General features: G+C 63.4%; 57 protein-coding genes and 1 tRNA gene (1 of these 58 only partly in view). 32 read left to right on the top strand and 26 right to left on the bottom strand.

Annotated elements, in window-relative coordinates; all coding sequences use genetic code 11:
* The 4 genes in view from LN996_RS06905 to LN996_RS06890 are tightly spaced (at most 41 nt apart) and all read right to left on the bottom strand, a layout consistent with a single transcriptional unit that may run on beyond the window.
* Positions 1-798, bottom strand: the 5' portion of a protein-coding gene (locus tag LN996_RS06905) for a glucarate dehydratase family protein (RefSeq protein ID WP_231339686.1). 492 nt of this gene lie to the left of the window's left edge; 798 of the gene's 1,290 nt are visible here — the first part of the coding sequence; the start codon lies at positions 796-798; the stop codon falls past the left edge of the window.
* Positions 799-839: 41 nt separating this feature from the next.
* A complete protein-coding gene (locus LN996_RS06900) occupies positions 840-1,751 on the bottom strand; it encodes a carbohydrate ABC transporter permease (RefSeq protein ID WP_231339685.1) in 912 nt (303 codons plus the stop codon).
* The gene (locus LN996_RS06895; RefSeq protein ID WP_231339684.1) at positions 1,748-2,695 is read right to left on the bottom strand and encodes a carbohydrate ABC transporter permease; all 948 of its coding nucleotides are present in this window, start codon (positions 2,693-2,695) and stop codon (positions 1,748-1,750) included. The genes LN996_RS06900 and LN996_RS06895 overlap by 4 nt, the downstream gene beginning before the upstream one ends.
* On the bottom strand, positions 2,692-4,026 hold the full coding sequence (locus tag LN996_RS06890) for an extracellular solute-binding protein (RefSeq protein WP_231339683.1): 1,335 nt from the start codon (positions 4,024-4,026) through the stop codon (positions 2,692-2,694). Before LN996_RS06890 ends, LN996_RS06895 begins: the two co-directional genes overlap by 4 nt.
* Positions 4,027-4,259: 233 nt before the next feature.
* Here LN996_RS06890 and LN996_RS06885 point away from each other — a divergent pair, with 233 nt between their 5' ends.
* The 3 genes from LN996_RS06885 (at position 4,260) to LN996_RS06875 (ending at position 6,764) form a co-directional block, all read left to right on the top strand.
* The gene (locus LN996_RS06885; protein WP_256490938.1) at positions 4,260-5,093 is read left to right on the top strand and encodes an NAD(P)-dependent oxidoreductase; all 834 of its coding nucleotides are present in this window, start codon (positions 4,260-4,262) and stop codon (positions 5,091-5,093) included.
* 41 nt (positions 5,094-5,134) lie between these two features.
* On the top strand, positions 5,135-5,935 hold the full coding sequence (locus tag LN996_RS06880; protein ID WP_231339682.1) for an IclR family transcriptional regulator: 801 nt from the start codon (positions 5,135-5,137) through the stop codon (positions 5,933-5,935).
* Between the two features lie 106 nt (positions 5,936-6,041).
* Entirely contained in the window at positions 6,042-6,764 is a 723-nt protein-coding gene (locus LN996_RS06875) for a hypothetical protein (protein WP_231339681.1), read from the top strand.
* A 36-nt stretch (positions 6,765-6,800) separates the two neighbouring features.
* Here LN996_RS06875 and disA read toward each other — a convergent pair whose 3' ends face one another.
* From disA to LN996_RS06845, 6 genes are all read right to left on the bottom strand, one after another.
* Positions 6,801-7,877: a DNA integrity scanning diadenylate cyclase DisA gene (gene disA / locus LN996_RS06870; protein ID WP_231339680.1), complete on the bottom strand. Its 1,077-nt coding sequence runs from the start codon at positions 7,875-7,877 to the stop codon at positions 6,801-6,803.
* Between the two features lie 235 nt (positions 7,878-8,112).
* Positions 8,113-9,966 (bottom strand): allophanate hydrolase, encoded by a 1,854-nt coding sequence (gene atzF, locus LN996_RS06865; protein ID WP_231339679.1) that lies wholly within the window; start codon positions 9,964-9,966, stop codon positions 8,113-8,115.
* Positions 9,963-13,649: an urea carboxylase gene (gene uca, locus LN996_RS06860; RefSeq protein ID WP_231339678.1), complete on the bottom strand. Its 3,687-nt coding sequence runs from the start codon at positions 13,647-13,649 to the stop codon at positions 9,963-9,965. Before uca ends, atzF begins: the two co-directional genes overlap by 4 nt.
* Positions 13,646-14,302 carry an urea amidolyase associated protein UAAP2 gene (locus LN996_RS06855; RefSeq protein ID WP_231339677.1) on the bottom strand — a complete coding sequence of 219 codons (657 nt, stop codon included), beginning with the start codon at positions 14,300-14,302 and terminating at the stop codon, positions 13,646-13,648. Before LN996_RS06855 ends, uca begins: the two co-directional genes overlap by 4 nt.
* The gene (locus tag LN996_RS06850; RefSeq protein ID WP_231339676.1) at positions 14,299-15,186 is read right to left on the bottom strand and encodes an urea amidolyase associated protein UAAP1; all 888 of its coding nucleotides are present in this window, start codon (positions 15,184-15,186) and stop codon (positions 14,299-14,301) included. Before LN996_RS06850 ends, LN996_RS06855 begins: the two co-directional genes overlap by 4 nt.
* A gap of 43 nt (positions 15,187-15,229) precedes the next feature.
* Positions 15,230-16,774 carry an amino acid permease gene (locus LN996_RS06845; RefSeq protein WP_231339675.1) on the bottom strand — a complete coding sequence of 515 codons (1,545 nt, stop codon included), beginning with the start codon at positions 16,772-16,774 and terminating at the stop codon, positions 15,230-15,232.
* A 228-nt stretch (positions 16,775-17,002) separates the two neighbouring features.
* Here LN996_RS06845 and LN996_RS06840 point away from each other — a divergent pair, with 228 nt between their 5' ends.
* Positions 17,003-17,713 carry a TetR/AcrR family transcriptional regulator gene (locus tag LN996_RS06840; RefSeq protein WP_231339674.1) on the top strand — a complete coding sequence of 237 codons (711 nt, stop codon included), beginning with the start codon at positions 17,003-17,005 and terminating at the stop codon, positions 17,711-17,713.
* On the opposite strand, the gene LN996_RS06835 is transcribed toward LN996_RS06840, so the two are convergent.
* The 4 genes from LN996_RS06835 to LN996_RS06820 are packed head-to-tail and all read right to left on the bottom strand — an operon-like array spanning position 17,710 to position 21,669.
* Positions 17,710-18,333: a Pr6Pr family membrane protein gene (locus LN996_RS06835; protein WP_231339673.1), complete on the bottom strand. Its 624-nt coding sequence runs from the start codon at positions 18,331-18,333 to the stop codon at positions 17,710-17,712. The genes LN996_RS06840 and LN996_RS06835 overlap by 4 nt on opposite strands.
* 53 nt (positions 18,334-18,386) lie before the next feature.
* Positions 18,387-19,760 (bottom strand): DNA repair protein RadA, encoded by a 1,374-nt coding sequence (radA, locus tag LN996_RS06830; RefSeq protein WP_231339672.1) that lies wholly within the window; start codon positions 19,758-19,760, stop codon positions 18,387-18,389.
* A 32-nt stretch (positions 19,761-19,792) separates the two neighbouring features.
* Positions 19,793-20,491 carry a phosphatase PAP2 family protein gene (locus LN996_RS06825; protein ID WP_231339671.1) on the bottom strand — a complete coding sequence of 233 codons (699 nt, stop codon included), beginning with the start codon at positions 20,489-20,491 and terminating at the stop codon, positions 19,793-19,795.
* A 50-nt stretch (positions 20,492-20,541) separates the two neighbouring features.
* Positions 20,542-21,669 (bottom strand): aromatic acid exporter family protein, encoded by a 1,128-nt coding sequence (locus LN996_RS06820; RefSeq protein WP_231339670.1) that lies wholly within the window; start codon positions 21,667-21,669, stop codon positions 20,542-20,544.
* Between the two features lie 247 nt (positions 21,670-21,916).
* Here LN996_RS06820 and pstS point away from each other — a divergent pair, with 247 nt between their 5' ends.
* From pstS to pstB, 4 genes are all read left to right on the top strand, one after another.
* Entirely contained in the window at positions 21,917-23,038 is a 1,122-nt protein-coding gene (gene pstS / locus LN996_RS06815) for a phosphate ABC transporter substrate-binding protein PstS (RefSeq protein ID WP_231339669.1), read from the top strand.
* 138 nt (positions 23,039-23,176) lie between these two features.
* Complete coding sequence (gene pstC / locus LN996_RS06810; protein WP_017197022.1) at positions 23,177-24,109, top strand: phosphate ABC transporter permease subunit PstC; 933 nt, start codon at positions 23,177-23,179, stop codon at positions 24,107-24,109.
* Positions 24,110-25,213, top strand: a complete 1,104-nt coding sequence (pstA, locus tag LN996_RS06805; RefSeq protein ID WP_231339668.1) for a phosphate ABC transporter permease PstA — start codon at positions 24,110-24,112, stop codon at positions 25,211-25,213. It begins immediately after the preceding gene.
* Between the two features lie 69 nt (positions 25,214-25,282).
* Positions 25,283-26,062 carry a phosphate ABC transporter ATP-binding protein PstB gene (gene pstB / locus LN996_RS06800; RefSeq protein WP_011772968.1) on the top strand — a complete coding sequence of 260 codons (780 nt, stop codon included), beginning with the start codon at positions 25,283-25,285 and terminating at the stop codon, positions 26,060-26,062.
* Positions 26,063-26,234: 172 nt separating this feature from the next.
* Here pstB and LN996_RS06795 read toward each other — a convergent pair whose 3' ends face one another.
* Both LN996_RS06795 and LN996_RS06790 read right to left on the bottom strand, forming a co-directional pair.
* A complete protein-coding gene (locus LN996_RS06795) occupies positions 26,235-27,251 on the bottom strand; it encodes an inorganic phosphate transporter (protein WP_231339667.1) in 1,017 nt (338 codons plus the stop codon).
* 1 nt (position 27,252) lies between these two features.
* On the bottom strand, positions 27,253-27,870 hold the full coding sequence (locus LN996_RS06790) for a DUF47 domain-containing protein (RefSeq protein WP_231339666.1): 618 nt from the start codon (positions 27,868-27,870) through the stop codon (positions 27,253-27,255).
* 194 nt (positions 27,871-28,064) lie between these two features.
* Here LN996_RS06790 and LN996_RS06785 point away from each other — a divergent pair, with 194 nt between their 5' ends.
* Entirely contained in the window at positions 28,065-28,793 is a 729-nt protein-coding gene (locus LN996_RS06785; protein ID WP_231339665.1) for a hypothetical protein, read from the top strand.
* A 236-nt stretch (positions 28,794-29,029) separates the two neighbouring features.
* On the opposite strand, the gene LN996_RS06780 is transcribed toward LN996_RS06785, so the two are convergent.
* Positions 29,030-29,689, bottom strand: a complete 660-nt coding sequence (locus LN996_RS06780) for a hypothetical protein (protein ID WP_231339664.1) — start codon at positions 29,687-29,689, stop codon at positions 29,030-29,032.
* On the bottom strand, positions 29,686-29,865 hold the full coding sequence (locus LN996_RS06775; RefSeq protein WP_231339663.1) for a hypothetical protein: 180 nt from the start codon (positions 29,863-29,865) through the stop codon (positions 29,686-29,688). Before LN996_RS06775 ends, LN996_RS06780 begins: the two co-directional genes overlap by 4 nt.
* 63 nt (positions 29,866-29,928) lie before the next feature.
* Here LN996_RS06775 and LN996_RS06770 point away from each other — a divergent pair.
* The 7 genes from LN996_RS06770 to LN996_RS06740 all read left to right on the top strand — a co-directional run bounded on the left by LN996_RS06770 (position 29,929) and on the right by LN996_RS06740 (position 35,355).
* Positions 29,929-30,001: transfer RNA gene (locus LN996_RS06770), tRNA-Lys, on the top strand.
* A gap of 126 nt (positions 30,002-30,127) precedes the next feature.
* A complete protein-coding gene (locus tag LN996_RS23780; RefSeq protein WP_231339662.1) occupies positions 30,128-32,146 on the top strand; it encodes an alpha/beta hydrolase in 2,019 nt (672 codons plus the stop codon).
* A 23-nt stretch (positions 32,147-32,169) separates the two neighbouring features.
* Positions 32,170-32,766 carry a hypothetical protein gene (locus LN996_RS06760; protein WP_231339661.1) on the top strand — a complete coding sequence of 199 codons (597 nt, stop codon included), beginning with the start codon at positions 32,170-32,172 and terminating at the stop codon, positions 32,764-32,766.
* A gap of 83 nt (positions 32,767-32,849) precedes the next feature.
* Entirely contained in the window at positions 32,850-33,452 is a 603-nt protein-coding gene (locus tag LN996_RS06755) for a hypothetical protein (RefSeq protein ID WP_231339660.1), read from the top strand.
* 83 nt (positions 33,453-33,535) lie between these two features.
* Positions 33,536-34,135, top strand: a complete 600-nt coding sequence (locus tag LN996_RS06750) for a hypothetical protein (protein ID WP_231339659.1) — start codon at positions 33,536-33,538, stop codon at positions 34,133-34,135.
* 83 nt (positions 34,136-34,218) lie between these two features.
* Positions 34,219-34,812, top strand: coding sequence for a hypothetical protein (locus LN996_RS06745; RefSeq protein ID WP_231339658.1), 594 nt, complete (start codon positions 34,219-34,221; stop codon positions 34,810-34,812).
* Between the two features lie 93 nt (positions 34,813-34,905).
* Entirely contained in the window at positions 34,906-35,355 is a 450-nt protein-coding gene (locus LN996_RS06740; protein WP_231339657.1) for a hypothetical protein, read from the top strand.
* Positions 35,356-35,563: 208 nt separating this feature from the next.
* Here LN996_RS06740 and LN996_RS06735 read toward each other — a convergent pair whose 3' ends face one another.
* The gene (locus LN996_RS06735) at positions 35,564-36,184 is read right to left on the bottom strand and encodes a class I SAM-dependent methyltransferase (protein WP_231339656.1); all 621 of its coding nucleotides are present in this window, start codon (positions 36,182-36,184) and stop codon (positions 35,564-35,566) included.
* 133 nt (positions 36,185-36,317) lie between these two features.
* On the opposite strand from LN996_RS06735, the gene LN996_RS06730 reads away from it, so the two are divergent.
* Complete coding sequence (locus LN996_RS06730; protein ID WP_231339655.1) at positions 36,318-37,853, top strand: alpha-N-arabinofuranosidase; 1,536 nt, start codon at positions 36,318-36,320, stop codon at positions 37,851-37,853.
* 3 nt (positions 37,854-37,856) lie between these two features.
* Here LN996_RS06730 and LN996_RS06725 read toward each other — a convergent pair whose 3' ends face one another.
* Entirely contained in the window at positions 37,857-38,231 is a 375-nt protein-coding gene (locus LN996_RS06725; protein WP_231339654.1) for a hypothetical protein, read from the bottom strand.
* Positions 38,232-38,400: 169 nt separating this feature from the next.
* Here LN996_RS06725 and LN996_RS06720 point away from each other — a divergent pair, with 169 nt between their 5' ends.
* Positions 38,401-39,405, top strand: a complete 1,005-nt coding sequence (locus tag LN996_RS06720; RefSeq protein WP_231339653.1) for a LacI family DNA-binding transcriptional regulator — start codon at positions 38,401-38,403, stop codon at positions 39,403-39,405.
* Positions 39,406-39,445: 40 nt separating this feature from the next.
* Entirely contained in the window at positions 39,446-40,546 is a 1,101-nt protein-coding gene (locus LN996_RS06715; RefSeq protein ID WP_231339652.1) for a D-TA family PLP-dependent enzyme, read from the top strand.
* Here LN996_RS06715 and LN996_RS06710 read toward each other — a convergent pair.
* Positions 40,543-41,064, bottom strand: a complete 522-nt coding sequence (locus LN996_RS06710) for a flavin reductase family protein (protein ID WP_231339651.1) — start codon at positions 41,062-41,064, stop codon at positions 40,543-40,545. The two genes, LN996_RS06715 and LN996_RS06710, sit on opposite strands and share 4 nt — an antisense overlap.
* A 200-nt stretch (positions 41,065-41,264) precedes the next feature.
* Here LN996_RS06710 and LN996_RS06705 point away from each other — a divergent pair, with 200 nt between their 5' ends.
* From LN996_RS06705 to LN996_RS06650, 12 genes are all read left to right on the top strand, one after another.
* Positions 41,265-41,567 carry an urease subunit gamma gene (locus tag LN996_RS06705; RefSeq protein WP_231339650.1) on the top strand — a complete coding sequence of 101 codons (303 nt, stop codon included), beginning with the start codon at positions 41,265-41,267 and terminating at the stop codon, positions 41,565-41,567.
* Positions 41,568-41,574: 7 nt separating this feature from the next.
* On the top strand, positions 41,575-41,943 hold the full coding sequence (locus tag LN996_RS06700) for an urease subunit beta (RefSeq protein ID WP_231339649.1): 369 nt from the start codon (positions 41,575-41,577) through the stop codon (positions 41,941-41,943).
* Complete coding sequence (gene ureC, locus LN996_RS06695) at positions 41,940-43,670, top strand: urease subunit alpha (RefSeq protein ID WP_231339648.1); 1,731 nt, start codon at positions 41,940-41,942, stop codon at positions 43,668-43,670. Before LN996_RS06700 ends, ureC begins: the two co-directional genes overlap by 4 nt.
* Before the next feature lie 8 nt (positions 43,671-43,678).
* Positions 43,679-44,152, top strand: coding sequence for an urease accessory protein UreE (gene ureE, locus LN996_RS06690; protein ID WP_231339647.1), 474 nt, complete (start codon positions 43,679-43,681; stop codon positions 44,150-44,152).
* Positions 44,153-44,293: 141 nt separating this feature from the next.
* Positions 44,294-44,965, top strand: coding sequence for an urease accessory protein UreF (locus tag LN996_RS06685; RefSeq protein ID WP_231339646.1), 672 nt, complete (start codon positions 44,294-44,296; stop codon positions 44,963-44,965).
* Between the two features lie 21 nt (positions 44,966-44,986).
* Positions 44,987-45,604, top strand: a complete 618-nt coding sequence (gene ureG / locus LN996_RS06680; RefSeq protein WP_231339645.1) for an urease accessory protein UreG — start codon at positions 44,987-44,989, stop codon at positions 45,602-45,604.
* Positions 45,601-46,521, top strand: coding sequence for an urease accessory protein UreD (locus LN996_RS06675; RefSeq protein ID WP_231339644.1), 921 nt, complete (start codon positions 45,601-45,603; stop codon positions 46,519-46,521). The genes ureG and LN996_RS06675 overlap by 4 nt, the downstream gene beginning before the upstream one ends.
* Positions 46,521-47,567, top strand: coding sequence for a HoxN/HupN/NixA family nickel/cobalt transporter (locus tag LN996_RS06670; protein ID WP_231339643.1), 1,047 nt, complete (start codon positions 46,521-46,523; stop codon positions 47,565-47,567). The genes LN996_RS06675 and LN996_RS06670 overlap by 1 nt, the downstream gene beginning before the upstream one ends.
* A gap of 162 nt (positions 47,568-47,729) precedes the next feature.
* Positions 47,730-48,239 (top strand): RNA polymerase sigma factor, encoded by a 510-nt coding sequence (locus LN996_RS06665; protein WP_231339642.1) that lies wholly within the window; start codon positions 47,730-47,732, stop codon positions 48,237-48,239.
* Positions 48,240-48,244: 5 nt separating this feature from the next.
* Positions 48,245-49,282 carry a hypothetical protein gene (locus LN996_RS06660; RefSeq protein WP_231339641.1) on the top strand — a complete coding sequence of 346 codons (1,038 nt, stop codon included), beginning with the start codon at positions 48,245-48,247 and terminating at the stop codon, positions 49,280-49,282.
* 219 nt (positions 49,283-49,501) lie between these two features.
* Complete coding sequence (locus LN996_RS06655) at positions 49,502-49,699, top strand: hypothetical protein (RefSeq protein WP_207595847.1); 198 nt, start codon at positions 49,502-49,504, stop codon at positions 49,697-49,699.
* Positions 49,696-49,926, top strand: a complete 231-nt coding sequence (locus LN996_RS06650; RefSeq protein ID WP_159704347.1) for a hypothetical protein — start codon at positions 49,696-49,698, stop codon at positions 49,924-49,926. The genes LN996_RS06655 and LN996_RS06650 overlap by 4 nt, the downstream gene beginning before the upstream one ends.
* A gap of 75 nt (positions 49,927-50,001) precedes the next feature.
* Here LN996_RS06650 and LN996_RS06645 read toward each other — a convergent pair whose 3' ends face one another.
* From LN996_RS06645 to LN996_RS06625, 5 genes are read right to left on the bottom strand one after another with little or no spacing between them, the layout of a single operon-like run.
* Positions 50,002-51,051: a beta-propeller fold lactonase family protein gene (locus tag LN996_RS06645; RefSeq protein WP_231339640.1), complete on the bottom strand. Its 1,050-nt coding sequence runs from the start codon at positions 51,049-51,051 to the stop codon at positions 50,002-50,004.
* Positions 51,052-51,054: 3 nt separating this feature from the next.
* Positions 51,055-51,885 carry an aldo/keto reductase gene (locus LN996_RS06640; protein WP_231339639.1) on the bottom strand — a complete coding sequence of 277 codons (831 nt, stop codon included), beginning with the start codon at positions 51,883-51,885 and terminating at the stop codon, positions 51,055-51,057.
* Positions 51,882-52,922: an NAD-dependent epimerase/dehydratase family protein gene (locus LN996_RS06635; protein ID WP_231339638.1), complete on the bottom strand. Its 1,041-nt coding sequence runs from the start codon at positions 52,920-52,922 to the stop codon at positions 51,882-51,884. The genes LN996_RS06640 and LN996_RS06635 overlap by 4 nt, the downstream gene beginning before the upstream one ends.
* Positions 52,919-53,890, bottom strand: coding sequence for an aldo/keto reductase (locus LN996_RS06630; RefSeq protein ID WP_231339637.1), 972 nt, complete (start codon positions 53,888-53,890; stop codon positions 52,919-52,921). Before LN996_RS06630 ends, LN996_RS06635 begins: the two co-directional genes overlap by 4 nt.
* Before the next feature lie 32 nt (positions 53,891-53,922).
* Positions 53,923-54,744, bottom strand: coding sequence for an aldo/keto reductase (locus tag LN996_RS06625; protein WP_231339636.1), 822 nt, complete (start codon positions 54,742-54,744; stop codon positions 53,923-53,925).
* Between the two features lie 201 nt (positions 54,745-54,945).
* On the opposite strand from LN996_RS06625, the gene LN996_RS06620 reads away from it, so the two are divergent.
* The gene (locus LN996_RS06620; RefSeq protein ID WP_231339635.1) at positions 54,946-55,824 is read left to right on the top strand and encodes a helix-turn-helix transcriptional regulator; all 879 of its coding nucleotides are present in this window, start codon (positions 54,946-54,948) and stop codon (positions 55,822-55,824) included.
* Positions 55,825-55,950: the final 126 nt, after the last annotated feature.

Here is a 55,950-nt window from a genome sequence, read left to right as displayed (position 1 = left end):
AGCCGCCACCTCGCCCATTCCCTCGAGCCCCGGGGTCGGGTCCTCAAGGTACTCGAGCAACCCATCGGTTTCCCGGGCCACCCACTGGGAAGTTTCCACCGTCCAGGCCGTATTAGGGTCAAGCCGGAGCGGAAGGTCCGGGAACACTTCACGCAATGCTTTGATGGCTTCAATTTCCTGGGCCGGCGGGAAGACGCCGCCCTTGAGCTTGATGGACTTGAACCCGTACTCAGAGATCATCTTCTGCGCTTGGCGCACAATGCCCGCGGGGTCCAAGGCCTCGCCCCACTCATCCGCAATGGCCGGTTTGCCGTCCATGGCGGGATGCTCTGCCCACTTGTAGAAAAGGTACGCGCTGAAGGGAACCTCGTCCCGGACTGTGCCGCCGAGTAACTCGCTGACGGTGCGTCCCGTGGCGTGGCCTTGGATGTCCAGCGCCGCCACCTCGAACGCGGAGAAGACGGCGGCCTTTTCGAACGCGGAGAGGGTGGGGTCGAGGGCTTCGTAGATGAGGTGCTCCATCATGGACGTTTCAAAGACCCCCAGGCCCTTGATGGCGTTGGCGCCCACCGCCAGGTTGTCCAGCCGGCTTTGCCCGCCGGAGCACTCGCCTAAGCCCAGCAGGCCATTGGCGGTGCGGACCTCTATCACGACGCGGTGCACCAGCGGTTCGTGCACACCCACGGCATTCAACAACGGCGGGTCGGAGAACGCGATGGGAGTAATGGTGATCTCGGTGATTTTCAGCCCGGCCGCTGTGGGGGCATGGTCTGAGGTGAGGGTGGTGCGGGTTTTCATTGAACTTCTTTCGTGGGATTGGCGGGCGGGCTGGGCCTGTCCTAGCCTTTGGTGGCGCCCGCTGTGATGCCGCGGATCATGGAGCGCTGCAGGAAGAGGTAGACCAACAGGCTGGGGATCATTGCCATGACGGCGCCGGCCAGCAGGACGCCGGGTCCAACCGTGGTGTCATTGCGGAGTACGGAGAGCGCAACTGTCAGGGTGTAATCGCTGGGATCATTGGCTGCGATGAGGGGGAGGAGGTACTGGTCCCAGACCATCATGAAGCCGAAGATTCCAATCACGCCCAACGCGGGCTTGCAGAGCGGCAGGATGATGGCGAACAGCATGCGGAACTCGCCCACGCCGTCCAGCCTGGCCGCTTCTTCGATCTCGGCGGGGATTTCCTTCATGAACTCACTCATGATGAAGATGGAGAACCCCCAGATGCCCACCGGCAGGATGACTGCCAGCACGGTTCCGCGCAGGCTCACTCCCAGAAGGGGGAGGTCGCCGAGCACCAGCGAGAGCGGGATGCCAATGATTTCCTCGGGCAGCATCATGGTGAGCAGCACCAACAGCAGGATGAAGGCCTGTCCGCGGAACTTCTTCCGGCTCAAGCTGTAGGCCGCGAACACGGATACTGTCATCTGCAGCAGTAGCCCGCCACCGGCGATCACCAGGGAGTTCAGCAGGTAGCTCCAAAGCCCCTGCTGTGACGCTGCCTCGAAGTTGGCCAGGGTGAAGGCCTTGGGCAGTAGCGTGATCTCGGTGGGGCTGCTGTTCCTGTCGAACGCACCCGAGATGATGGCAGCGAACGGCAACGCAAAGATGCAGAAAACCAGGATGCACAGCACGATGCGGAGCAGCATGTTCACGCTGAAGCCAGGGGACCAGCCCAGGGCCGAGTCGAAGCGGGAGGACGACGACGGCCGCTTGGTCCGTGCCGGGGTGCGGGTTGTGGTGGTGCTCATCGTTCCGCCTTTCGTCGGGCCAGGAGTTGGGTGCCCACCGTGAGCAGGAGCGTGACCACCAGAAGCAGCACCGCAGCGGCCGAGGCCACGCCGATGTCGTTGCGCTGGAAGCCGAGTGAATACATCCGCGTCATCCAAACTTCCGTGGAGCCGGCCGGACCGCCACCGGTGAGCACATACACTTCCGTGAAGCTCCTCAGGCTCCGGATGGCGGCAAGCGTCAGGACGATCACGATCGCCGGACGCAGTGCCGGCAGGGTGATGTAGCGCAGGCGCTGCCAGACGGTGGCGCCATCCACGCCGGCCGATTCGTACAGGGCCCGGTCGATACCGGCCAGTCCGGCCAGGATGATCACCATGTTGTAGGGGGCGCCGTTCCAGATCCCGACGACGGCGATTGACCCCAGTGCGGTGTCGGTGCCGTTCAGGAACTGCAGGGGTCCCAGTCCCACCCAGCTGAGGATGGTGTTCAGTGGGCCGTCGGCGGTGGGGAAGTAGAGAATACGCCAGATTTCACCCACTACCGCGAGTGCGGTGACCACGGGAAGGAAGATGGCGGTGCGCAGGAACCACAGGGACTTTGCCTGCCCCTCAAGGAGGAGGGCCAGGACGAATCCGACCACCAGGGCGCCGACCGTCTGGGTAAGCCCCAGTATTACGGTGTGGCCCAGCGCATCCATGAAGCGGGCGTCGGTGAGAACGCTGGCGTAGTTGTCCAGGCCGACAAAAACGTCGCCCAGGAAGGGCTGGACCTTGAAAAGGCTCAGCCGGATTCCCTCCAACATGGGGATGAATTTGAAGTACAGGGCCAGGACGGCCGCGGGAACCAAGAACACCCAGACGGCCAGCATGTGTGCCCGGTTGCTTTTCCTGCGTCGCTTGGGCGGGCTGGGCCGCCTTGCCTGAGCCGGCATTGCCGCCGGCTTTGTTGGTGCTGAGGTCATGACTTGGCGTTCTGGCTCGTCAGTTCTTCGTTGATGGCGTTATCAAGGTCCTTCAGGCCCGATGCCACGTTGTCGCCTCCGCAATCCGAGACGATCTTGTTCAGGGCCTCGGCAGCGGCCTGCTTGATGGGCACGAAGTTGATGGCGGACGGGAACGCCTTGGAGGAGTTCTGCAGGGCGTCCTGGACCACGGTCCAGCGGGGGTCGTTGTACACGTCCGCGGCGTTGACGTCACCGTTGACCGGTACACGGACGATCGGCTGCTTGCCGGCGGTCATGCCAGCCTTCTGGCCATCTGCAGATACCAGGTAGTCGATGACCTTTTTGGTCTGTTCGGGTTTACCGTTGCTGGCAGTGACGTAGATGTTTTCGCCCTCTGCCAGGACGGTGTTGTCCACGGAACCTTTGGGAGCCTCGACAACCTCGTAAGCGTCCTTGCCCAAAGCCGTATCAAAGGACGAGAAGTTGTAGGGGCCGGTAAGGATGATGCCGGTTTTGCCGGTCTGGAAGAAGGGCGATGCCACGCTGGTGGCGGCTGTGAGGGCGCCCGGCTGGGTGTTGCCCGGGGTGCAGAATTGCTTCTTGATCCAGGTGACGCCTTCCTGGGTTTCGGTACTTGCTGCGGTAGCCGTGAACTTCCCGTTGCCCTCGTCCTTGAGGTAGGAGCCGCCGTTCTGCCAAAGGTAGGAGGACGCCCACCATCCCAGGTAGCCGCGCTCTGTGGAGCCCGGTACGGTCATGCCGTAAGTGTCCGCCTGCCCGTTGCCATCTGGATCCTGCGTGGCGAACGCGGTTGCAAGCTTCTCAAGGTCCTCTTGGGTCTTTGGAATCGGCAGGCCCAGCTTCTCGCGCCAGTCCTTGCGGATCATGGTCACCATGGTCTGCCGGGAGAAGGGAACGCCATAGGTGGCGCCGTTCAGGCCCTTGGCCTCGTTCCAGAGGGCGTCTGCAATCTTGTCGTTTCCCTCAACCGTGGATTTGTCCACCTCCACCAAGTATCCCTGCGCGGTGTAGTTGCCCAGGGCGGCCGAATCGTTGATGACGATGTCCGGGAGCTTCTTGGAGGCGGCGCGGGTCTGAAGCTGTTGGTCAAGGTCCGGCACGCCCTGGAAATTCACCTGTACTCCGGTCTTGGCGGTGAACTCCTTGAACATGGCTGCATAAGTGGTGGCGGCATCGGTGCCTGCGCGGGCCCAGACCTCGATGGGCTGGCCGTCATCCGTGGCTGCGGGGGCTGAGGAACCGCCGGCACTGCAGCCGCTCAGCACTGCGGCGGCCGTTACGGCCACTGCCAAAACAGTGCGGGACTGCTTCCTGAATTTTGAATCCACCCTGATTCTCCTTTTACTTCTCTTGCTTCAACCGAGTAATTGTCGCCGCAAATGAATGTGGCCCTGCTGGCCGTGCTTTGAGGAACGGCAGCGATGCAAACAGCGAACCGCCAGCGTCCGGCGGCTGGAGCCATTCTCTTTGCTTGTTTATATATGTAAAACGCTGTTACCATGTGAAACCTACTTCATGAGAGTATGATTTGGATCACGGAGTGTCAACCGTTGGAGGAATCTTGTCTGCAGCACCCCAAAGAGTGACCATTGCCCTCACCGGCGGTGCGGGAATGATGGCCACGCTGCTGAGGCCCCACCTCGCTGCAGCCGGTTACATGGTCCGGCTGGTGGACCTTGCCGCAGCCCCGGACCCCCAACCAAACGAGTCTGTCCACGTTGGCTCCGTGACGGATCCGGACTTCATGGGGGCTGCGCTCAGGGACGTTGGGGCTGTCATCCATCTAGGTGGCCTGCACCGCGAGAAACCCTGGGCCGAACTTGTGTCCACCAACATCACCGGCACCCAAGTGACTCTGGAAGCGGCCCGGCAGAACGGCGTCGAACGTGTCCTCTTGGCAAGTTCCACCCATGCCGTAGGCTTCCACCCCACCGAAGCCGCAGCCCAGGACTCAGTGCTCACGCCCCGCCCGGACACCTACTACGGTGTCAGCAAGGCGGCCGTGGAAGCGCTGGGGAGCCTCTACGCGGACAAATACGGCATGAAAGTGGTCAGCGCCCGCATTGGCACCGGCGGTGAAGAACCTGGAAACCTGCGGACGCTCGGGTCTTGGCTTTCGCCAGCGGACTCCTTCCGCTTAGTAGAGGCTACGCTCAACGATTGTGGCGCCCCAGGGCATCACGTGGTGTGGGCCGTTTCGGCGAACACCCGCGGGTGGGCCAACCTTGAAGCGGGAAAACGTATTGGATTCGAACCGCAGGATGACGCCGAGGCCTTCGCCGCAGGGGTGGATACCTCGGCCCGGGACGCGTGGGCGGAACTATTGGGCGGCGCCTGGGCCAGTGATGGCCATAGGGTGGGAGTGGACAACTACCCACACCCGGCATCCACATGACAGGCCGGGTCAGGTCAGGGGGGAATGTGGAAGGGGGATCTGTGACAGCTTCGTTGGAGGCACAGTCCGGCGCGGCCGGCGACGTCAAAATGGTTAAGTCGGCGGAACGAACCATCGCTATTCTAGAGCTCTTGGCCGGCGCACCGCAGCCGCTTACCACGGCGGAAATCTTCAAGCTGACGGGCTACCCGCGGTCCAGCCTGCACTGGTTGCTGTTGACGCTGCTGGAGCTCAACTGGATAGAGCAGACGCCCGAGGGCGCCTACCGCATAGGCACCCACGCGCTGCTGTGCGGCACGGCCTACCTGGACCGGGACCCGGTGATGGAGCATGTGTCAGCCGTTTTGGAAAAGGTCCGCAACGCCACTACCTTCACCACGCACTATGCCCGGCTGGACCGCTCTGACGTCATTTACCTGGCTACCCGGCAGGCAGTTGATCGCCGCCGGCTTTCCTCCCGGGTGGGACGCAAGTTGCCCGCCCCGGTGACGGCCTTGGGAAAGGCCATCCTCTCCGAGTACACCGACGCAGAGGTTCGGCAGCGGATAGGCGATGGACCGTACGCGCAGATCACCCCCAACTCCGTGCCGGACTTTGAAGCCCTGCAGCGCGAACTGGCTGAGTTCCGCAAGGCCGACCACGCCATCGAATGGGAGCAGAACACGGTGGGTCTCTGCTGCGTCAGCGTGGTGGTTCCTTACCGGATCCCCGGTACCGACGCCATGAGTTGTTCCATCCCGAAGGAACTCGCTACGGAAGAGGTCCTCCGCAGCACGGTGGCCGCCCTCAAGTCTGCGGCAGCGGAGCTTGCCAGGACGCTGCGGGCTGCCGGCATCCGCTAACGGCCGTGTCCCCAGCAGCCCCATGGCCGACGTCACACAGGTCCGGATTGGGGCCCAGCGGCGTGTAGGTTAGGCGCCCTGACACGCGCGAGCCTAGCCTAGAAGCATGGCCAACAAGGGTAAGCAGCAGTCGACCGCGCGCTCATCAGCGCCGGCGAAGGGTGCTGCCCGCGGCTCATCCGGTGCCGGTACGCCGGGCAAAAGCAGCCCGACCAACAGGCGCAGGCCCAGTCCTGCCGTGTATCGCCGTCGTCGACAGGTAGTTTTTGGTGCGCTGCTGCTGGTGATCATGATGATCGTGGTTGCTGCGGTGGCCATTACTGGGGCGCTCACTGGGCAGTCCGGGCCGCAAGCCGTCACTACCCCGGAAGCCTCCCAGGCACCCACGCAGGGCAGCGCCCCGTCAGGTACGCCGTCACCCTCCGCATCTCCCACGCCAGTGTGCGACTTCAACCTCATGACCGTCGCCGCCAAAACCGACAAGCCTGCCTACGGTGCGGAGGACAAGCCGCTGCTCACCATGACCATTACCAACGGGGGCGCAGCCCCCTGCGAGGTCAACGTGGGCACATCCCAGATGGAATACCTGGTGATGAGCGGCGGAGACCGGATCTTCTCGTCCAAGGACTGCCAGACCGGCGGCGAGGACCTCATCAAGACCATCCAGCCCGGCAAGAGCGAAACCGCGAACTTCCCGTGGCAGCGCAACCGGACACTGGAGGGCTGTGGTGCGATCACTGCCAAGCCCGGTGGCGGCGGGGCCTATTACACGTTCGAGGCCCGACTGGGAAACAAGGCCAGCCCGAAGGCCGTGTTCCAGCTGAATTAGTCACCGCCGAACCAGCGTTCGACGGCGGCAGCCAGCTTAGAGGAACCTGTCCAGGAGGCTGGCCTCGGCCATGCGGCTCAGGCCCTCGCGGACTGTGCGGGCACGCTGATCGCCGATGCCGTCCACAGTCATGAGATCGTCAATAGTTGCTGCCATGAGGTTCTGGAGCCCACCGAAGTAGTCCACCAGCCGATCGGCCACAGCTTTGGGCACTGACTTCAAACCGGACAGCAGGCGGTAGCCCCGCGGCTGGACCACTGCGTCCAACTGCTCAACCCCGCCAGCGAAGCCAATGATGTGGGCAATACGGCTGAGGTCGATCAGTTCCGTCGGTCCAAGGTTGAGGAGCGCCTGGACGGCTTCCTCTATTTCCTCAGGCGAGGCGTCCGGGTCCGAGTAGTCGCGGATGATGACGTCGCTGCCGGGCCCGCGGCCCATGGTGAGTTCTTCCACCTGGAGGGAAAGGAGCCGGCCATCTTCGCCAAGTTCCAGCACGTACTGGGCGATTTCCTCGGAGATGCGCCGGACCATTTCCTGGCGCTGGAGGGTGACTGCCACGTCCCGGACGGTAACGAGGGCTTCGATTTCGAGGGCTGAGAGGGAACTGGTGACCTGGTCCAGCCTGGCGCTGTACCGCTCGAGGGTTGCCAAGGCCTGGTTGGCGCGGGCAAGGACCTTCTCGGACCCCTCCAGCACGTGCCGCAGGCCGTTCACGTAGAGCGCGATGATTTGCATGGACTGGCTGACGGAGATCACGGGAACGCCGGTCTGGATGGCCACGCGCTCAGCCGTGCGGTGCCTGGTGCCCGATTCCTGGGTTTCGATGCTTGAATCCGGGACCAACTGGACTGCGGCACGGACGATGTTGCTGGCGTCCTTGTCACAGATGATGGCGCCGTCCATCTTGGCCAGCTCACGCAGGCGTGTGGGCGAGAAGTCGATGCCGATATCGAATCCGCCCGAACAGATGGAGTCGATGGTGCGGTCGTAGCCCAACACGATCAGGGCGCCGGTCCGTCCACGGAGGATGCGTTCCAGGCCATCACGCAACGGAGTTCCGGGTGCGACTCTGGCCAGGGTCGCCTTAAGCGACTCTTCCGGGCTCCGGGCCATAGGGTTTCCCTTCGAAGGTGCAAGCCACGGCTCACAGACAAGCTGAATCCGGCGTCAGCGGGCACTCACAAAAAATGCCCCAAAGACGACAAGCACCATGATAGGGCTTCCGGGCACCGTTAACCGCACCAGCAAGCCGCAAAGTGGGTCATTTCTTTATCTTCGGGGATGCCCGGAAAGTGGTTTGGCGGCCAATCGCCGGGACCCCCATTTCCGCTGATCAGCCGCCTGCCGCCTAGATCCGGCCGCGCCCAAGTCCAGTCAGCAAAGCTCCTCCCGCCTCGCGCCAAAACCCGTGGCTTCCCGGTCCAGCCGCCTTGTTCTCCAGGTATTTAATCCAATCGCGGTACTCGGTAATGTCCCGTCCTTCTGCCGCCGCCACGGCATCACAGGCAAAGCCGACGGCTTTGCTGCCATCGTCCAGCGTGACGGAACCCAGCAGCATGGGTTCCGGCAGTTCAGCAAGAAATGATCCAAGCCCGGCCTCTGAAAGCAGCCACCTCTCGGCCACGAGCCCGGCCCCGTGTTCAGATCGAACCACGCCGGGCTTAGGAGGGGTGGTTTCCAAGGCCACCATTCGGTACCGGGCCGCAGTGACTACCCGCCCGTCCCAGAAAGCCCCGCGCCGCTTAAGTTCAGCCGCCAGCGGCTGCCCCTTCCGGTGCGCCCCCACCACGACGAGGGGAACGACGGCGGCTCCCGCAGCAACCGGCCACGGAACCTTGCGGCCGGGCGACGTGGCGGGTGCGGCTCCGGCTGCGACCAACTCCGGATTCTCCGGGGTCAGTTCAATACGCCGCGCGATGTCCGCGGCCACCCCGTCCTCGAAGGTCCGGGCAACCACAGTCAGGCCGAACTGCGCGATGCTGCTTGTTTCGCCCGCGCCGCCTGTTTCGGTGACGGTACCCGCCGGTACCGCAACGGCACTGAGATCGAAGAGGTTGCAGAAATTGGTATAGGTACCCATCCGGGAATTGACCCCCACGGGATCGGCTGCGACCTCGGCCAGCGTCGGATGGAACGGTGCCGTGGGAACTATCAGCGCATCGAAACCGTCCAACCGCTCCATGGCCTGGTGCTTGAGATGCTCCAACGCCGCCGTGTCCGCCACGTACTGGTGCGCAGGGACCGTGCCTGCAGCCTTGATGATGCCGGCCACCGTTGCGTCGAGCGTTGCGGACACCCCGCCGGACGTCACCGAGTCAATGAAGCTGCCGACGGCGGCGTAGCGTTCGGCCACCAATCCGCCGTCGTACAGCAGCCGTGCGGCCTCTAGGAAGACGTCAAGTTCGATGGGCTCGGCCACTACTCCGGTGGACCGCAGTCGCTCAATCTGCTCCCGGAACTCGGCCGCCCAGGCGTCCGGGAGTGCCGGCAGAGCGGCGGGATAGGCCACCCGCGGCGTGGACGGCGCCGCAACCTTGGCGTCTGCAGGCCACGGGCGGCCCTGCCCGGCCATGATGCCCATGGCGAGCTCCGCAGTGGCGAGGTCGCGCGCGAAGATGGTTGCCGTATCCCAGGAACGGCATGCCGGGACCACACCTTCGGTGGACACCACGCCCAGGGTGGGTTTGATCCCCACAATCCCTTGCAGTGCAGCGGGAATCCGGCCCGAACCCGCCGTGTCCGTCCCGATGGCGATGTCCACCAAGCCCAAGGCCACCGCCACAGCAGAACCTGAACTTGAACCACCGGAAATTCGCTCCGGACGCCGCGAATCACGCACAGCTCCATACGGGCTGCGCGTCCCCACCAGTCCTGTGGCGAACTGGTCCAGGTTGGTGGCCCCAAGCACCAACGCTCCCGCAGCGCGGAGCCGCGCAACCGGCACCGCATCCCGGGCGGGTGCATCCCCAAAGCCGGGGCACGCCGCCGTCGTGACCATACCGGCAACATCCACGTTGTTCTTCACGGCGAGCAGGAGGCCGGCAAGCGGCAGGTTCTCACCGGCCGCCACGGCGGCGTCAATCCGGGCCGCCTCCGCGAGCAGTTCGTCCCGCCCCCGCAGGTGGATCCAGATTTCAGGACGGTCGACGGCGTCAATCGCCTTAAGCGCGGCGAGGACGCGTTCCACGGTGGGCCCGCTCATGATGCGCTTCCTTCCAGCACAAGTGCGGGTTCCCGGACGTCCACGGGCTCCAGGACCACCAGTGCTTCGCCTGCCACCACTTGGGCGCCGGCCATGGGCAGGACCCGTTGGACCACGCCATCTACCGGAGCCTGGATGACCGTCTCCATCTTCATCGCTTCCAGGGAGACCAGCGGCTGGCCGGCCACCACGAGGTCCCCGGGTTCCACGTCCACTTTCCAGACGCTGGCCGCGAACGGTGAAGTCACCAAAGTGCCGCCGTCGGGCACTACGACCTCGTCGGCCGGTGGGGCCAGTGAAACGGCTTGTTCGGCACGGTCGAACTCGCCGGCCTCCTCCCAAGCCTGGCGCTCCACGGCGAAAGCGGCCGACTGGGTCTCGCGGAACTCTGCAATGGACACGCTGTTGCGGTCCAGGAATTCCTCATGCTCGGCCAGCGAGAACGTGCCGTCCTGGATCTCTACGCCACGGCCGCGGCCCGCAGCCATGTCTGCGCGGAGGTCCAGGAGCTCCTCGGGGCTGACGGGGTACCAGGAAATACGGTCGAAGAACCGGAGCAGCCACGGGGAGCCCGGTTCAAACGGCGCCGAATCCGCGTACCGCGACCAAACCTGGGTGGTGCGGCCCACGAACTGGTAGCCGCCGGGTCCCTCCATGCCGTAAATGCACATGTAGGCCCCGCCGATGCCCACGGCGTTCTCAGGGGTCCACGTGCGGGCAGGGTTGTACTTGGTGGTGACCAGCCGGTGCCGCGGATCCAATGGGGTTGCCACCGGTGCTCCGAGGTACACGTCGCCCAGGCCCAGGACGAGGTACTCGGCGTTGAAGACGGTGTCGAAGACGTCGTTGACGGAGTCCAGGCCGTTGATGCGGCGGATGAACTCGATGTTCCACGGGCACCACGGGGCGTCGTCGCGGACACCGGCCATGTAGCGCTCGATTGCCTCGCGGGTGGCGGGATCGTCCCAGGACAAGGGGAGACGGACGCTGCGGCTGGGTACCACCAACTCCGAGCTCGCTGGGAGCGAAGCGTCCACCTCGCGCACCAGGCCCAACAGCTTCGAGGTGGGCAGGACGGAAGGATCGGCCTTGATCTGCAGGGAACGGATGCCCGGGGTCAGATCCACGATGCCCCGGACTGCGAGGCGTTCAAGTTCCTGGTGGAGGGCGTGGACGCGGGCGCGCAGGCCCAGGTCCAGCACCATGTCGCCGTACTCCACCAACAGGTTGTCATCACCGGAGCGTCGGTAGGTGACCGCAGGCCGTCCGTCGCCTTCGGGCACCCGGCCCAGCACGCCGTCGTCGCCATCTCCGCGAAGCAGTCCGGTAGTGCCGGACGCAATGCCTGTACTGAAGTCGGCACTGCCCGGGAGTATCAGTTGCCGCGCGGCGCCGAGTTCCTTGACCGAAGGCGCCTCGACGGAACGGATGGGCACAAAGCGGACCTTGTCACCAGGCCGCAATTGCCCCAGCTTCCAGCGCTCGCCGGTCACCACCGTTACCGGGCAGACGAAACCGCCCAGGCTGGGACCATCAGGGCCCAGGAGAATGGGGGTGTCGCCGGTGAAGTCGAGCGCGCCTACGGAGTACGCGGTGTCGTGGATGTTGGAGGGGTGCAGTCCGGCTTCCCCGCCGTCATTGCGTGCCCAGCGCGGCTTGGGGCCGATCAGGCGGACACCGGTTCGGGCGGAGTTGAAGTGGACCTCGTATTCGGCGGCATAGAGCTCTTCAATGTCTTCGCGTTGGAAGAATTCCGGTGCGCCATGCGGCCCTTCCACTACTTTCAGCTCCCATTCCGAGGTGAGTGCCGGGCGGCTCTCTGCCGGAACCGCGCCGGGGACGGTCTCAGGCAGGTGACCGGTGACCGTGCGGAGCACATCGCTGGCCCGCAGCACGCGGCCGCCGTGGCCACCGAACTGGCCCAACGTGAAGGTGGACGCACTGCCGAGGTACTGGGGAACGTCAAGCCCGCCTTCAAAGAGAATGTAACCCCTCAACCCCGAACCGTCAGCCGATCCGACATCCAGCAGGCCGTTCACGGGGACGGTGATGGGCTCCCAGGCGCTGGCAGGATTGCCGTTGACGGTCACTGTGACGTCGGCGCCGGTGACGCACACCGTGGTGGCGTGGGTGAAACGGAGCGCCGGCCCGGCCATGGTGAATTCCAGGCCGGGTGCTCCCTCTGGATTGCCCAGTGCGGTGTTGCCAAGCCGGAACGACAAATCATCCATGGGGCCGCTGGGCGGGACGCCGATCTGCCACAGCCCGGTCCGGCCAGGCCAGTCCTGCACGCTGGTCTGGAGGCCTGGCCGTTCAACGGTGATCCGAGGTTCAGGGTCGCCCACGGTGTTGAGGGTTCCGGTGGAATGCTGTGCCGTACGGACCACGTCCATCCCGGCAACGGCACGCAGCATGCCCAGGTTGGTCTCGATGCCATCGATGCGGGTTCCTGCCAGCGCAGTGGCCAGGGCGTCGAAGGCGGCGTCACGGGTGCTGCCGGACGTGATGACCTTGCCCAGCAGGGGATCGTAGCTGGTGGAGACTTCGCTGCCGGTTTCCACCCAGGCGTCAATGCGTACGACGTCGGAGCCCGGGTACTGCGCGTTGGTAACCGTTCCGGCGCTGGGCTGGAAGTTCCGGGCAGGGTCTTCTGCATAGATGCGGGCTTCCACAGCGTGGCCTGAGACAGGCACGCTGTCCGGCACACCATCAAGCACGGGCTCCTGCTGGGCCAGATTCAGCATCCACTCCACCAGGTCCACGCCGGTGATGGCCTCGGTGACTGGGTGCTCTACTTGCAGCCGTGCATTGACTTCCAGGAAGGATGCTTCCTGGCGGACGGGGTCGTAGACGAACTCCACCGTTCCGGCCGAGCGGTAGCCCACTGAGGCACACAAGGCGCGTGAGCTCCGGTGCAGTTCCTCACGCAACGCATCAGGGAGATCCGGCGCGGGTGCCTCTTCAAGTACTTTCTGGTGGCGGCGTTGCAGCGAGCAGTCACGGTCGCCGAGGCTCACCACGCGACCCTCGCCGTCGCCGAACACCTGGACTTCCACGTGGCGGGCGTGTTCAATGTAGCGTTCGGCAAAGACGCCGGCCGTTCCAAAGCTGGAACTGGCCAGGCGGGCCACCCGGGAGTAGTTCTCGCGGAGCCCGGCTTCGTCGCGGCAGACGGCCATGCCGATGCCGCCGCCACCGCCGGTTGCCTTGAGCATGAGCGGGAAACCGATGGTTTCCGATGCTGCCACGGCTTCGTCCAGGTCCTCCAGGAGGCCGGATCCGGCGATCATGGGAACGCCGGCGCGTTGCGCGGCATCGCGGGCCGTGTGCTTGGTCCCGAAAATCCGGAGCTGGTCCGGGGTGGGGCCTACAAAGACCAGGCCGGCCGCTTCAACAGCTTCCGCGAAGGCTGCGTCTTCGGACAGGAACCCGTAGCCAGGGTGGATGGCTCCGGCCCCGGTGGAAGCTGCCGCACTGAGGATGGCGTCGATCTTGAGATACGACTCCTTGGCCGGTGCAGGTCCCAGGAGGACGGCCTCGTCAGCGAGCTTTACATGCTTGGCGCCGCGGTCCGCTTCGGAAAAGACAGCGACGGTGCGGAGCCCGGCCTTGCGGGCGGACTCGATGATCCTGCATGCGATCTCGCCGCGGTTGGCAATGAGGAGGGTGTCGAAGCGGTTCATGCGCGGGCCTCCGGACGTGTGACGATCATGCGCACCGGCGTGGGGTTGAAGCCGTTGCAGGGGTTGTTGATTTGGGGGCAGTTGGACACCAGCACCAACGTGTCCACTTCGGCGCGGAGTGCCACTCGCTTGCCGGGCGCGGACAGCCCGTCCACGATGCCCAGCGCGCCGTCGGGATCCACCGGCACGTTCATGAACCAGTTGATGTTGGACACCAAGTCCTTCTTTCCGAGGTCCCACTTGGCGCCCTCAATGAGGAAGTTCTCCACGCAGGCGTGCTGTTCATGGGTGTGCTGGCCGTAGCGGAGCGTGTTGGATTCCTGGGAGCAGGCGCCGCCGATGGTGTCGTGGACACCAACCTCATCTGCCACCACTGTCATGAGTGCCTGGCCGCTGTCGGCGCGGAGGACCGAGCCAGTGGTGAGGAAGATGCTGCCCTGGGTTGCGATGGTCACGGCGGCCGAGTACCGGGTGCTGGTGTCTTTGGCCGCGTAGAGAATGCAGTCCACGGCCTGGTTGCCGTCGTGGTCCACGATGGTGAGCACGTCTCCGGCCTCAACCACGGCCGACCACGGGCCGCGGGCTTCCACCAGTTCGTCCAGTACGGCGCGGCCAGGGACCAGTGCGGGGCTGATTTCTGTGATGGCGTTCATGCGGAGGTCCTTGCGTTGTAGTCGAGTTCTGTGTTGTGGAGGGCCAGACGCCCCTCTGGGCCGAGGTCCACGTTGAGGCTTCCGTCCACCAGGGCTTGGAGGTCCTGCGGAGCCCGCCACGCGACGATGTCCACGGCGCTGCCGCTGAAGTCCGGACGGGGGTCCAACGGGTGGGCGGTATTGGCCAGTACCAGCACTGCGTCCATGTGGAGGAGAAGTTCGACGGCGGCACCGGCGCCGGCGCTGCCGGCGAACGTGATGCTGCCGTCCACGTCCACGGTGACGCCCTTGAAGAACGACAATGACGGAGGGAGTTCTTTCTGGCTGATGCCATGCTTCATGCCACCAAGGGTCAACAGTTCACGGCCGGCCGGTGACGGGCTGTGCGCTGATCCGGCACCGTACTTGGCGGTGTTTCCGGCCAGATGGGTGGTGCCGGTGAGGGCATCGTGGTTGCCGGACGAGTCGGCCACTACGGTGGCCATCAGCCGCCCGGCGTCGGACAGCAGGGGGTGGCCGGTGGTCAAGTACGCCTGCCAGGGGACCTTGACCGTGTCCGCGACGTTGAGCCGCTCGTGCTGTGCGCCGCTCCGGATGAGGACAGCGTGAACACAGGCATCGCCGTCGAGGTCTGTGATCCTGATGCGCGTCCCGCGGGCCAGTTCCAGATGGGTGTAGCGGCCAAAGGCCAGTGTCTCGGCCCAGGTCAACGCGGTCTTTGCCTCCGCAGGGAGGCTCTCCGTCAACCGGGCCGGAGCCGAAGCGGGCGGGACATGGATCATGGTCTCCACTGCCCGGCCATGCTGGGCCCGGGCGTGCAACCTGGCGCCTGCCGTGGTGGCGGTTCCGTTTTCAGTAGTCCGTGTTTCGAGAATCTGTGTCATGGCATTCATTTCTGTGCTTGAGCGGGATGGTGGTGCGGCGGGGTCAGCCAGCAGGGTTGGTGGGGTCCAATGCCTCTGCCGCTTTGTTCTGCCGGACCCGGAGGTTCCTCCGGACCCAGATGCCCAGGAGCAGGACGGCGCCAACCATGATGGGGGCGGAGAAGAGCAGGATTCCGTGTTCGCCGGAGGGGTCATACACCTCGGGGCGGGGCCATGACAGGTTGATGACCATCAGGGCGCCGTACAGGACGGCCAGGACGTTGACGGGCAGGCCCCAACGGCCCAAGGAGAACAGCCCCGCCGGCATGGTCTGGCCCACCCGGCCCCAGTCACCCCGGAAGCGGCTGAGCAGTTGAGGGACCGTGACCATCAGGTACGCCAGGTACACCATCACGATGCACACACTGCAGAGAGTGGTGAAGAGTGCGGAGTTGCCGATATTGATGGCGAGGATCCCCACCGCCAGGGCGCCGATCGCGATGGAGGGCCACATGGGGGTTCCACGTTTGGGGTGGACCTTCGCGAGCCGGGCCGAGGCCGGAAGCTTGCCGTCGCGGGCCATGGAGAACACCAGGCGTGAACCGGCCGTCTGGATGGCCAGGGTGCAGACAAAGATGGCGATTGCCACGTCCACCAGCAGCACCTTGCCCCAGAACGTGCCCAACACGGCCGTCAGCACGTAGGGGAGTCCCTCGGTGGCGAGCCTGCCGTCGTCGAGGCTTGGCGCTGCCATGAGGGCAGCGATAATCATCAGCCCGCCGCCAACACCTGAGATGATCAACGCCGACAAGATGGTGCGCGGTGCGGTCTTGCGGGGGTTCTTGGTTTCCTCCGAGAGTTCACCGGCTGAGTTGAAGCCGACCATCACGTACGCGGCCATCAGGCCGGAGACCAGGAAGGCGCCCACGGCACCAAGGTCCGAGGTAGTGACCACACTGATGTCTGCTACCACCTCCGGGCCACGCTGCGCGGCTGAGAACAAGGCGAGAATCACCGCGGCGACGCCCACAATCTCGCAGGTGACACCAATGGAGTTCACGTGGGACATGAGCCTCACGCCGAGGCAGTTGATCACAGTGGTGATCACCAGGAGTATGGCTCCAAGGATTACTGCGTTGGCCGCGCCCGTGGGGGATGCCAGGGAGGGGTCGCCGCCCACCACCTGGAATCCGTCCCACAGCTGGGGGAGGACCACCTGGAGGGCGATGGCTGCTGCGGCAGCTGTGATCACCTGGGCGATTGCCATGAACCAGCCGGCGAACCATCCCACCACTTCGCCACCCATGCGCCGCGACCACTGGTAGACGGCGCCGGACAACGGGTATCGGGCGGCGAGTTCGGCGAAGTTCAGGGCTACCAGGAGCTGGCCCACCAGAACCACGGGCCAGGTCCAAAAGAAGGCCGGGCCGGCGAAGGAGTAGCCGAAAGCGAAGAGCTGAAAGATGGTGGTGAGGATGGAGACGAACGAAAAACCTGCGGCGAACGATGCGTAGCGGCCCAGCTTGCGGTGCAGGGTGGGCTGGTAGCCGAGGGCTGTCAGGTCTGCGTCGTCAGTGCGGCTGGCCGTCGTCGAAAGGGTGGAAGTCATCGGGTTCTCCGTGTCTGGAACGGGATAGGGGACCAGCCCGGAGAGGTTTCTGATGACCCGTCCGGAATATCGGTCACTTGATAGTTTTCCAGCGCGGTGTCCCCGCAGCGTTTCGCCGATGTAAAGCCTTGGTTACCGTGCGTTTCGGGGAGGTAAAGGAAATCTCACCGTCGGCTCAGCAGGCCGTGAACGGCTCCTTTGGCGGTGCTGCGATGCAAGAATGAAAGGGTGAGTACAGTCGGACCGGGACGCCCCCGCAAGCAGCAAGCGGTACGGCGGGGAGCCACAGCCCGCGACGAAATCCTGGATGCGGCAGCCGAGCTCTTTACGGGCCAAGGATTCGCCAACACGTCCACGCGGGCCATCGCTGACGCCGTCGGAATCCGGCAGTCATCGCTGTATCACCACTTCTCCACCAAGGACGAGATCCTGGGCGAGCTTCTTGGCGGGACGGTGTCCACCAGCCTGGACTTCGCCCGTGCGGTGCACGGCCACCCGGAGGAAGCCGGGCGTGGCCCGGTTGCCGCCGCAGCGCGGCTGCACGCGGTGGTGCTGTTCGACGGTTCGCAGCTCTGCAGTTCCCGCTGGAACCTCGGCGTGCTGTACCACCTTCCGGAGGCCAGGGCGGAGGTCTTCCAGCCGTTCATGGACGCCCGGACGGAACTTCGGACCATTTACGCTGACTTGGGGCGGGAACTGACGGCGGTGGCGGATTCGGACGCCAGCCTCGGAGATACGGCCTTCCGACTGGTGGAGTCCTTGATCAACCTCCGTGCGGACGGACTGATCTCAGCGGAATCGGCGTCCACTACGGCCGACACCGTGATGTTCCTCGCAGGACTCAGGCACGAACTTCCGGCGGTGAGGGCCGCCAGTGGAGAACTCATCGGCCGGTTTGGAGCGGCGCCTGAGCCGGCGCTCGCAGCGAAGAGCGCCTAGTAATCCACCTGCCGCTTCAGCTTGTTCCCAAGCCACAGCATTGCCAAGCTCACCACGAGGAAGCCAACGGAGATGGCGAGTGCAAAGATGATCACGCCGCCCCAGCCGCCGGCGCGTGAGGGGTCGATGAACCAGTACGGGTACCAGTTGACGAAGGCTCCCCGGATCAGGCTGTAGACGAGGTAGCCGATGGGATAGAGCAGCCAGTACCAAATGTGCTTGGGTTGCAGGGTGGCCAGCGGGGGCTGGAAGAGCCAGTCCGCCACCATCACTACGGGGATCAGGTAGTGCACCACGAAGTTGACCCACGGCAGCAGCGAACCGAGGTCTTCGCCCGCCAATAGTGCGCCAAAAACAAGGCCCACCACGGCCATGGCGATGGTGGCTGAGCCACGGGTGACATCGTCGATTTCGCTGGGGCGCTTGCGGATCAGGACCCTGTACCCGCTGATGAGGAGCACCAACGCGGCAAAGATATTGGACAGATTGGTGAAGTAGCTGAAGAAGTTCCAGAGGTCATAGCCCATGCCCAGATGAACTGTCAGCTGTGTCCCCACCGCCACCAAGGTCAAAAGGCCAAAGAAAAAGCGTCCCCCGATAAGCACAGTTCTCTTGGTCATGACCCAATCCTTGCCGAAACCGCAGCTCAGAGCCGCTCGACACCCCGGAAGGGTTAAGTGATCAGAAGTTCGAGGGCCTCCGCCAAGTGGCCTACTTCGCGCACCGAGAAGCCGTCGGGGATGATCCCGGCGCCCGCCGGGCTGGCAGGAACGATCGCGTGGGTGAAGCCGAGGCGGTGTGCTTCCTGGATGCGTTGGTTGATCCCGGGAACAGGGCGGACCTCTCCGGCCAGGCCAACCTCGCCAAAGGCAATCAGGCGTTGGGGGAGGGCCTTCCGGGACTTGGCGGAGGCAACCGCGAGGGCAACAGCCAAGTCAGTGGCGGGCTCCGTGAGCTTCACGCCGCCGACCGTTGCCACGTAGGAGTCGTCCTTGTGCAGCATGCAGCCTGCCCGCTGCTGGAGAACCGCGAGCAGCATGGCGACGCGGGAACTCTCGAGCCCGCTGGTGGCCCGGCGTGGCTGCGAATTGGCGCTCTCGGCCAGAAGGGATTGAACCTCTGCCAGCAGCGGCCGGCGACCCTCCATGGTCACCGTGATGCACGTTCCCGAGACTGGCTCGCGGGTGCGTGAAACGAACAATCCGCTGGGATCAGCCAATCCCTCGATGCCCGCTTCGTTCAGGTCAAAGCAGCCGACGTCGTCCGTGGCGCCGTAGCGGTTCTTGACGGCTCTCAGCAGACGCAGGCGGGAGTGTCGCTCGCCCTCGAACTGGCACACGACGTCCACCAAGTGTTCCAGCAGCCTCGGCCCCGCGATGGTGCCTTCCTTGGTCACATGGCCCACCAGGAGCGTGGTCATGTTGCGCCGCTTGGCTGCGGCAATGATGGAGGCAGCGACCTCGCGCACCTGGGATACACCGCCGGCGCTGCCTTCGACATCCGCGCTGCTCAGCGTTTGCACGGAGTCGACAATCAACAGCTTGGGTTCGAGCTTCTCCACTTGGCCCAGCGCCTGCCCGAGGTCGGTCTCCGCGGAAAGGTACAGCGTATGGGCGACGGCGTCGATCCGCTCCGCGCGCAGCTTCACCTGTGCCGCAGATTCCTCACCGGTGATGTACAGGACATCCTGACCCGTACGGGCGAACTTCGCCGCGACGTCCAACAGGAGCGTGGACTTTCCGACGCCGGGTTCCCCAGCGAGCAGGATGACGGCACCGGGGACGAGCCCTCCTCCCAGGACGCGGTCCAGCTCGTCCACGCCCGTGGGCAGGAACGCCGCAGTGGTCCCATCAACCTCAGCGATTCGGCGGGCCGGCTCCAAAACTGTAGCGGCCGCCGTCGTACGCGCGACAGTGGCGCCGTACTCCTCAACGGTTCCCCAGGCTTGGCACTCACCGCACCTGCCCACCCACTTGATGGCGGTCCAGCCGCATTCGGCGCACTTGTAGGCGGGTGTCTTGGATGCGCGGGAGGTCTTGGAAGCCATGGGTTCAAGGTTAGCCGCGGGGACTGACAGTATTAGCCGAGCCGTCCCCCGTGCCGCGCCGCGTCCACAAACACCGCAATACCCGTCACACCAAGCGCAAGCCCGAGCGAAGCAACGACGTCCGTCAGCCAGTGGTACCCAAGGTAGACCCGGCTGTAGGCGACCAGCAGCGTCAGCAAGGCGGCGCCAGTGAAGGCGAGCACCGCCGTCGTTCGCGTGCCCGAACGCGAGACGATCAGGTAGGTGAGGACCAGCGCGAAAATGCCGGCGCCAAGCGTGTGGCCGGAAGGGAAGGACAGGGCGTCGTCCGGGCCGAGGAGGAAATCGGATGATGGCGGTCGGGAGCGGCCCACATCCTGCTTGATGACGGTGGAGAGAATACCGGCGAGCAACATAGCGCCCATCAGCACAGCCGGCCGCCATAGTTCCCGCTTCCAGGCCGTCCATGCGACGGCCACCGCCACGCTAATGACCGTCATCCACACGGGTGAGGTGACCGTAGTCAACGCCGTGAGGAAGGCCGTGACCACCGGGCCGCGCGAATCGACCATGAAACTGTGGACCGTGCCATCCACGGTGGCCAGCCCGGTCTCGGACAGCACGGCGGCGAACATCAACCAGAAGATGGCATCGCCGGCCACCAGCAAACCACCTGCCCACAGGAACAGGAGCCGCTGCCGTTGCCGGAGCGCCGGCGCAGCCCGGAAGCGTGTGGATAAGGCAGGGATCATCGGCCCATTCTGCCAAACAGGTCTGGGGCTTCTCTGGGAGGAACGGAGGGCTACAGCGCTGGCAGCACTGCCCGCGCTTCCTCCGGCTCCATCCCGCTGGCCTCCAACAGGTCAACCATGAGGGGCCGGAACAGCATGACCACGGTTTCGCCCTCCAGCCTTTGGACGTCCAGCATCTTGGGGTGCAGGCGGGCGGCGATGTCGGAGAGTTCGTTCCGGGCGCGGCGCAGGTGGACCCGGCGGGTACCTTCACTCTGCTCGGACAAGCCAATGGTCATCTCGTCGATCGCCGCAGCGGTTTCCTGCAGGACTTCGGAGATGCTGTCGATCGCTTCATCGGACAACGCGGCATGGTTGATGGCGCTGGTGAGCCGCCGGGCGAACACCCGGCTGTTACGCAGGGCCAGGTCGATGTACTCCAGAGAGTGCTCCAGGCCGGCCAGCTCGTCGCGGTGCCTCCGGTGCGCGGGAGCCAGAGTTGCTACTTCGCCCGAGGCACGCAGCGTCTGCCGCATCCGGTCCACCAAAGGCTGGCAGTTGCGGCCGCGGATCAAGGCGTGCCAGGCGATGGTGGAATCGCTCTCGGTAAGGGCCTTGCCGCATTCGCGCAGCACTTCCGCGAGCTCGTGCAGGATCTTCTGGACATCTTTCCGGGGCTCCCGCCGCGGATCCTTCGGCACCAGGATGGTCACCAGCAGAGCGAACACACCTCCAACCACGGCATCCAGGCTGCGCGTAAAAGGCCCGCCGGCCGGTGCCGGCAGCAGCACCACCAGCAAGGACTGCAGCCCCAGTTGAGTGGTGAAAATAGTGCCGCTGTCCAGGAACCTGGCCAGCAGGATGGAGAAAAGAAGTACGACGGCGGCCTGCCAGATCCCGGCGCCCAGCCAGTGAAGCAGCAAATCACCAACAACGATGCCCAGTGTGCAGCCGAGGCCCACCTCTATCACCCGGCGCAGCCGCGGGTCACGGGAGAACCCGAGGGCGATCAGGGAAGACGTAGCTGCAAACAGCGGTCCTTGGTGGCCCAGGACATACTCGGCGAAAGCGTAGGCGCCTACAGCGCACACTGTCATCTGGATTGCCGGTGTCAACGAATTCCGGCTGCGGACCAAACCGGTCCTGACTCTGGCGCGCAGGAACCTCTTGCTTGCAGAAAATCCCTTCGCGGCAGCCATGTCGTCCAGTCTATTTGCCCGGCGCGAATTCGGACGAAGGCACCAAGCGCATCCCGGGTGCCGCTCAAGGTGGCGCGCGCCACATAACCCAATGGTCCGCCGTCGTTCACTTTCCGTTCACCTTCCACTGCAGGTCCCGTTACCTGCGCTCCTTACCTTCAGTAAAGGAACAAAAGGTCCTCAGCTCGCGCACGCCGAAATCTCCGTTCGGCCCGCATCGAAGAATCCCTGGAAGGGGCACATCCAAGTGAAGGCAACTCACTTCGGCCGCAACGCGGCAATCGCGGTCATCGCAGCCGGCGCTCTCGCGCTCACTGCTTGCGGTTCAGACAACGCAACGGGCACCACTGGCGGCACCCAGTCGGCCGCATCCGGCACCAAGGTCACCGGCACGCTGACCGGCATCGGCGCCTCCTCCACCGGCGCAGCCATGGACGCTTGGAAGGCCGGTTTCTCCACCGCCAACTCCGGCGCCACGGTCCAGTACTCCCCGGACGGTTCCGGCGCAGGCCGCAAGGCCATCATCGACGGCTCGGCACAGTTCGCCGGTTCTGACGCCTACCTGAAGGATGAAGAGCTCGAGAGCTCCAAGGCCAAGTGCGGCCCCGACGGCGCCATCAACATCCCGGTGTACATCTCCCCGATCGCTGTGGCCTTCAACATCCCGGACGTCAAGGAACTGAAGCTCGACGCCGCAACCGTCGCCAAGATCTTCCGCGGCGAAATCGCCAACTGGAACGACCCCGCAATCGCCGCCCTCAACGAAGGCGTCACCCTGCCGGACCTCAAGGTCACCCCGGTGAACCGCTCTGACGACTCCGGCACCACCACCAACTTCACCGACTACCTCGCAGCTGCTGCTCCCGAGGTCTGGACGGACAAGGCTGCCGGCATCTGGCCCGCAACCCTGGCCGGCGAAAACGCCAAGGGCACCTCCGGCGTCGTCAAGACCGTCACCGACACCCCTGGTGCCGTGACCTACGCCGATGACTCCGCTGTCTCCGGCAAGCTGGGCACCGCCTCCATCAAGGTCGGCGAGGAGTTCGTCAAGATCTCCGCCGAAGCCGCCGCCAAGGCAGTCGAGGCCGGTAAGCCCGTTGACGGCCGCGCCGCCAACGACGTCGCCATCAAGCTGGACCGCAAGACCACCGCAGCGGGCGCCTACCCCGTAGTCCTGGTTTCGTACCACGTTGTTTGCACCACCTACGAGACCAAGGAAGTTGCTGACCTGGTCAAGGCCTTCGAAAGCTACGTCGTCTCCGACGAAGGACAGAAGACCGCAGCCGACGCCGCAAAGTCCGCGCCGCTCTCCAAGGCCCTGCAGGACAAGGCCACGGCCGCTATCGAAACCATCAAGGCCAAGTCCTAAGGTTTCCCGGCGGGTTTGCTTGAACCCGGCTGAACATTGAAGTTCCCTGTCCCGCTCTCCGGTGGCCGCCGCGGCACCGGCGCGGGGCAGGGAACTTAGCCATGTAAGACCAGTTCACTGAGACTGAAGGATCGTGAAGTGACCACCAACTCCCTGACAACCTCCCAAGGCGCCGGACGCGCCGGGGACAAGGTTTTCTCCGGGGCCGCCATGGCCGCAGGGTGCCTGATTCTCGCGGTCCTCTTCGGAGTCGCGTTGTTCCTTGTGGTGCAGGCAATCCCTGCGCTCACCGCCCCTGCCGAAGACATCCAGGGCGGAAACGGCTTCTTCGCCTACATCGCCCCGATCGTGGTGGGCACCCTCATTGCCGCAGTCATCGCACTCGTCATCGCCACCCCCGTGGCCATCGGTGTGGCACTGTTCATCTCCCACTACGCTCCCCGTCGGCTCGCTTCGGGCCTGGGCTACGTAGTGGACCTCCTCGCTGCCATTCCCTCCGTGGTTTACGGCGCCTGGGGCGCGGCCTTCCTGGCCAAGGAAATCTCCCCGGCCTACGACTGGCTGGCCACCTACCTCGGCTGGATCCCGATCTTCGAAGGACCGGCATCCGCCACCGGCAAGACCATCCTGACGGCAGGCATCGTCCTTTCCGTCATGGTCCTGCCCATCATTACCTCCCTGTCCCGCGAAATCTTCCTGCAGACCCCCAAGCTGCACGAGGAAGCAGCGCTCGCACTTGGAGCTACCCGCTGGGAAATGATCAAGATGGCCGTCCTGCCGTTCGGCCGCCCGGGCATCATCAGCGCCATCATGCTGGGTCTTGGCCGAGCACTTGGCGAGACCATGGCCGTTGCGCTGGTGCTCTCCTCCGGTGTCCTGACGGCCAGCCTCATCCAGTCCGGCAACCAGACCATCGCTGCCGAAATTGCCCTGAACTTCCCCGAAGCCAGCGGCATCAAGGTCAACACGTTGATCGCTGCCGGCCTGGTGCTGTTCGTCATCACCCTGGGCGTGAACATGATCGCCCGCTGGATCATCACCCGGCACAAAGAATTCTCGGGAGCCAACTAAATGACCGCCACAGTAGTCCGCAAGCGCTCAGCGCTCACCAAGGGCCAGCTGCCCAAGTTCGCGCCCTACATTGTCCTGGCCGTCGCACTCGTTGTGGGCGCGGCCATCATGGCGCTCATCGGCTTCAACGCCTTCGGCTGGGGCCTCGTCTCCGCCATCCTGTTTGCCGTAGGCCTGGTCTCGTGGAGCGGTGCTGTTGAAGGTGCCCGGAAAGCCAAGGACAAGCTCGCCACGTGCCTGGTGGTCGGCTCGTTCCTGGTTGCACTCTTGCCCTTGATTTCGGTGATCTTTACCGTGCTGGTCAATGGCATCCCCGGCCTCATCACTCCCGGCTTCCTGGGCACGTCCATGAATGGCGTTACCGGCGCGTTCGACAACAAGGCAGTAGAGGAAGGTGCCCCCGTTCTCGGCGGCATCTACCACGCGCTGATGGGCACCCTCCAGATCACCCTGTTGGCCACTGTCATCTCCGTGCCGGTTGGCCTGCTCACCTCGATCTACCTGGTGGAATACGGCAACGACCGTCCGCTGGCCCGCGCCATCACGTTCTTCGTGGATGTCATGACCGGCATCCCGTCCATCGTGGCCGGTCTCTTCGCGGCAGCGTTCTTCTTCGCCATCGTGGGCCCCGGCACCAAGACCGGTGCGGTTGCCGCCGTCGCGCTTTCCGTCCTGATGATCCCGGTGGTGGTCCGCTCCAGCGAGGAAATGCTCAAGATCGTCCCGAACGAGCTCCGCGAGGCCTCCTACGCGCTGGGCGTCCGCAAGTGGCGCACCATCACCAAAGTGGTCATCCCGACGGCGATCTCCGGCATTGCGTCCGGTGTCACCCTGGCGATCGCCCGGGTGATCGGCGAAACTGCGCCGATCCTGGTGACCGCAGGCTTCGCCACCACCATCAACAACAACGTGTTCGGTGGCTGGATGGCCTCGCTGCCCACGTTCATTTACACGCAGATCCTCAACCCGACGTCGCCGTCCAATCCTGAGCCCTCGGACCAGAGGGCGTGGGGCGCCGCGCTGGTGCTGATCATCCTGGTGATGCTCCTGAACCTCGGAGCCCGCCTCATCGCCCGTCTGTTCGCACCCAAAACGGGACGCTAGCCGGGCTGGCCGCCGGGTTTTGCGGCGGCACCTTCAAACTTCCACACCCCCAAGGAACAAAGGAACACCATGTCCAAGCGCATCGACGTCAAAGACCTCAATGTCTACTACGGCAACTTCCTGGCCGTCGAGGACGTCAACATCAACATCCAGGCCAAATCCGTTACGGCCTTCATCGGCCCGTCCGGCTGCGGTAAGTCCACCTTCCTCCGCACGCTGAACCGCATGCACGAGGTCCTTCCCGGCGCCCGCGTCGAGGGCGAGGTCCTGTTGGACGGCGACAACCTCTACGGCCCCGGCGTGGACCCCGTCACCGTACGCACCCAGGTGGGCATGGTCTTCCAGCGCCCCAACCCGTTCCCCACCATGTCCATCCGCGATAACGTCCTGGCCGGCGTGAAGCTGAACAACAAGAAGATCTCCAAGGGTGCAGCCGATGCCCTCGTGGAGAAGTCCTTGGTGGGTGCCAACCTGTGGAACGAGGTCAAGGACCGCCTGGACAAGCCCGGCTCCGGCCTTTCCGGCGGTCAGCAGCAGCGTCTGTGCATCGCCCGCGCCATCGCCGTGGAGCCCCAGGTGATCCTGATGGACGAGCCTTGCTCAGCCTTGGACCCCATCTCCACGCTGGCCGTCGAGGACCTCATCAACGAGCTCAAGGACCAGTACACCGTGGTGATCGTGACCCACAACATGCAGCAGGCTGCGCGCGTGTCGGACAAGACCGCGTTCTTCAACATCGCCGGCACCGGCAAGCCAGGCAAGCTGATCGAGTTCGCTGACACCACCAGCATCTTCAACAACCCTGGCCAGAAGGCAACGGAAGACTACGTCTCCGGCCGCTTCGGATAAGGGTTCTTGCAGGTTCCGGCTTCTATGGGGGGAGTCGGCACAGAACGACGGCGGCCGTCGCCTTGGGGGTACGGCCGCCGTCGTTTTTTGTACCCAACTAGGTCGCAGTTCAGGTCGTTCCCAGCGCTGGGAACGACCTGAACTGCTACTTACTTGGATGCGTCCGTGAAGGTTACAGGTCCGCGAGGGGCGAGAACGCCAACTCCAGGATGAACGCCGCGGCGGCGGTGACCAGCGGAGTCACCACCCAGAACAGCAGAATCCGCCGGACCAGACGACGATTGACGGTGTGGAACCGCTGGTTCACGCCCGCTCCCAGCACAGAGGCCGTCAGTGTGTGCGTGGTGGACAGCGGCAGATGAAAACCGATGGCGCCGACAAAGAGCATCACGGACGTCAGCGTTTGCGCCACGAAGCCGCGCAGGGGATCCACCCGGATGAGTTTGTGGCCCAGAGTGTGGGAGATCCGCCAGCCACCAAACAGGGTGCCCGCGGTAAGCATGACGGCCGTGAGCAGCAGGATCCACAGCGGCACATCCTCTCCGCCTGACAGCCCCGCGGCCACCATGGCCAGCACAATGACGGCAGCTGTTCGCTGCCCATCCTGAAGGCCGTGACCGAACGCCACAGCGGCAGTGGACACGGCCTGCGCGCGGCGGAAGCGCCGGTTCACCACATTGGGTTGTGTGTACCGGGCAGCCCACGTTACAGGCCAGACCAACAGGTACGCTGCTGCGAACGCGATAATCGGGGACAGGATCAAAGGCAGTGCCACTTGCGTGAGCAGGGCGTTGTCCATGCCACCCACGGCGTTGCCGCCCACCAGGACACTCGCGGCGCCGGAGCCAATCAGGCCGCCGACCAACGAGTTGGTGGAGGACAAGGGGATACCGCGCCACCACGCGTACACACCCCACAGGATGGCTGCCGTGAGGGCCGAGGCGAGGATGGTCAGCCCGCTGGTGCCGCTGGGCAGGGTGATCCAGGACTGAGTGAAAGCCAGGATGAAGGTGCCGCTGAGCATGGCACCCAAAAAGTTGAAGAGGGCGGCCAGGAGCACCGCAATTGAAGGAGTAAGGGCGCGGGTCCGCGTGGACAGCGCGACGGCGTTGGAGACGTCGCGGAAGCCATTGAGGAACGCGAACCCAGAGGCCAGGCCAACTACCAGGACCAGGATGGCGATGGTCACGTCATGATTCCTTGACGATGATGCTGCCTACCTGGGTGGCGACCTTCCGCATGTCCTTGGTAACTTCCACCAGTTGGTTGGCGATGTCCCGGTGCCGCGCGTATTGCGTGGACTTCATGTCCTTGAGCATCTCGGCCACCCAGATCCGGTGCGTGCGCTCTGCGCGCTTGGCCAGCCGGAGGATTTCGATCCAGTAGTCCTCGAGTTCGTCCAGGTCTTCGAGTTTCCGCATTGCGTCCACTGTGAGCTCAGCCTGCCTGCTGATGATCTCCAGCTGGTCTGCCGCCCGTTTGGGGAGGCGATCCAATTTGTACAGGGCTACGAGGTCGCCGGCGGCATCCAGCTTCTCCATGGCCTCGTTGAGGTGGCGGGAGAGCGTGTACATGTCCTCGCGGGGGAGCGGGTTCACGAAGCTGGTGCGCATGTGGGTCAGGAGCGCGAAATGCAGGTCCAGGGATTTGGACTCATGCTCGTGAAGTTCTTCTGCAAGGCGCTCGTGTTCGCTTGCCGGGGCTCCGAGGATTTCGGAGAGCGTTCCGGTGGCGGCCACGATGACGCCGGCCATCTGCGCGAGCAGTACGAGCCCGGCAGGTTCCTGGGGGAAAAGGCGCAGCTTCATGTCGCTTCCGGGCTGGGGACGGATGGGCGCGGACCGCTTGACTTGACGCTGCCCGTTTCGGTCATAACTTTACCGGCACGGCCGAGGCGTCTGCGAAGTTCGGGGAGCGTTGCGGGCAGATCTCCCCATCGCTGCGCCCCCGCAACCGTGCGACACTAGGTCAAGCACCGATTAATCCACTCAATGGGGGAACCATGCGCTTCAACAATGTCATCAAAATTTCCGGCCTCGCCGCTGCCGGCCTGCTGGCCCTGACCGCCTGTGGCCCAATTACGGCCGGCCCGACGACGGGCGGCTCGGAATCGTCGTCGTCCTCCTCGTCTTCGTCCGCCTCATCATCTGCTGCCTCGGCGTCCGCTTCCTCGTCCGAAGGTGCCGATTCGTCATCGGGCGACTACAAGCTGGCAGCCTGGGCGCTCCCCATCTCAGATGCCGGCGAGAAGCTCGGGAACCTCAAGGGCGACAGCTTCAGCGTTGACATCTACCAGGTGGCCACGGACGTCGCGTCCAAGGACAGCATGTTCGTGGACAAGGACACCAAGGAGAACCTGCTCAAGAAGGGCGATCCCGTGGTGTACCTGAACTACGTGGTCACCAACACCTCATCGGCCGAGATCCCCTTGAGCCACTCGCTGATCACGCCCAAGGCAAAGTACACGGACTGGAAGTACATGGGCGGCATGCCGTCAGATTCCAGCAGCGATGGCTACAAGAAGCACGGGCTGAGCAGCTCCGGTGTGAAGCTGAAGGAGAAGGACCCGTTCGTCCTGAAGCCGGGCGAGTCTTTCAACATCGCGGAGAACTTCGGCTACACCGCCGGCAAGGAAACCGAGATCTCGGCGACCATGACCCCGCAGGACGCTGCAGGCGACCTTGACCACGACAAGAAGGAAACCGCGGAAACCATTGTCACGTTGAAGTAGTTTCCCAGTGCACTTTGCCCGGGTCCGCTTCAGTGCTGGCCCGGGCAAACTTCGTTCGGGCATAAAAATGGTGCCGAACCGGATACGCCTCTCGGCGGTAGGCCGCTCGAAGCGGCTATAAGTTGAAGCCCGGGGGTTTCGCGGTTCGACACCAGTTTTAGTTTTCACCGTCAGGCGGTCTAAGTCAACATTGACAGTCCGGGGCCGGCGTGGGTACGTTTCGCCCTCTTTGTTGGCTAGTCCAGCTCGCCCAGGCGCCACGCATTGGCGGCGTGCTCAAGGTCCTCGGCCGTTTTGACCAGCTGGTGCGAGTTGCGGGTCAGCTTGCTCGCATGGCCTTCATTGCTGTGCTCTGCACCGTCGGCGAGGGTGGCCTGGCCGAGTGCTACTACCCGGCAGAAAGCGGCGGAACGTTCCAGCGCGACGTCGAACTCGCCGTCGAACGCGCCGGACAAAATGGCGTCAGCCATGGTTTTCATTTCGTCGGCTCCGGGCGGCTCCGCAGCGCCGGCCACCACGTTGGAAACCTGCGCGGTATCGCGGCCGGCTCTGAAGTAGACGGAGATCTTCTCGGGGTTCTGGATGGTGGCGGCGCGGAGGGCGTAGAGCCGCCACAGCGCGCCGGGAAGGCTGCGGGCGGGGCTTTCTGCCCACATCTCGGCGATGGCTTCCAAGCCCTGCTCATCGGCCAGTTTCACCAGGCGGCGCGTGACCTTCGGGTCGTCGCTGTCGCGGCCCCGCCTCACCAAAGCCTGGGCAGCAAGGTGGGCAGCCTCGGAAACCCGCGCGGGGTCGGCGCCACCTGCGAACGGTTCAAAATCGATGGGCGCGAAGGGCTTCGGCTTGTGATGCCGGTTTGCTCCGCCGTACGCTCGCGGTTCTGGCTGTTCGCTCATGAGTTCACCGTACTCCTGTGCTCTGGTGGGGTCGAGTAACGGTTGCCGGGGCTGCCTTGGTACTGGTGGCGTGCCGTCACCACCCACTTTGCCGCCGCGCTTGGCCCGACACGCCGCGGCCGCCGCGTGCCGCCGTCGAACGTTCGCCCAAAGAAGGTGACGACGGCGCACGTCACGTTGAGTTCCTTGCTGGCCTTGACCTTGGGGTACAGTATTCATGGCTGTTTCTACAGCTGGAGGGGCCTTTAGCTCAGTTGGTAGAGCATCGGACTTTTAATCCGTGGGTCGTGGGTTCGATCCCCACAGGGCCCACCCTCCAAGACAGGCCGGAGACCTTGAGTCTCCGGCCTGTTTTTTTGTTTCCCGGTCACGTCCCACACTCTGGTCCCGTCAGTTATGCTATTCGATGGATTAACTATTCAAGTGAGGGGGCTCGGCGTGGGGATCTTTGATACGGCGGTGGAGATTGCGTTCGACGATGGCGCCGCCGACGCTCTGATCAGCGCTGCTGATTCCGCGGATCAGACCCTGCGCTCCGAAGGTAGCTTCCTGGTTGTCGCCACGGGTTATGCGATGGAGGACTTTAGGGGCGGCTATGCGACCTTGTTCGCCCGCGCTTTGGCCGTCCGGGCCGATGACCGTGGCCGGCTTGCCGGTGTCCTCGCGGCGTTGGCGGAGGACGTCAGGCAAGCAAAGGTCCAGGCACGGGAAGAGAAGTCCCGGGTGAAGGAACTTGCTGCCTGGCAGCAACGCGCCGATTTCCGTGAACAACACTTTCAGACTTTCCAGGGTGTGGCGATCGATCCGATGCCCATGGAATGGCCGGTCGCTGCACCGACGATTTCAGCGGTGTTCTCGGCGAGGGCCCGGGCCCGGTTCGCCGGTGGATCGGGGGGCGCTACCAGCTCGGCTGATCCTGGAAAGCTGCGCGAATTTGTGTCCCAATCCCGCGCCTTCACCAACATCCTGGACACGGAGCTGGGGAGAATCCGGAACGCGTGGAGCGGTTTCACCTCAGCGTGTTCGTGGGTGAATAGCGGCAGTGTCACGTTTGTGTCGGGGTTCGAGGAACTGCTGACTGAGAACGCCGCTGACGCGACGTGGCTTGAGCAGATCGCCGCGGCATTCGAAGCAGCCGGCAGCGGGCCCATGGCCGACACCATGCTCAATAGCGCTCTCATAATGTACGCACCACCGGGGCAAGTCGGTTTGAACGATATCGGGGCCCTGAACGCCGCACAACTGAAAGCCTGGCTCGCCGTACCTGCCAACAAGGACCGACTTCAGGGGCTGCTTGAACAACCAGGGCAGGACCCCGTGGTGATAGCAAAGTGGTGGGCTGGGTTCGGCCAGACAGTCGCTGGCGGGACACTTGAACCCGGCGAGGCCCAGTTGCTCCTGATCGAGGCCATCCCCGGAGTCATCGGGAATCTGAACGGAATCACCGCGACCGCCCGGAACCTCGCCAACCGCAAACGCCTCATCACCGAGCAGGACCGCATCAACGCCGAACTGGCCAGGACGCCTCAACTCCTGCCCGCCAGCCAAGGCATGTCCATGACCAACCCGGCTTGGACACGGCTGCAAACGCAGCAGAAAGCCCTGGATGGCATCACCGACGCACTGAGGAACGCGGGCGGAACCAAAGCTGTCCTGCTGGGTTTCGACCTGACTCACGGCTCACCGAAGGCACAGGTCTCTGCTGGTAATCCCGATACGGCTGACAACGTTACCTACGCTGTGTCGGGTATGAACATTACACCGCAAAGCGGCTTCAATGACTGGGCAACAAACGCCGCGAACCTCAAGTTGCGGCAAAGCCTGAACGACGCGGGTGAGTCCTTCGCGGTGGTGGCGTGGATCAACTACGAGCCGCCCACGGTTCCGACGGTGAACAGCGGTGATGCCGCCCGCACCGGTGCCGAACGGTTCGTCACAGACCTTCAGGCGTTCAACGCCGTCAGAGAGAGCTTGGGCAACAGGACCCCGGAGACCCTGCACGTCTTGGCCCATTCCTACGGCACCACCGTGACGTCCAACGCCCTTGCCGCCGCGGCATTGAACGTCGCCTCCTTCACGATGCTCGGCTCCGCCGGCATCGAAAAAGAGATCCGAAACACCGGAGACCTCCACGTGCCCGGGGGGCACGTCTACGCCTCCGAAGCCAGCGGTGACGGGCTGGCTGACCTGGGTCGCTTCCAACGCCAAGATCCGCGGCTGGAATCCTTCGGTGCGAAAGTGTTCTCCTCAGAAGAAGCGACGATCGACGGGACCCAGTACCAAGGCACTACCGAACACAACACCTTGGTACACAGGACAGCCAGTGACGGCTACGGCTACCTGGATAAAGAAACCACGGCCCTGTATGAAGCTGCCCTCACAACAACCGGCAACGGAGACCGTATCCTGCCAAACGGACGGCCTGTTTCGCCTCCCCTTGGATTTGCTGGCCGTTGAACAACACAGGAAGAGTGAACCACATGCCCTTTGAACCCAAAGCCCGGCTCGCGGGCCGCCGCCTACTCGCCACGTTGGTCGGCGCGGCCCTTGCACTGAGCGCCTGCACACCCACCACGGAGAACCCCATGACCGGCTCAAGCAATCCCAGCGACCCCGCAACTGTCAAAGCCCAGGTAGAAGAACTAAAACAAGCCCTGAAGGATCTCCACGCGTTCAAAACCGAAACCCAGAAAGCCATCGGACCCCAGAAATGGGTCGATAAAGGCACCCGAAACAGCGCCTGCAATGCAGGTGATGGAAGGGAGGGCGTGAACTACAGCGTCATGAGCCAAACCCCTGATCCCGTCGACCTGGAAGCATCAGTCAACGTCGTCAAAATGTTCTGGGAATCGAAGGGCTTTACCACCCGCGTGGAAACCAACCCGTTGGACCCTGGTCTCATCCGCCTCTACGCCAATCAGAACGGCGGAAACCTCATATCCTTCACCGCGAATGTCAAAGGCTCCGGCCTGGAAATGGACACTGTCTGCATCGCCGGGAACCAACACGAAATCTATGAGGAATTGGACAGGCAGGAAGCAAGCGCCAGTCCCTCGCCGAGTACCAAGGAGAGCTGACGCAGAGTGCTGGCTTCTGGGGTGTCCTGTCCTGCCTCATGCTGGCGCGTGAGTCTGGAACGATTTCAGGAAGCGTGAACCACATGCCCTTTGAACCCAAAGCCCGGCTCGCGGACCTCCGCATACTCGCCGGACTGTTCTGCGCGGCCCTTGCACTGAGCGCCTGCACACCCACCACGGAGAACCCTATGACCGGCTCAGCCAATCCCAGCGACCCTGCGACCGTCAAAGCCCAAGTCGAAGAGCTCAAACAAGCCCTCGCGGATCTCCACGCCTTCAAAACCGAAACCCAACAAGCCATCGGACCCCAGAAATGGGTCGATAAGGGCACTCGTAACATGGATTGCAGAACCTCCGACGGGCAAGACGGCGTGAACTACAGCATCCTGACCCAAACGCCTGACCCCGTGGACCTGGAAGCATCAGTAAGCGTGGTCAGAGCGTTCTGGGAATCCAAGGGCTTCACCACCCGTACCGAAACCAACCCCAGGGAACCGGGCCTCATCCGCCTCTACGCCAACGAGAACGGCGGACACCTTTTGTCCTACTTCGCAAACATCAAAGGCTCCGGCCTGGAGATGAACAGCGCCTGCGTCGCCGGAGACCAGACCGCAATCTACAAGGAGCTGTATCCCGAAATTTACGGGACCCCGTCTAGCCTCGGCTCCTCTCCGTCTGCTAATTAGGCTGTCTGGTGCGCCAAAGGAGCTGCCTATGTCGCCTCGTGCTGGCTATGGCCTGTGGAACGGCTTCAGGAAGAGTGAACCGCATGTCCTTTGAATCCAAGGCCCGACTAAAGGCCCGCCGCCTACTCGCCGGACTGTTCTGCGCCGCCCTTGCGCTGAGCGCCTGCACGCCCACGACCACGGAGAACCCCATGATCGGCTCAAACAGTTCCAGTGACCCTGCAACTGTCAATGCCCAGGTCGAAGAACTCAAGCAAGCTCTCTCGGATCTCCGCGTCTTCAAAACCGAAACTGAAAACGTTGTCGGGCCCCAGACCTGGGCGGATAAGAGCCTTCGAAACATGGACTGCAGCACCCCTAAGGGAGAAGAGGGTGTGAACTACAGCGTCATGAGTCAGACCCTTGAAACCCTCGACATGGAATCGTCGGTCAACGTTGTCAAGACGTTTTGGGAATCCAAAGGCTTCACCACCCGCGTCGAATCAAACCCAAAGGACCCAGGAAACATCCGTCTCTATGCCAATAAGAGCGGCGGACATCTCGTATCCTTCACGGCTACCACCAATGGCTTGAGCCTCGAGATGAACAGCGCCTGCGTCGCTGGGAATCAGCATGAAATCTACAAGGAATTGGACAGGCAGGAAGCGAGTGCCAGTCCCACGCCGAGTACCAAGGAGAGCTGACGCAGAGTGCTGGCTTCTGGGGTGTCCTGTCCTGCCTCATGCTGGCGAGTGAGTCTGGAACGATTTCAGGAAGAGTGAACCGCATGTCCTATGAATCCAAGGCCCGACTAAAGGACGGCGGTATTCTTGCCGCCTTGTTTTGTGCCGGCATTGCACTCAGCGCCTGCACGCCGACCACCACGGAGATCCCCATGACCGGCTCAAGCAACCCCAGCGACCCCGCAACCGTCAAAGCCCAGGTCGAACAACTCAAACAAGCCCTCGCGGACCTCCACGCCTTCAAAGTCGAAACCCAACAAGCCATCGGACCCCAAAAATGGGTCGACGAAGGCCTCCGAAACATGGACTGCAAGACACCCGACGGAGAAGGTGGCGTGAACTACAGCGTCCTGACCCTCACGTCCGACCCCGTAGACCTGGAAGCCTCAGTCAACGTCGTCAAAACGTTCTGGGAATCCAAGGGCTTCACCACCCGCACCGAAACCAACCCCCGGGAACCGGGCCTCATCCGCCTCTACGCCAACGAAGACGGCGGACACCTCGTGTCCTACTTCGCAAACATCGAGGGCTCCAGCCTGGAGATGAACAGCGCCTGCGTCGCCGGAGACCTCAGCGCAATCTACAAAGAGCTGGACAGGCAGGAAGCAAGCGACAGCCCCTCACCGACTGCAGAGTAGAGGCGTTGCGGCATGATGCCTTCCGGGAAGCTGGACAGTCCTGCCTCCTGCCGGTGTGTGGGCTGTGGAACAGTTTCAGGAAGAGTGAACCATATGCCCCATGAACCCAAGGCCCGACTAAAGACCAGCCGCATACTCGCCGCGTTGGTCGGCGCGGCCGTTGCACTGAGCGCCTGCACACCCACCACGGAGAACCCCATGACCGGCTCAGCCAATCCCAGCGACCCTGCAACTGTCAAAGCACAGGTTGAAGAACTCAAGCAAGCCCTGAAGGATCTCCACGCGTTCAAAACCGAAACCCAGAAAGCCATCGGACCCCAGAAATGGGTCGATAAAGGCACCCGAAACAGCGCCTGCAATGCAGGTGATGGAAGGGAGGGCGTGAACTACAGCGTCATGAGCCAAACCCCTGATCCCGTCGACCTGGAAGCATCAGTCATCGTGGTCAAAATGTTCTGGGAATCGAAGGGCTTTACCACCCGCGTGGAAACCAACCCGTTGGACCCTGGTCTCATCCGCCTCTACGCCAATCAGAACGGCTGAAACCTCATATCCTTCACCGCGAATGTCAAAGGCTCCGGCCTGGAAATGGACACTGTCTGCATCGCTGGGAACCAGCATGAAATCTACGAAGAATTGGACAGGCAGGAAGCGAGTGCCAGTCCCTCGCCGAGTACCAAGTAGAGCTGAAGAGCCCCGGCCCCTTGTTGACTCTGGGCTGGTGCACAGTTATCAATGCGCGTAGGTGCGTTCAGCCAACGCGACCGGGAGTGAGCAGCCGTTGCGCGACGATGGCCGCGTGGGGACGCACTCCGGGGTCGGCGCGCGAGTGCGTGCCAATCACGCTGAAACCGGCTTCCTGCAACCGTCCCGACATCTCCTCCAGAGACCAGAAATAGGCAGGAGTCACTGCATGCGAGAACGACTCACCCGCCGGGCCATCGAAGAAGCCGATCAGGAGGCCACCGCCTGGTTTGAGGCACCGGGCAAACTCGTTCAGAACCCGGCTGATCCCAGCCGGGGGAGTGTGAATCAGTGAGTACCAGGCGAGGATTCCCGCCAATGAGTGATCCGGGGTGGGCAGCCGATCAAGTGACCCGACAGAGAACTGGGCATCCGGGCAGAATTGCTTGGCTGTCTCAATGAACTCCGGTACCAAGTCCACGCCTTGGACGTCCACCCCGGCGGAGTGCAGAAAGGCTGTCCATTGCCCAGGCCCGCAGCCGGCATCGAGGACTTTCCCGGACAATCCCTGGGCCCATGACAACACCAGCTCCCTATCGACCGGATGCGTGCTGCTGATGGACCCGAACAATGAGGTGTACTCGTTGGAACGCGCAGAATAGGCGGCTCTCACTGCTCCAAAGGACATGCGTCTCAGCCTAGGAGCCGGAACGCCCGCCAAGAAATCCCTTGACTCCCACACCAACACCACGTCAGCATGTTTCTATAACGTTGTAAATCGGCAAGTAGAACAACAGGACCAGCAGACAAGGACCCACCCTTTGGGAAACCCAGAAAACCCCACGGCCAAAATCACCATCGACCCCGCGTTCGTCGTAGGCCCCGTCAGGAGGAAGACCTTCGGCGCCTTCGTTGAGCACCTCGGACGCTGCGTCTATACGGGCATTTTCGAGCCAGAGCACCCGAAAGCCGACGACGACGGCTTCCGCACCGACGTCCTCGACCTCACCAAGGAACTCGGCGTCTCCACGGTCAGGTACCCCGGCGGAAACTTCGTGTCCGGCTACCGCTGGGAAGACGGAGTGGGGCCCAAAGAAGACCGCCCAACAAGGCTCGACCTCGCCTGGCACTCCAGCGATCCCAACCTGGTGGGCGTGGACGAGTTCGCAAAGTGGTCGGAGAAGGCCGGCGTGGAACCCATGATGGCGGTCAACCTGGGTACCAGGGGCCCGCAGGAAGCGCTGGACCTGCTGGAGTACTCCACCATCAAGGGTGGAACGGCCTTGTCCGAACAGCGCAAGGCGAATGGCGCCGTCGAGCCTCACAACATCACCATGTGGTGCCTCGGGAACGAGATGGACGGCTTCTGGCAGATCGGCCACAAGAAGGCCGGCGAGTACGCGCGGGTTGCCGCCGAAACGGCGCGGGCAATGCGCATGGTCAACCCGGACCTGGAACTGGTGGCTTGTGGAAGTTCGGGGCCAACCATGCCAACGTTCGGCGAATGGGAGCGCGTGGTCCTCAACGAGACATACGAGTTGGTGGACCTGATCTCGGCGCACCAGTACTTTGAGGACTTCGGGGATTTGCAGGAGCACCTGTCAGCCGGGCACCGGATGGAGGCGTTCATCAAGGACCTGGTCTCGCACATCGACCATGTGAAGTCGGCCAACAAGTCCGGGAAGCAGGTCAATATCTCGTTCGATGAGTGGAACGTCTGGCACATGTCCCGCGACGAGTCCAAGGTGCCCACAGGCGACGACTGGCCCGTGGCGCCAGTGCTCCTCGAGGACCGCTACACGGTTGCCGACGCCGTGGTGGTGGGAGACCTTCTCATCACGCTGCTGCGCAACACGGACCGCGTCCACTCCGCGAGCCTGGCTCAGCTGGTCAACGTGATCGCACCCATCATGACCGAGCCGGGTGGCCGGGCCTGGAAGCAGACCACGTTCCACCCGTTTGCGCTCACTTCGCAGAATGCATCTGGCACGGTGTTGAACCTCGCCGTCGAATCCCCGCTGCTGGAGACCGAAAAGACGGCGGGCTTCACCGCCCTGTCAGCCGTGGCGACCTATGATGCAGAAGCCAAAGAGGCCGTGGTGTTCGCCGTGAACCGCTCGGCGTCGGACCCGCTGACGCTGGATGCCGCCGTCGGAAGCCTCAACGCAAGCAAAGTCATTGAGGCCGTCACCTACTCGAACAAGGACCCTTACTGGCAGGCCACTGCCGACGATTCGACGTCGGTCCTGCCGTCCGAAAACGTCAGTGTAAAGCTCGACGGCGGCCGCCTCACCGCCGGGCTTCCGGCCGTGAGCTGGACCATGATCCGGTTGTCGCTTGAGGACCAGGTCAACTGAAAACTAGGCGATCTGCTGCGTGCCGTCGTGGAACATGGGGTACGCGGAGATCGGTGTGACCGTAGCTGACGGAGTTGGTTCCGGTGCCCGCGATGCGGGTGCCGGAGCCGGCTCGTCAACGGTGACGATTTCCATGGACTCCATGTCCAGGAGCCGCCTGCTCCCGGTGTCGTCCGTGAGCCAGAAAAGGTCGGTGCCAGCAACGGTTTTGACCACGGTGCCCCGGTGATAGAGGCGGCCGTTATGCCAAGCCTCCACATGATCGCCCGCGCTCAGGGCGTGCGGCTCGTCTTTGCTCCCCGGCATGGTGCCGAATGCTTGGGCCAGGCTCGCCTGCATTTTCAGCGCCTGGAAAAGATCCCTGTTTGCAATACTCATGTCTGCTCCTCCCAGCTGTCGCCGTCCTTGCCCTCAGCTTTGCGCATGTATGTTGCGGGCGCGTTGCAAGGGGATGAGCGATGTGTGACGGCTGCAGGGGCTTGAGTGACGGCCCGACTGCCGCCCCATCTGCAACGATGTATGCCAACAGTTCAAAAGGAGCACATTGATGGCCGTCACCATGAACGACGTCGCACGGGTTGCCGGGGTCTCGTTGAAGACGGTGTCCAACGTGATCAACAACTACGAGTTCATCCGGCCAACCACCAAACAGCGCGTCCTCGATGCCATCGATGAGCTCGGCTACGAAACCAACCTGACGGCCCGCAGCCTCCGCTCAGGCAAGACCAGCATGCTCGGATTGGTCCTGGCAGACCTTTCCATCCCGTATTACGCCGAGTTGGCGTCGGACATCATGAAAGTGGCGTGGGCCCGGGGATACCGCGTTCTTGTGGAACAGTCCGGTAACGAGCCTGACCACGAGAAGGCCGCGCTCCAAGGCCAATTCCGCACCCTCACTGACGGTCTCCTTTTCATTCCACTCGCCCTCAACGTCGAGCAGATTATCCAGGCCGCAGGTAAGAAACCGCTGGTACTCCTTGGCGAGTACGTGCAGGATCCGCGCCTGGACATGGTCCTTATCCAAAACCACAGAGCCGCCGCCGCCGTCACCACGCACCTGCTGGCGGGTGGCCGCCGTCGTATAGCTGTTGTGGGTGCGCACGACGGCGACACCACCGGCAGCGGTGGCCTGCGCCTTGAGGGGTACAAAGCTGCGCTCGCTGACGCCGGCGTGGAGTATGACCCCGCCTTGGTGGTTCCGTGCGATTGGCGGCGCGACGGCGGTGCTGATGCCATTGCAAGGTTGCTGGACAGCGGCGTGGAGTTCGATGCTGTTTTCGGGCTCAACGATGCACTTGCCCTCGGAGCACTTCACGAACTCCTGGTCCGCGGCAAGAAGGTGCCGCAGCAGGTTGCCGTTGCGGGCTTCGATGACATCGACGAGGCACGGTTTGCCTCGCCGTCGCTGACCACGGTGGCGCCGGGGCGTGCGGAAATTGCGGAGCGCGCCGTCGAACTCCTCATCAACCGGATTGAAAGCAAAACCGCAGCAGCCAAGGTTCAGCAGCCGGAGGCGGCGTTCGAGCTGCGTGTCAGGCAGTCCGCGCCCTGACCGCCTGCAGTTAGTGTTCCGGGCCGTTAGTGTTTGAGGAATGAACGTGATCCCCGCCGAAGTCGTCACCCCCGCCGTCATGATCGATGTCGATGTCCTGGATCGGAACATCGAACGCATGGCGTCCAGCATGCTCACCAGGGGACTCAAGCTCCGCCCGCACGTCAAGACGCACAAGACGCTGGAGATCGCCCGGAAGCAGTTGTCGGCCGGTGCCGCGGGGATCACCGTTGCCACCATCGGCGAGGCTGAGGTTTTCGCGGCGGATGGAGTGAAGGACATCTTCATCGCCTACCCGCTGTGGGTGGAAGCCCACCACGCTGATCGCCTGAGGGCTTTGGCGGCCAAGGGCCGCATCGCCGTTGGCGTGGATTCTGCTGAGAGTGCGACGGCGATGGGTCGCCACTTGGGCGCGGATGCCGGCAGCATTGAGGTACTGATCGAAGTGGACAGTGGACATCACCGCAGCGGCGTATTGCCCGACGAGGCGGTGGACGTTGCCCACGCAGCGGCTGCCGCCGGACTGAGCGTGCAAGGCGTCTTCACGTTCCCCGGACACAGCTATAAGCCGGGGATGCCCACGGGTGCGGCCAGCAACGAGAATGAGGCGCTTGGCCTGGCCGCGACGGCGCTGACCTCGGCCGGGTTTGAAGTCACCACCATCAGTGGAGGGTCTACGCCAACGGCCCTGATTGACGGCGAAACGGTGGCCACAGAGCTCCGCCCCGGTGTCTATGTATTCGGGGATGCCCAGCAACTGGAACTCGAACGATGCACGTGGGACGACATTGCGCTGACGGTTGCCGCCACCGTGGTCAGCCGGCACGAGGCCAACGGTGGCAACGTCCGCCGGGTTGTGGTGGACGCCGGCAGCAAGGTCCTTGGCAGCGACCGTCCGGATTGGGCCACAGGATACGGGCGGCTCCCCGAATACCCCGAAGCCAAGGTGACTGCGTTGTCCGAGCACCACGCCACGGTCGTTTGGCCGGACTCCTTGGAACTCCCGGCGCTGGGTACCCGGCTCCGGGTGATCCCCAACCATGTGTGCCTGACCATGAACCTGGTGGATGAGGTCACCGTTGTCCGCGACGGTGCCGTGGTGGATCAGTGGGCTGTGGCGGCGCGCGGGCGCAACAACTAGCCCAGCACCGGAACGCCCTGGAACAGGGTGTGGAACTCCCGGTTGTGGTAGACCAGCGGGGCTGAATCGGCGGGGCTGAACCGGATATCCACAACGGTTGCGGCCAGCAAGACAGAGCCACCCAGAGGCGCCCGATGGACGATTTCGCATCGCAGCGCCCATGGTGCTTCCCTGAGCAGGGGCTCGCCTGTGGGCAGCAGTTCCCAGTCCATGTCGCTGGTGAAGCGCGGGGCGTTGGGGTCGGAGAATGTGCGCACGAGGTTTACCTGGTCCGCGCCCACCAGGTGCACGACGATCGTTTGCGCGGCAGCGATGTGCGAAGCTGACCGGCCGCCTGTGACGGAGAAGGCGAGCGTTGGCGGATCCACCGCCACCGATGCCACCGAGGACGCCGTGAGCCCCACGGCTCCTTCCGGCCCTGACGCGGTGATGATGGCAACTCCTGCTGGATGTGAGCGGAAGGCGGACTTGAAGAGCTCGCCGACCGGTTCTGCCGGCAAGGGGGTGTGATGGGACATTCATGAACCTTCGTGGGACTGGTTGGGGTTGGCGCCGTTTTGCGGAAGCGCACCTGAACGATGCTAAGACCTCAACTTAAGTTGAGGTCAATTCGGCATATTCGACCCCCGCCTGTGACGCCGTGGAAACGTAGCTGAAACTTCCGCTCCTTACGCTGGTCACACTCTGTCCTTAAAGTGCCCAGCTATCAGGAGAATCGATGCATCTTTTGCCCCGTGAGCAGGAGAAACTCATGATCGTGGTGGCTGCCGATCTCGCGAGGCGCCGCCAAGGGCGCGGCCTCAAGTTGAACTACCCCGAAGCCGTGGCCGTCATTAGCTACGAGCTCATCGAAGGTGCCCGCGACGGCCGGACGGTCGCCCAACTGATGAGCTACGGGACCACGGTGCTCCGGCGCGAAGACGTGATGGAAGGCGTCCCGGAGATGATCCACGACGTCCAGATCGAAGCCACCTTCCCTGACGGCACCAAGCTCGTCACCGTCCACAACCCCATCCGATAGGAGCCCCATGATCCCCGGCGAATACAGGCTCCAACCCGGATCCATCGCGTGCAACAGCGGCCGTGAGGCGATCGCCGTCGAGGTGGTGAACCGCGGAGACCGTCCCGTGCAGATAGGTTCGCACTACCACTTCGCCGAGGCGAACCGCGCCCTGGAATTCGACCGCGAAGCAGCTCACGGCCGCCGACTGGATATCCCGGCGGGCACGGCCGCGCGCTTCGAACCCGGTGACCGGAAGACCGTCCAGCTCATTGCCTTGGCGGGAACACGTGAGGTTTTCGGCCTCAGCAACGCAGTTAACGGAAGGCTCGACGGCGGAACTGGCGTTACCGGGGAACTGCGCCCGGGCGTCGCAGCGGAAAGGGACCACCAGTGAGTTTCGAGATTTCCCGCAAGCAATACGCCGAGCTGTACGGCCCGACGACGGGCGACGCCATCCGCTTGGCCGATACTGAGCTCTTCCTTGAGATCGAGAAGGACCACACGGTCCATGGCGAAGAAGTAGTGTTCGGCGGCGGCAAGGTCATCCGTGACGGCATGGGCCAGAACGGCCAACTGACCCGCGCAGAGGACATCCCGGACACCGTCATCACCAACGTGATCGTCCTGGACTACAGCGGAATCTACAAAGCCGACGTTGCCCTCAAAGACGGTCACATTTTTAGGATCGGCAAGGCCGGCAACCCCCAGATTGCCGACGGCGTGAACATCGTGATCGGCGCCAGCACGGAGATTATTGCCGGCGAACGAAAGATCCTCACCGCCGGCGGCATCGATACCCACATCCACTTCATCTCCCCGGAACAGGTCCCGGCCGCCCTGTGCAACGGCATCACCACGATGGTGGGCGGGGGCACCGGTCCGGCCGAAGGAACCAAAGCCACCACCATCACGCCGGGCGCCTGGCACATCTCCCGGATGCTCCAGGCCGCCGAAGGACTCCCCGTCAACATCGGCCTGTTCGGGAAGGGCCACGCGTCCGCCGTCGAGCCCCTCGCCGAGCAGATCCGCGCAGGCGCCGTCGGACTGAAAGTGCATGAAGACTGGGGCTCCACCACGTCCTCCATCGACATGTCCCTGCGGGTAGCCGACGAATACGACGTCCAAGTTGCCATCCACACCGACACCCTCAATGAATGCGGGTTCGTGGAAGACACCATCCGTGCCATCGATGGCCGGGTCATCCACACCTTCCATACCGAAGGCGCCGGAGGCGGACACGCCCCGGACATCATCAAAATCGCCGGCCTGCCCAACGTGCTCCCGGCTTCCACCAACCCCACGCTGCCCTACACCAAAAACACCATCGAAGAGCATCTGGACATGCTCATGGTCTGCCACCACCTCAACCCCGATATCCCGGAAGACGTGGCCTTCGCAGACTCCCGCATCCGCGCCGAAACCATCGCCGCGGAAGACGTCCTCCACGACCTCGGAATCTTCGCCATCACGTCCTCCGACTCCCAGGCCATGGGCCGCGTGGGCGAAGTAGTGACCCGGACCTGGCAGGTAGCCGACGCCATGAAACGCCAGCGCGGCGTACTGAAGGATCCATCCGGCAAAGCCCATGGTTCCGCCGAATCCGACAACTTCCGCCTCAAGCGCTACGTGGCCAAATACACCATCAACGCGGCCATCGCGCAGGGCATGGCAGACGTCATAGGCTCCGTGGAAGAGGGCAAATTCGCAGACCTCGTCCTCTGGGATCCCGCGTTCTTCGGAGTGAAACCCGAGCTCGTCATCAAAGGGGGCCAGATCGCCTACGCACTCATGGGCGATGCCAACGCCTCCATCCCCACACCACAGCCGCGCACCATGCGGCCCATGTTCGCCACGTACGGCAAGGCCCTCCAGCAAACATCCATCACGTTCCTGTCCAAGGCAGCCATCGACGCCGGAGTGCCCGCCGAACTGGGCCTCGAACGCATCATCAAACCCGTCTCCGGCATCCGCAACCTCACCAAAGCGGACCTCAAATACAACGGCGAAACCCCGGACATCGCCGTCGACCCCGAAACGTACAAAGTGACAGTCGACGGCGTCGAAGTCACCTCCCAGCCCTCCGACGTGCTGCCCATGGCGCAGCGCTACTTCCTCTTCTAGGAGCCTTCATGATCATCGAAAAAATCCTAGGCAACCTCCACGAACAGCCCAACGACTACGCCGGCCACCACAAAGAAAAAGTGGTCCTCCCCAGCGCCCTGCTGGTCAAACGCATCCAACGCGTCACCACCGACCACGGCAAAGAACTCGGCATCCGCCTGCCCACCGGCACCGGCGACCTCCGCGACGGCGACATCCTCGCCGTCGGTGACAACAACCTCATCGTCATCTCCGTACTGCCCACGGACGTCCTGGTCATAGTGCCGCGAAGCATCCACGAAATGGGCGTCGTGGCCCACTCGCTGGGCAACCGGCACCTGCAGGCGCAGTTCTTTGATGCTGAGTCTGAGTACGGAGCCGAAGTGATGGTTTGCCAGTACGACCACACCGTGGAGGACTATTTGAAGAGCGTCGGCGTCCCCTACGACAGGCAAGAGCGGGTCATGCCGGTGCCGTTCCGCCATGCTGAGCACTCGCACTAAAGCTGTGCGCCGCGTCAGGTTGGGTGCGCACGCTTGCGCTCCGCTGGGAAGGGGGCCGTGCCCGCTTCGCGATGCCCGCCACGCCGCGGCCCCCTTCCCGGCTCCGCTCAAGCGCGCCGTCCTCACCTCCGGCGGTTGGCTGTGAGTGCGACATATCAGCTGGCTCTTCAACAGTTGACCGACTCCGCTTTGCCTACGGGGGCGTTTGCTCATTCTTTGGGGTTTGAGAGTTACATACATCGTGAGTTGGTTCATGATGAGGGGTCGTTTGGGGTTTGGCTTTCCTCTTTTGTGGGGCAGCAGTTGGTCTATTCCGATGGGTTGGCTTTGCGGTTCTTGTATGAGGGGGTGGGGGTTGGGCTGTTGGATTCTGTTCTTTCCGGGCAGTTGTTGGCTCGGGAAGTGCGGGAGGCTTCCTTGAAAATGGGTGGGCGGTTGTTGGAGATTGGTGGGGAAGTGTTCCCATCGGCGGCGTTGGAGTCGTACCGGGAACTGGTTCGTGGGGGTGGCGCATCGGGGCATCAGCCCTTGGCGTTTGGGGTGATCGCGCGGTCATTGGGTGTTCCCTTTGAAGCGGCGCTCTCTGCGTATTTGTTTGCCACCGTTACTTCGCTGACCCAGAACGCCGTGCGCGCCATTCCGTTGGGGCAGAACGCCGGGCAGCGGGTACTTCGCCACGCGCACGACGCCGTTGCTGCCGCCGTCGACGATGTAGCACAGCTGTGCTGGGACGACTTTGGGGCCGTCAGCCCCGGACTTGAAATTTCACAAATGCGGCACGAACGGCAACGCGCCCGCATGTTCATGAGTTAGCTAGTGCAAAGGACAGAAAACATGTCAGAACCCATCAAGATCGGCGTCGGCGGACCTGTCGGAGCCGGCAAAACCCAGCTCGTGGAACGTATCACCCGGCACATGAGCGGCGACATCTCCATGGCCGCCATCACCAACGACATCTACACCATCGAAGACGCCAAAATCCTGGCCGCCAACGGGATCCTCCCCGAAGACCGGATCATCGGCGTCGAAACCGGCGGATGCCCCCACACCGCCATCCGCGAAGACACCTCCATGAACACCGCGGCCATCGAAGAGCTCAAGGCCCGTCACCCCGACCTCCACGTCATCTTCGTCGAATCCGGAGGCGACAACCTCTCCGCCACCTTCAGCCCCGAACTCGTCGACTTCTCCATCTACATCATCGACGTCGCCCAAGGTGAGAAGATCCCCCGCAAAGCCGGCCAAGGCATGATCAAATCCGACCTCTTCATCATCAACAAAACGGACCTGGCGCCCCACGTCGGAGCTGACCTGGCCATCATGGAGCGGGACTCCAAGGAGTTCCGCGGCAATAAACCGTTCTGCTTCACGAACCTCAAAACGGACGAAGGGTTGGACGCAGTCCTCAACTGGATCCGGCGGGACGTCCTGATGCTCGACTTGGCCCTATGAGGACGGCCGTCCCCGCCTCCGCCGACCAAGGCCAAGGATCGGAACACGAGCCCCACGCTGCGTTGGCTTCCTTGGGGCGGGAGGTGCGGGGGCGGTTGGAGCTTGGTGTCAGTGTGCGGGGCGGGCGGTCCGTTGCTGTGCGGCAGTTCCATGAGGGTGCGTTGCGGGTGCTGAGGCCTCATTACCTGGATGAGTCCGGGCAGGTTTGTTATGTCATGGTCAACCCCGGCGGGGCGTATTTGGGGGCCGATCTGTTCCTTATCGATGTGGAGGTTGAGGCGGGGGCGGATCTGTTGTTGACCACGCAGTCGGCCACCAAGGTGTACAGGACTCCGGGGTCGTTTGCTGAGCAGCGAATGAGTGTGCGGCTGGGGGAGTGCTCGCGCGTGGAGTTGGTGCCTGACCAATTGATTGCGTATCGGGAGGCGAGCTATCGGCAGAATTCGCGCTTCAGCCTCCACCCGACGTCGAGCCTTGTCATGGCCGAGGTCATCACTCCGGGCTGGTCCCCGGACGGCGCATCCTTCAAGTACGAAGAGGTGCGGCTGCGGAATGAGATCTGGATCGAAGACGAAAACGGGTCCAAGTTGTTGGCGCTCGATAACCTCCTGATTCGCCCACCTGTCAACGACGTGACCGGGATGGGGTTCATGGAAGGCTACAGCCATCTGGGGTCGTTGGTGGTGGTGGATCCGCGGGTGGATCAGGCGCTCGCCGATGAGCTGGACCAAATAGCCCGGGATTTTGACGCCTACACTGGCGTTTCCTTGACGGCGGCTATTGCCGGGACTGCCGGGCTTGTGCTGCGATCGTTGTCGAACAGCACTGAGGAACTCAACAAACTGCTGGGTACTTGCACCGGCGTTCTGCGGGAACGTTGGTACGGGCAGGGACCCTTGAACCTGAGGAAGTATTAATGACTGCGCTGACCGAGTTCGCCACCATGTATCGGGAGCGGGAGACGCTGTCCCTGCGGACCCGGCTGTTGTTCACGTTTGGTGCCGTCGCCGCTTTGCACGTTGCCGCCGTCGTGCTCTTGATTGCTGGTACGGCAGGTGCCGCGCAGCCGTTGGCGCTGGGGCTGGTGATCACCGCGTATGTGGCCGGAATCAAGCACAGTTACGACTGGGACCACATCGCCGCGATCGACAATTCGACCCGCAAATTCGTGGCGCAGCGCAAGGACCCCGTGAGCGTGGGATTCGCGTTCAGCCTGGGCCACAGCTCGGTGGTGATCCTGGCGGGATTGCTGGTGGTGGCGGGTGCCACGTTGATCGGGCAGTTCATGGAGGACGGGACCACCGGAAACAAGGTGCTGGGCCTGATCGGCAGTGGGGTTTCCGGGCTGTTCCTGTTGGCGATGGGACTGTTCAACGGCTCCGCCTTCGTTCGTGCCAGCCAGGTCTACCGCAGGGTGCAGGCCGGCGGTGGGGTCCGTCCCGAGGACCTTGAGGCCAAGGGCTTTGTTGCCAGGCTTCTCGCCAAGCCGCTGTCCAAGGTGGAGCGCCCGCGGAATATCTACGTGATCGGCTTCCTGTTCGGGCTTGGCTTCGACACGGCCACCACCATTGGGCTGCTGGTCATCACGACGACGGCGTCACTCGCCGGAGTTTCGCCGCTCGCCTTGATGGCCCTGCCTCTCGCTTTCACAGCGGCCATGACCCTGTGCGATTCGATCAACGGCGTGGCGATGATGAAGATGTACAAATCCGCCATCCACAACCCGCAACGCAAGCTTGGTTTCAACGCCGTGATCACTGGCATCTCAGCCGTCTCGGCGCTCTTTATCGCCGTGATCACGCTGGGCGGGTTCTTCAACTCGGCCTTTGAACTGGGCGATCCGCTGACTACCTGGCTCGCTGGCATCGACCTGGGCGATGCCGGGCTGATCCTGGTGGGCCTGTTCGTGCTGGTGTGGGCCGTGTCCGCGATGCGCGGCCGGCATGCGCGGGCCGGAGCCTAGGAAGCTGCCACCGCGTTGAACGGCTCGTTCGTGTCCACGCCGCGGTCCATCGGCCGTGGGCTACCGCAAAGAGAATTTCCCGCACCCTGTAACCGATGGTCTTGAGCCGGAAACTATACAAGTATCCTGCAGTTCAGGGCTCAACATTTTCAGGGGGAAATCGTGCTTTCCGAGCGCGAATTGGCGTTTATCGCCATTCACAAAGACAGCTATCCATCCGTTTTCAGGTTTGTGCGCCGACGCGTGGAATCGGCGGAGATGGCTGAAGAGATCGCCGCCGACGTTTTCCGCGTCATCTGGCAAAAGTGGTCCGACGATGTCCGCCCGGATCTCGCCTACTTACTGACCGTTGCCCGCAACCTGGTGGGCAACGCCTACCGTAGCCGCGACCGGCAGCAGGCCCTGCAGGAAAAACTGCGGACGACGGCGGTGGAGCGTTACGGCGATGACTCCGAGAACGTCGCGGTACAGGATGCGATGGCCCGCCTGCGTGTCCAGGACCGGGACATCCTGCAACTGGCCTATTGGGATGGCCTGGGCACGGCCGAGATGGCAAGTGTCCTGCAGTGCAGTGAATCCGCCGCAAAAGTCCGTCTGCACCGCGCCCGTGCAGCTTTCCGGAAGCAACTGCCGGCGGGCATAGAAACGACTACAGAGAAGTTGGGGGTCTGAAGAAAATGGATCCGATCAAGAACCTGGTTGCCTCGACCGACCCACTGGCGAACGAGCCTGCTGAGCTCAACGCCGAAGAAGCCCTGGCCCGCATGCTCACTGGGCCGCGGGTCTTCAGTGACAACAATCCGGCAGCGGCCGTGGTGTCCCTGGAGGACCGAAGGCGCCGTAAAGCCCGGATCGCTGGTGGGCTGCTGCTCGGTGCTGCGGCCGTGACTGCAGGCGTCCTCGTGGCGGCCAACTTCGGGCCGCTGACGACTGCTCCAGCGCCGGCAGTCTCTGTCACGCCGACAGAAGCGAACCCGTCACCCAGCGTGTCCCTCACACCGACGCCGACCGCGACGCCGTCGGCCACTCCGGAGGCGACTCCGACGACCGCCCCCACCCAGGCGCCGACTCCCACCATCCCCGCGGCGGCCACCACCGCACCCGTGGTACCACCGGTTCAGGTGCCGACGAGTCAGACATTCACCTTCCCGGACGGCCACCTTTCCTTCACGTACTCGGTCGGTTGGAGCGTCAAAACGGAACCGGGGCCATACGCGACGGAGGCGGACAAGGCTGCGTCCACCATCGCCAAGGTCTTGGACAGCTCTGGCACTGAGGTCGCCGTGATATTCAACGGCAATTATGGCGATGGTACCGGGGGGTTGGTGGACCGAACCATCCTCGACAGGGCAGTGGTTCCCGGTGTTCGCGCCACCTCAGGTGAGCTGGTGGAGTTCGGTTTCTCCTCGTACCAGTCGCAGTACGTTCCGTACGAAGGTCCCCCTTACGAGGGAATGCCCTCACCACAAACGGGACCGGTCGACGGTCCTCCGACGTACATCATGGATGCGCGGCTCTCGTCGGAACTCAAGGCCGGTCTCAGCTCCTCCGGGACTAACCAGGTCCGGGTTCCCAACGGCATCATGAGCGCCTACGTTCAGTTTGATGCCACCAAGAACCCAGCCTTCGCTACCCCTGCAGCCGCCAAGTCCTGGATGGGCACCACGCAGTACGCCCAACTGAAGAGCTTGCTCCTGAGCCTCAGCTACAAGTAGTCCACATAGGTGACAGTAAACGGCGCACTGACGGTTCAGAGCGACGTTTGCTGTCACCTACTTGGGTTAGCGGGGAAATGCCACTGTGCTGATGCATGGCGCTGCGCGAAAATGTTATGCATCCGTCCATAACAAAGCCGTTGTCACTTGCATAGGGTTGAAGAGATCTGCTTCACACCACGCAGTGCCCCGATCTATCCCCAAGGATGAGTTTCAACGATGAAGAGCATCGCCCTCCTGCGCGAACGAGCCACCCGCACCATGCCAACCGGGTCCCACTGCCCGGCGTCGGGCCTGTGGAGCCCGGACTCCGATCCGGACGCTGTCCAGGTGTTCCCGGAAGGCCACGTGCTTCCTGCCCACAACGGAGTGGCAACTGTCTGGCGGCGCCGCACTGCCGCTGAAGTGTCAGCGTGACCAGCTCCATCCTGAACCGGCCCGCCGACTACCGGCACGTCCCGGCCGCGGAGTGGTCCGAGCTCAGCTCCGGGGATCCTGTGTGGATCTACGACGTCGCGTGGGGTGCCGGCACCGGCCGCGTTGACGACGTTTCCAAGCACCAGGAACTGCTGTGGGTTGTCCTGGAACCCACGGGCCGCAAGTTGATCTGTGGCACGGACGACGTCCAGGTCTGGTCCGTCTAAAAAGACTCGCCGGGACGGCAAATAATGACAATGTCTGAGCGGATGATTGTCACTTAAATGCCGTCTCGGCGGCATTTAACCGGCGGGAACCAGCACGCTGGGTGAGCCCGTCTCCACCCGGCTGAAGGGTCCGTCCGGCAGCCCGGTTGCGGGGTCGAGTTTGAAGCTCACGACGTCGTTGGACCGCTCATGCGCGATGTACAGCCAGTCTTCGCGGACGAGGTGGTGGCGTGGCCAGTCGCCGCCGCACGGGACGTCGGCGAGGGGCTCGAGTTCCTTCCCGTCGTGGGTCACCTTCAGCACGCAGATCCGGTTGGAGCCCCGGACGCCTACGTAGGCGAAGCGACCGTCCGGCGACAGTGCGATCTCCGCCGCTGAGTCGCCGTCGAACGGCTTGTTGATGCTGGCCGGAACCATTGCAGTGAGTTCGTAGGTGCCGTCCGGCTCCATCCGAACCGCTGCCACCTCCACAGAGTATTCCGTGTCCACGAACACCGTTCCGCTGCGGTGGCGCGCCATGTGCCGCGGTCCCGAGCCCTTGGGCAGCACCACCTGATGGTCAGGCTGCAGGCCCCCGCCCGGCACGTACTTCCACAAGCGAACCAAGTCATGCCCCAGGTCGGTTGTCATGACCCTTCCGTCGGGAAGCACCAGGCTCGAATGGGCCCGGCTGGGCCGCTCGTGGTCGGTGGGAGCAGTGAAGTGGGGATCGACGGCGGCTGCCGCGCTTGTGCGCGAGGCAATGGCGCCGTCGTCGTCCAGTTCGTAGAGGATGACCTGGCCATCGCCCCAGCACGTGGCCACGACAAAGCGCGCCTGGGGATCCACCGCAACGTGGCAGGTGGCGTCCCCTGCCGGCCAGGGTTCGCCGAACGCCTCCAGTTCGGCGTCGCCTTTCCGCCGATAGGCGCGCACTGTCCTGCCTTCTTCGGCGACGGCGTAGACCACCGGGAGCGTGGGGTGCAGGGCGAGGAACGACGGTGAATTGGCCTCGATGGCCAAGCCAACGGTCGTCAGCTTGCCGCCCTCATCAGCAGAGAGCGCAGCGATTCCCTTTCCGTGGCCGTTTCTGTCGTCCGTGTAGCAGCCCACCCAGATCAGTGTTCCTTTATCTGTTGCCGCCATACGTCAGTGCCCCTGAACATCCGAGTCGACGCCTGCGTCCGGGCCGGCGTCGAGCGTCTGCAGTTTGCTGAGATCGTCCTGGTCCAGTTCAAAGTCGAAGACGTCCAGGTTTTCCTGCATCCGCTGTGGATTGGCGGTCTTAGGAATGGCAACAAGTCCCTGTTGGACGTGCCAGCGGAGCACCACCTGGCCCGGCGTCTTTCCATACTTCCTGCCGATGCCGGACAACACCGGAGCATTGAGGAGATCGCTGCTGGCACCCAATGGGCTGTAGGACTCCGTGACGATGCCGTGCCGCTCATTGAAGGCCCGGGCAACCGACCGTGGGATGGAAGGACTGACCTGGATCTGGTTGACTGCCGGCACAACGCCGGTTTCCGAGAACAAACGGTCCAGGTGCGCAGGCTTGAAGTTGGAGACGCCAATGGAGCGCACTTTTCCCGAGGCCTGCAGTTCCTCGAAGGTCTTCCACGTGGAGACGAACTCGTCGCGACGCGGGAGCGGCCAGTGGATGAGGAGAAGGTCAACGTACTCCAGCCCCAGGCGCTCCAGCGACCCGTCCAGTCCGGCAATGGCGTTGCCGGAGCCTTGGAATTCGCCGTCCAGTTTGGTGGTGATGAAGAGTTCTTCGCGAGCCACTCCGCAGGCCCGGATACCGTTCCCGACTCCCTTCTCATTGCCGTACTTCTTGGCAGTGTCCACGTGCCGATAACCATGCGACACCGCCTCCACCACGGCCTCGGCAACTTCGGCATCATTCAAAGGCCACGTCCCGAGTCCCAGTTGCGGGATCTTGAAGCCGTCATTGAGCTCGATGAGTGGGGCGCGTGTCATGGGCGTAGGTTCCTTTCATAAAGCCGGTCGCTGAGCTCCATAAAGTCTTCCTTCACCACTTGCAGCTCAGGATGCTGATCATGCCACGCCACGATCTCCCTGGCACCGTCCGCGAACGGAATCGTGGCCCGGTAATCAGGAACCAGGGCTTTGATCTTGGCGTTGTCGAACACCACGGAGTGGGAGCGGTCGCCCAGCAGGTTGGGGCCGAGTTCCGGACTGTGGGCTGCGATGGTCTCTGAGGAAACGTGAAACAGTTCGGGCTCCGCGACGCCGGCCGCACGGGCAAAGAGGCGATAGACCTGGTCCCACGGCAGGAACTCGTCCGAGGTAATGGTGTAGCTCTCGCCCACTGCCTGCGGCCTGCCCAGCAGCCCGACAAACGCCTTGGCGAAATCCCTGCTGTGGGTCAGTGTCCACAGCGAGGTTCCGTCTCCGTGAACCAGGACGGGCATTCCGGCGCGCATACGGTGAATGTCGGTCCAACCGCCCACCATCGCGATCTTGGTGCGGTCATACGTATGGGACGGCCGCACCACAGTCACCGGAAAGTCCTCCTCCCGGTACGCCTCGAACAGGAGTTCCTCGCAGGCGATCTTGTCCCGCGAGTACTGCCAGAACGGATTCTTCAGCGGTGTCGATTCCCGGATCGGCAGCGTTGTTGGCGGCTTTTGGTACGCCGAAGCGGAGCTGATGAAGACGTACTGCCCTGTTCGACCTCGAAACATTTCCAAGCCGGCCAGCGCCTGGTCCGGTGTGAAGGAGATGAAGTCCGCAACGGCGTCGAACTCCCTTCCTTGCAGTACCCCGGGCACCGCCTCGGCGTCCCGGATGTCAGCGTGGAGGACCTCGGCGCCGTCCGGAACCGGCCGCCCGGCCGACCGTCCTCTGGTGAGGATGGTCAGCCGGTGGCCCAGCGCGACGGCGCGTTCAGCCGCCGCCGCACTGATGACCCCGGTCCCGCCAATGAACAAGATGTTCCGCGGCGAGACAGTGTCCGCCTGCGGCAGGAGGCTGCCCTCGATGAGGCTGCTCACCAGGCGTAATCTTCGGGGGCGGGGCGGTGGCCCGGGAAGATGTCGTCGAGCCGCTTGAGGGCGTCCTCGTTCAAGGTGACGTCCAAGGCCCGGATAGCTGCGTCCAGTTGCTCCTGCGTGCGTGGCCCAACGATGGGTGCCGTCACGGCAGGCTGGTGGAGCAGCCAGGCGAGGGCGACGTCGCCGGGTGCGTGGCCGAGTTCGTCCGCAAAATCCTCGTACTGGCGGATCTGGTTCTCGTGCTTTTTGAGGGTTTCCAGTGCCCGGCCCTCTGCGCGGCGCACGCCCTGCTCTTCCTTCTTCAGCACGCCACCCAGCAGCCCGCCCTGCAGCGGCGACCAGGGAATCAAGCCCAGACCGTACTGCTGGGCGGCGGGAATGACCTCAAGCTCCAGCTCACGCCTGAAGAGGTTGTAGATGGACTGCTCGCTGACCAGTCCGGTGTAGTTCCGCCTGCGGGCCGCTTCCTGTGCCTGGGCGATGTGCCAGCCGGCAAAGTTGCTGCTGCCCGAGTACAGGATCTTGCCCTGTTGGACAGCTACCTCGATTGCCTGCCAGATCTCGTCCCACGGCGTATCGCGGTCAATGTGGTGGAACTGGTAGATATCGATGTAGTCCGTCTGCAGCCGCTTCAGGCTCGCGTCCAGGGCGCGGCGGATGTTCAGGGCCGACAACTTGGACTCGTTTGGACGGTCTGTCATGGTGCCGTACAGCTTGGTGGCCAGAACGGTCCGCTCCCGGCGCTCGCCGCCCTTCGCGAACCAGCGGCCGATGATTTCCTCGGTCCAGCCACGGTGCTCGACTCCGCCGTAAACGTTGGCGGTGTCAAAGAAGTTGATGCCGGAGTCCAGGGCGGAGTCCATGATCGAGTGGGCTGTTGCTTCATCCGTTTGGGGGCCGAAGTTCATGGTGCCCAGGCAGAGGCGGGAGACTTTCAGGCCGGAGCGGCCAAGATGCGTGTACTGCATGGCTGTTGAGTCCTTTGCTGTTGTTCGGGAGCTTAGAGCTGCGTGAAAGCAGCGACGGCGGGATCGGAACCGATGCGGGCACCCGCCTCCAGTGCCGTGATGGCTGCCAGTTCGGAATCGGTGAGGCTGAGGTCGGCTGCCCCGAAGTTCTCGCGCATGCGGGTGGAGTCTGCGGACTTGGGGATCACGATGGTTCCCTGGGCGAGGTGCCACGCCAGGATCACCTGTGCAGGGCTGGTGCCGTGGGCAGCTGCAACGAGTGCCACCTGTTCGGCATTCAGGTCCTTGCCCTGGCCGAGCGGGCTGTACGCTTCAACAGCGATTCCCAGATCACGGCACTTGCTGGCCAGTTCGCCCTGCTGGAAAGTCGGGTGGACTTCGATCTGGTTCACGGCAGGCACCACCTCTGCCTCCTTGAGAAGCGTGTCCACGTGGTCGGAGAGGAAGTTGGAGATGCCGATGGCCCGGATCTGCTTGTCCTGGTACAGCTTCTCCATCTCCTTCCAGGCCTGCGTGAAGAGGCCCTGCGATGGTACGGGCCAGTGGATCAAGTAGAGGTCGATGACCTCAAGGCCCAAGGCGTCCCGGCTGCGCTGGAAGGCATCATGCGCGTCGCCTTGCTCGCCGTTGCGAAGTTTGGTGGTGATGAAAAGTTCTTCGCGGGGAATTCCCGAGGCTGCGACGGCGGCGCCAACACCGGCTTCGTTTCGGTAGGCGGCCGCGGTGTCGATGTGACGGTAGCCGGCTTCCAAAGCATCTTCCACGACCTTTTGCGTTTCGTCGGCAGGTACTTGGAAGACACCAAATCCGAGCTGGGGGATGGTGACGCCGTTATTCAATGTCAGCTCTGGCATGACAGTCTCCTTCGACGGGATGGCTATGGCGGTGACACTCCGTCTTCCTGGTTTCCAGAAAGCGTTTTCGGAGGCTCTGTACTGAGCCTATGCAGTTTTGGCGGCAGAGTCAGCAATCCAACCTGATCCTGTTTTTCCTAGGTCTGGCAGTCCTACCCACAATGATGGTCTTTCACACACCTGCAACGGCAGAATAGACGGATGGGTCAAAGCGCCGAGTTCGGAAAATTCCTCAAAGTCATGCGTGCCCGCCTCTCACCCGAAGACACCGGAGCACAGGAGTCCAGCGGCTCCCGGCGCGTGCCCGGACTCCGCCGCGAAGAGGTGGCACGCCTGTCCGGCGTGAGCACCGACTACTACACACGCCTTGAACAGGGCCGCAACATCCACCCCTCCAAGGCAGTCCTGGATTCCGTGGCACGGGCATTGCGCCTGGACGCGGGGGAGCAGGCACACATGATGGACCTGCTGGAACACTGCGCCAGTTCTGCGGGCAACCCCGGACCCGTTCAAAAGGTGAGGCCGGCGTTGCGGCAGTTGCTGGACGCCGTCGGAGATGTTCCTGCCATGGTCTTGGGCCGGCGGACGGATGTCCTGGCCGGAAACCGGCTGGCTTATTTGCTCTTTACCGATTTCACGGCGTTGCCTGCGCCCGAGCGGAACCTGACACGCTGGATCATCCTGGATCCCTCGGCCGGGGCGCTGTTCAGGGATTGGAAGACCGTTGCAGCCGAGGCCGTTGGCGCGCTGCGCATGGACGTGGGCCGGCACCCCAACGATCCCCAAACCAACCAGTTGGTGGGCGAACTCGCCGTCCACAGCGAACATTTCCGTCAGTGGTGGGCCGGGCACAGGGTAGCCACGCGTTCCGCGGGGACAGTCCGGCTGCACCACCCGGTGGTGGGCGACCTGGAACTGAACTTTGAAACCCTGAGTCTCCCGGACGACCCCGACCAGCTCCTCCGGGTCTATTCCGCGAAGGCCGGTTCGCCGTCGTCGGACGCTTTGACGCTGCTCAGCTTCGGTGAGGTTGGGGCCGACGCGCAGGCCCCCGAACCCGCTCGCCGAGATGGCACTTAATGCCAATGTTCGCGCGGCAAAGTCATAGGGTCGTTGCAACGCTCTGATTGATGGAGCGTTTCATGGTCAAGTTGTTTCCTTCGGGTGCGCGTGCCGAGTTTGTTGATTTGGTGTGTGCGGGGGTCT

Source organism: Arthrobacter sp. AK01 (genome assembly GCF_021109375.1).
In the GTDB taxonomy this organism is placed as follows: Bacteria; Actinomycetota; Actinomycetes; order Actinomycetales; family Micrococcaceae; genus Arthrobacter.
Note: the sequence above shows the minus strand (reverse complement) of the source record. Positions and strands in the feature narration are given on the sequence as shown.

What these genes read in the sequence shown, in the direction of transcription:
- LN996_RS06900 (WP_231339685.1), bottom strand. Translation starts at nt 1,751, where the DNA reads ATGAGCACCACCACAACCCGCACCCCGGCACGGACCAAGCGGCCGTCG.
- LN996_RS06895 (WP_231339684.1), bottom strand. Translation starts at nt 2,695, where the DNA reads ATGACCTCAGCACCAACAAAGCCGGCGGCAATGCCGGCTCAGGCAAGG.
- LN996_RS06875 (WP_231339681.1), top strand. Translation starts at nt 6,042, where the DNA reads ATGGCCAACAAGGGTAAGCAGCAGTCGACCGCGCGCTCATCAGCGCCG.
- disA (WP_231339680.1), bottom strand. Translation starts at nt 7,877, where the DNA reads ATGGCCCGGAGCCCGGAAGAGTCGCTTAAGGCGACCCTGGCCAGAGTC.
- atzF (WP_231339679.1), bottom strand. Translation starts at nt 9,966, where the DNA reads ATGAGCGGGCCCACCGTGGAACGCGTCCTCGCCGCGCTTAAGGCGATT.
- uca (WP_231339678.1), bottom strand. Translation starts at nt 13,649, where the DNA reads ATGAACCGCTTCGACACCCTCCTCATTGCCAACCGCGGCGAGATCGCA.
- LN996_RS06855 (WP_231339677.1), bottom strand. Translation starts at nt 14,302, where the DNA reads ATGAACGCCATCACAGAAATCAGCCCCGCACTGGTCCCTGGCCGCGCC.
- LN996_RS06850 (WP_231339676.1), bottom strand. Translation starts at nt 15,186, where the DNA reads ATGACACAGATTCTCGAAACACGGACTACTGAAAACGGAACCGCCACC.
- LN996_RS06845 (WP_231339675.1), bottom strand. Translation starts at nt 16,774, where the DNA reads ATGACTTCCACCCTTTCGACGACGGCCAGCCGCACTGACGACGCAGAC.
- LN996_RS06835 (WP_231339673.1), bottom strand. Translation starts at nt 18,333, where the DNA reads ATGACCAAGAGAACTGTGCTTATCGGGGGACGCTTTTTCTTTGGCCTT.
- radA (WP_231339672.1), bottom strand. Translation starts at nt 19,760, where the DNA reads ATGGCTTCCAAGACCTCCCGCGCATCCAAGACACCCGCCTACAAGTGC.
- LN996_RS06825 (WP_231339671.1), bottom strand. Translation starts at nt 20,491, where the DNA reads ATGATCCCTGCCTTATCCACACGCTTCCGGGCTGCGCCGGCGCTCCGG.
- LN996_RS06820 (WP_231339670.1), bottom strand. Translation starts at nt 21,669, where the DNA reads ATGGCTGCCGCGAAGGGATTTTCTGCAAGCAAGAGGTTCCTGCGCGCC.
- pstA (WP_231339668.1), top strand. Translation starts at nt 24,110, where the DNA reads ATGACCGCCACAGTAGTCCGCAAGCGCTCAGCGCTCACCAAGGGCCAG.
- pstB (WP_011772968.1), top strand. Translation starts at nt 25,283, where the DNA reads ATGTCCAAGCGCATCGACGTCAAAGACCTCAATGTCTACTACGGCAAC.
- LN996_RS06790 (WP_231339666.1), bottom strand. Translation starts at nt 27,870, where the DNA reads ATGAAGCTGCGCCTTTTCCCCCAGGAACCTGCCGGGCTCGTACTGCTC.
- LN996_RS06785 (WP_231339665.1), top strand. Translation starts at nt 28,065, where the DNA reads ATGCGCTTCAACAATGTCATCAAAATTTCCGGCCTCGCCGCTGCCGGC.
- LN996_RS06780 (WP_231339664.1), bottom strand. Translation starts at nt 29,689, where the DNA reads ATGAGCGAACAGCCAGAACCGCGAGCGTACGGCGGAGCAAACCGGCAT.
- LN996_RS06760 (WP_231339661.1), top strand. Translation starts at nt 32,170, where the DNA reads ATGCCCTTTGAACCCAAAGCCCGGCTCGCGGGCCGCCGCCTACTCGCC.
- LN996_RS06755 (WP_231339660.1), top strand. Translation starts at nt 32,850, where the DNA reads ATGCCCTTTGAACCCAAAGCCCGGCTCGCGGACCTCCGCATACTCGCC.
- LN996_RS06750 (WP_231339659.1), top strand. Translation starts at nt 33,536, where the DNA reads ATGTCCTTTGAATCCAAGGCCCGACTAAAGGCCCGCCGCCTACTCGCC.
- LN996_RS06745 (WP_231339658.1), top strand. Translation starts at nt 34,219, where the DNA reads ATGTCCTATGAATCCAAGGCCCGACTAAAGGACGGCGGTATTCTTGCC.
- LN996_RS06740 (WP_231339657.1), top strand. Translation starts at nt 34,906, where the DNA reads ATGCCCCATGAACCCAAGGCCCGACTAAAGACCAGCCGCATACTCGCC.
- LN996_RS06735 (WP_231339656.1), bottom strand. Translation starts at nt 36,184, where the DNA reads ATGTCCTTTGGAGCAGTGAGAGCCGCCTATTCTGCGCGTTCCAACGAG.
- LN996_RS06725 (WP_231339654.1), bottom strand. Translation starts at nt 38,231, where the DNA reads ATGAGTATTGCAAACAGGGATCTTTTCCAGGCGCTGAAAATGCAGGCG.
- LN996_RS06720 (WP_231339653.1), top strand. Translation starts at nt 38,401, where the DNA reads ATGGCCGTCACCATGAACGACGTCGCACGGGTTGCCGGGGTCTCGTTG.
- LN996_RS06715 (WP_231339652.1), top strand. Translation starts at nt 39,446, where the DNA reads ATGAACGTGATCCCCGCCGAAGTCGTCACCCCCGCCGTCATGATCGAT.
- LN996_RS06710 (WP_231339651.1), bottom strand. Translation starts at nt 41,064, where the DNA reads ATGTCCCATCACACCCCCTTGCCGGCAGAACCGGTCGGCGAGCTCTTC.
- LN996_RS06705 (WP_231339650.1), top strand. Translation starts at nt 41,265, where the DNA reads ATGCATCTTTTGCCCCGTGAGCAGGAGAAACTCATGATCGTGGTGGCT.
- LN996_RS06700 (WP_231339649.1), top strand. Translation starts at nt 41,575, where the DNA reads ATGATCCCCGGCGAATACAGGCTCCAACCCGGATCCATCGCGTGCAAC.
- ureE (WP_231339647.1), top strand. Translation starts at nt 43,679, where the DNA reads ATGATCATCGAAAAAATCCTAGGCAACCTCCACGAACAGCCCAACGAC.
- ureG (WP_231339645.1), top strand. Translation starts at nt 44,987, where the DNA reads ATGTCAGAACCCATCAAGATCGGCGTCGGCGGACCTGTCGGAGCCGGC.
- LN996_RS06675 (WP_231339644.1), top strand. Translation starts at nt 45,601, where the DNA reads ATGAGGACGGCCGTCCCCGCCTCCGCCGACCAAGGCCAAGGATCGGAA.
- LN996_RS06670 (WP_231339643.1), top strand. Translation starts at nt 46,521, where the DNA reads ATGACTGCGCTGACCGAGTTCGCCACCATGTATCGGGAGCGGGAGACG.
- LN996_RS06660 (WP_231339641.1), top strand. Translation starts at nt 48,245, where the DNA reads ATGGATCCGATCAAGAACCTGGTTGCCTCGACCGACCCACTGGCGAAC.
- LN996_RS06655 (WP_207595847.1), top strand. Translation starts at nt 49,502, where the DNA reads ATGAAGAGCATCGCCCTCCTGCGCGAACGAGCCACCCGCACCATGCCA.
- LN996_RS06645 (WP_231339640.1), bottom strand. Translation starts at nt 51,051, where the DNA reads ATGGCGGCAACAGATAAAGGAACACTGATCTGGGTGGGCTGCTACACG.
- LN996_RS06640 (WP_231339639.1), bottom strand. Translation starts at nt 51,885, where the DNA reads ATGACACGCGCCCCACTCATCGAGCTCAATGACGGCTTCAAGATCCCG.
- LN996_RS06630 (WP_231339637.1), bottom strand. Translation starts at nt 53,890, where the DNA reads ATGCAGTACACGCATCTTGGCCGCTCCGGCCTGAAAGTCTCCCGCCTC.
- LN996_RS06625 (WP_231339636.1), bottom strand. Translation starts at nt 54,744, where the DNA reads ATGCCAGAGCTGACATTGAATAACGGCGTCACCATCCCCCAGCTCGGA.
- LN996_RS06620 (WP_231339635.1), top strand. Translation starts at nt 54,946, where the DNA reads ATGGGTCAAAGCGCCGAGTTCGGAAAATTCCTCAAAGTCATGCGTGCC.